This is a genomic window from Streptomyces sp. BBFR51 (assembly GCF_044591655.1).
Taxonomy (GTDB): Bacteria; Actinomycetota; Actinomycetes; order Streptomycetales; family Streptomycetaceae; genus Streptomyces.
Window position 1 is genome coordinate 1,125,356 of the sequence record NZ_CP172448.1, and the last position, 56,893, is coordinate 1,182,248.

Consider the following 56,893-nt stretch of genomic DNA (forward strand, 5'->3'; position numbering starts at 1 on the left):
AATTTCCTCGACCGAAGAAATATGGCGCCGTCAAGGTCGGATTATCGAAGAGTATCCATCATGACCAAGCTTGTCTTGCCTGGTAATGCGAAACCAGCGTACCGCGACCCCAACGTCCTGCGCTGGTTGTCCGCATACGCCGCCTCCGTGATCGGGGACACCGCCTTTGTACTGGCGCTGGGATGGACCACCAGCGAGATCGCCGGTCCATCCGAAGTCGGACTGGTCATCGCCGTCGGCGCGGTGCCGCGCGCCATCCTGATGCTCGGCGGAGGCGTGGTGGCGGACCGGTTCGGTCCACGCCTGGTAGTGATAAGCAGTGATGCCGTTCGCTGCCTGGCCGCTCTGGCGACAGTGGTCTTCCTGCTAGCGGCGCCCACCAGTCTGGGCCTGCTCATCGGAGTCGCACTGGCGTTCGGTATCGTTGACGCGCTCTTCATGCCGGCCGTCGGAGCACTCCCACCGATGATCACACGGCGGGATCAACTCGTACGCGTGCAGGGAATGCGGGCGCTCGCCGTCCGCCTTGGCAACACGGTGGGGTCACCGCTTGCGGGAATGATGATGGCGGTCGGCGGCCCGGTCGCGGCTTTTGCCACGGTCGCCGGCTTGTTCGCCCTATCGCTCCCCCTCTTGATTTCCGTAAAACTCATCCCCCCTGCGTCTTCTGCTTCTTTCGTGGAGACGGCGGAAGAGGCTGCCAAGCCCGACATGTGGCGCGAACTCCGCGACGGATTGCGTTATGCCTATAGACGACCGGTAATCCGCACGATCGTCATCACCCTCGCTCTGGTCGAGTTGGGCAGCATCGCCCCGCTCAACATCGGCTTCCTCCTACTCGCGAAAGAGCATGGGTGGGGAGCATCCGGTGCCGGCTGGATCATCAGTGCCGCCGCCGTGGGAGCAGGCGCGAGTGCACTCCTTCTCACCATCCTGGGGAAAATACCGAAAGCGGGGCTCTCCTACATAGCAAGCCTGATTCTCGGGTCGGCGACGATAGGCTTCTTTGCATTTGTACCGTCCCTTCCCGCCGCCGTGCTTCTGGGAGGGGCGACCGGACTTACGCTCGGCCTGAACGGAGGGCTTGCCTTTGCCTTCATCCAGGCCGAAACCGATCCGGCATATCTGGGACGCATCATGTCCCTGCTCAGTCTGGCGAGCTTCGGCATGGGCCCGCTCACTTACCCTGTTTTTGGAGCGGCTGTGGCGGCCGTCGGCCTTGGACCTGTGTTTATAGCATTCGCTGTCATCACCCTGCTGGGGGCGGCCTTCTGTCTGCTGACGCCGACCATTCGCCAGATCTGACTCTTCTCAAGTTAATTGGAGGTCACCGGTCAAGGCCCCGCGAACATCGCCTTGGGCGTGATCGACGGGCACTTCGACGAGAAACGACACAGCCTTCCAAGGAATGGCACCGGTGTCATCACCGCAGCGAAGGAGGCGCGACCTACCGGCTCGCCCGATGCGCCGACGAACTCGCAGTGAGCTTCTTCGAGTTGGCCGCCGATCGGATGATGACTGTGAAGCGCAACGAGCGAGGCCCCCGGGCTGTTGATCGAGATGTCTGACGTCTCAATCACGTTGCTCGGGGGCCTCGTTGGTCATTCCATCCTGCCGCACTCGATCCCCGCATGCACTCGTGGAGTGGGTCACCATGCTGATCACCACCCGTGAGGCGACCGGCGCTGCAAGCTCCGTCCGTCTAAGCGCGCGACGGTGGCACTGGTGTACCTGCGCGAGCCCACCACTCTGGCGAAGATCGCCACCGAGTTCGGGACCAGCGAGTCCACCGCCCACGCCTACACCAGCGCGGTCGTCGACCTGCTCGCCGAACGCGCGCCGGGTCTGCTGAAGACGCTGTGCGAGCACGAACCCGACGTCGTCCTGCTCGACGGGACCCTCGCCGAGCGCGACCGGGTCGGCGACGGCCGGGCCGACTACTCCCACGAACACCGGCGCCACGGCGTGAACGTGCAGGTCGTGACCGACTCCGGCGGCCGACTGCTGTGGCTCTCGCCCGCCCTGCCGGGGCGCACCCACGACCTGACCGCCGCCCGTCCCCAGCAGATCATCCGAATCTGCGAGCGCCGCTGATCTCGCCTACCAAGGCGCTGGCCCGTGGGCTGACCAGCGGCATCAAGCGCAAGCCCTACAGGGGCTCACCCCCACCGAACAGACCTCAACCAGGCACTGGCCGCAGCGAGAGCACCCGTCGAACGCGGCGTCGCGAACCTGAAGTCCTGGCGCATCTTCCGCAGGTCCCGATGCAGCCCCAACCGCATGACGTCAATCACCAAGGCCATCCTCACCCCCTTGGAGTGGAGGCTCAGTGATGGTATTCGGCATCCGGTGCACGCTGAAGCGCTCCGCGACGACGTCGCAGGCACAGCCGCCACCATCGGGCTACGCCCCGCCGAGGACAAGACCCGAACCGTCCGCATAGACGACGGCTTCGAGTTCCTGGGCCGGCACATCAACGCCACACCCCCTGGGCTCCAGCCGCCGCTTGGTCTATACCCATCTTGGAGACAAGGCCGTGAAATCGGTCAAGTCCAAGGTCAAGGCGCTGACAACCGGACGGCACGACCCCCGCACGATCTTCGTCCTCCTGGGACAGGCACTGCGGGGCTGGACCACCTACTTCCGCCACGCCGCATCCGAGATCACTTCCAGTGAGCTGGAACACTACCTGTGGCACCGAGTGTGGAAGTGGCTCCGCCGATGCCCCGGCGCCGGAACTGGAGATGGATCGTCCGCACCTTCGGCAACCCCCGCAACCGATGGGGCTTCACCGCCGACGGCGTGAACCTGTTCAACTCCGCGAAGGTACCCATCCAGCGATACCACTACCGGGGCAACACCATCCCCCACCCCGTGGTCCGCGCGACCAGCCCGGACCACCACCTGAGGACCAAGGACGTCACCTTGGCCGAGGACGCCGGCCAGGTCCGACGTCGCCACGCCCCGGCCGTGCCGTCATGAGCGCCTTGCGCGACCTGCCCCGCACGACCCTCCGGTCGAGCCGGCTGGACCAACATCGCCAGCGGCCGACGCGCCCACTCCCCCCTCAACGCAACCCAGAGTGCACGGCATCCCATGATCAAAACGGGCGAACGGAATTCTCCCCGGCTGCCAGTTCGACAGGTACCCCCAAAGTCTTCCCGCCTGATACGGCACGACCTTGAGACGGTGCACCACTGACAAGGTTCCCTGCACAGATGACAAAGTCCGAGTCCTACGACAACCCTTAAAATCCTTGGACGAAGCGAGAGGAAGGGGTGTCACACACCCACCACGGGCCTTGTCCCAGCCATCTTCTGCCTGCATCACGCCAGCTCAGACCGCGGATAGAAACGGCACACTAAAGGGTTGTCCCGTAATGATCTTGAATTTGGTGGGAGCAAGGCTGGCTGCTGCGCTGGCCATTCGCTTGTCCAGCGAGGGTGAGGTTGTGCGGGCGGGCGATGCCGAGCACGGCGTGGTGGACGCCGTCGTGGTCGCGGGTGGGCACCAGCGTACCGTCCAAAATCAGGACACTGTCCTTGCGGAACCGTCTGCGCGTCTGGAGCGCGAGCAAGGGTCCCAGGTGGTCGGTGATCCGATTCGCTGCCGACTTCGAGATGCCGAACAGCGGAGCAACCTGATGCGTCGTCAAGTTTGCGCGCCAGTACGCCGCAACAAGCAGAGTCGTGAGAGCTGTTCCAGCGGGTTGTGCCGGAGGCGCTGTCTCAGCCCCAGGGCGGCGGCCGACGTCGGCACGGCGACCGCAAGGTGCCGGCAGCCATCGCCTTGGTGGCGGCCTCGGGCCGCACGTGGCAGCAGTTGCCGACCGTGTCGTTCGGGCAGTCCGCCGCGACGGCTCACCGACGCTTCACCGAGTGGACGAAGGCAAGGGTGTGGGCAAACTCCACCGCCTCCTCCTCAACGAACTCGGGCCCCGCCGCGAGCTGGACTGGTCCGGGTGCGCGATCGGCTCGGTCAACAAGCGGGTCCTGAAAGGGGGAGCTATACCGGCCATCCCCATCCAACGATGCCCGTCGACATCGTGCTGGCAGGAGGACCTGGAGCATTGTCCGTTGCTCAAGAGCCGCCACAGTCCAGGTGCTGGGCACGTGTCCCTGCACATCCCACAGAATGGCCCCTTGGCGGCACTCTCGCTGGGTACCGATTCCCTTGGCTCTCATGCGGTCGCGTCTGCCCACCAGTACTCCGTACCTGGGCCGTGACAAGCGCGTTGTGGTTTCTGTCAGGCGCTTTTCGATGCCCGCGTCATGCAGCGCACATGCTGATTCCCGCCCGTCAGCTCACCCACATCCGGAGGAGCGGCCCAATGACAGACGTCAGTCGTACGCCCGGAGACATATATTTTCGCGTGCTCGGTCCCGTCGAAGCCCTTATCGACGGAGAGGAAGTGGAGTTCCAGTCCCCCCGGCAGCGGGCCGTCCTGGCGGTCCTTCTTCTCCACTCCAACAACGTTGTCAGCGTCGATCAGCTCATCGAGTCGATCTGGGACGATGCCCCGCCGACAGCGCGCAAACAGGTCCAGGCATGCATCTCCATGCTTCGGCGCGCATTCGCCCGGCTTGGACACAACGCCCTGATAGAGACCCACGTCACTGGCTACTCACTGAAAAGGGCGGAAGATTCGCTCGACTTCGACACTTTCAGATCGCTGCGGTACACCGCTCACACCGCTCGGATGCACCACCAGCGGCACGACGAGGCGGAATCGGCGTACCTGCAGGCGCTTCAAGCCTGGCAGGGGCCGGCGTTGTCCGGCCTAACTAGCAGATACTTACAGGCGCGAGCGACCTGGCTGAACGAGCAGCGTTGGTGCGCCTACGAGGAATACATTGAGCTGCTGCTGGTCATGGGGCGTCACCGTGAACTCGTCGGCGAGCTGGAAATGGCGCTCGTCGACAATCCGACTCGCGAGAGGATGTGCGGCTATTTGATGCTGGCGCTGTATCGGTCGGGACGTCGCGCTGACGCCCTAGATGTCTACCGGACCTCACGGAAAATTTTCGTCGATACGCTAGGAATCGAGCCGTCACCCGACCTTCAGCATCTTCACACTGCAGTGCTTGCAGACGGGCCTGGCGTTGCGGCAACATTCGCGGCAATACAGCCCAATGCGTTCGACCTGTCCTTCGAACCCATCGAAGGGTCTCGGGGCACCGGACATCCGCAGCGGCGCGGGTGACGACAGTACCGACCGCACCCAGGAGACCTCGGCAAAGGTCCCCGGATAGGTTCGGAGCTTGTCAGCCGACCTTTTCCCCCGCCCTGCTGGATGAGCGATGTGCCGGCACGACACGAAGGTGTACCGCCGTTTGATCGGCCGCCTTGCGCAAGCCCCTGCGCCCCCGATCTGCGAGGAAGTTCTCTTTCCGAGCCTCGTGTGACGTCTTCGTTGGTCAGGCATGAAGTAGCTGCTGCCGCGGGAGTCTCGGTCTGTTGCCGGGCGAGAGGTCGTGGGGGGTGGCGGATGCCGTCGATGCGGGCGGTTTTCGAAGCGCGGCGGGGGGGGGTGCCTCTATGTCTTTCGTCAAGCGAGGCGTGGGGTTCGGTGTTCGTAGAAAGTGCCGTCTCGGAGCATCGCGAACAGCACGCTGATCCGCTGTCGGGCGAGGCGGAGAAGAGCCTGCGTGTGGGTCTTTCCTCTGGCTCGGCATCGGTCGTAGTAGGTCCGGGAGGCGGGATCGTGCAGGGCGGCGAACGCGGATAAGAACATCGCGCGTTTGAGCTGCCGGTTGCCGCCTCGTGGTGCGTGTTCGCCGTGGATCGAGGTTCCCGACGACTTTGTCGCGGGTGCGAGGCCGGCGTAGGAGGCCAGGTGGGCGGCGGTGGGGAAGCTGGTGCCGTCGCCGACGGTGACCAGCAAGGTGGCAGCGGTCCTGATCGCGATCCCCGGCATCGAGATCAGGACCTGGGAAAGAGGGTGCTTCTCCAACAGCTGCCCGATCTGTGCTTCCAGAGCTCGGCGCTGTTCGTGAACAGCCGCGAGCGAGCGGGCCAGCGACGGGACGACGATGTCGAGCGTGCCGGTGCCGGGAACGACGACGGTCTGCTCGTCGAGCGCGTCGAAGATCTCGTCGATCAGCCGCTGGGCCATGCGCGGGGCCTTGGGCCGGATTCCGTCAACGAGCCTGCGGCGTCCGGCTTTTCGCAGTGCGGCGGGGGAGCCGTAGCGTTCCAGCAGCCAGGTGACGGCCTGGTGGTCCAGGCGTGGGCCGAGGGCGCGTTCCAGGCTGGGGTGGAATTGGGTGAGCAGACCGCGTATGCGGTTGGAGGTGCGGGTGGCCTCGGCCGCGAGGTCCTGGTCGAAGCCGACGAGGACGGTCAGCTCGGCGGTGATCTCGTCGGTGAGTTCCAGGGACCGCAGGGTGTGGGGCATGGTGCGGGCGGCGTCCGCGATGACCGCGGCGTCCTTCGCGTCGGTCTTGGCCTCGCCCGGGTAGAGGTCGGCGATCCGCCGCATCGCCAGGCCCGGCAGGTAGGCGACCTTGCAGCCCGCGTCTCTTGCGACGGTCAGCGGCAGGGCTCCGATAGAGGCGGGCTGGTCCACGACCAGCAGGACGGTGCCGAACTTCGCGGCCAGCTTGTCGAAGACGGCCCGCAGCTTCGGCTCGCTGTTGGGCAGGGGCTTGTCGAAGACCTTCTTGCCGGCCGGGGTCAGTCCATGGCCGTGATGGGCGGTCTTGCCGACGTCCAGGCCGAGGAAGACGTCCACGTCGCCGGTGTCGAACATCGTGCTCTCCACTTCCTTTGGCACGGCTGGCCTGGGCATCGGTGTCGTACGCGCGCATCCACGTTATGCAGACCTGCCGCCCGTGAACTGCCCGGTATTGCACCGGACCGGACGGTGGCCGGACCTCTCATCAGCGTCTCCGACGGCACCTCTCGGGCCCGGTGAACACCACCCCCCAGGTCATACGGTTCAACAGGGGGACACAGTCATGCCGGGCTCGGAGGCCAGCGGCCCTCTTGCAGGACCGCGGAAAACATAACGGGGGGCGCCTCTATGTCTTTCGTCAAGCGAGGCGTGGGGTTCGGTGTTCGTAGAAAGTGCCGTCTCGGAGCATCGCGAACAGCACGCTGATCCGCTGTCGGGCGAGGCGGAGAAGAGCCTGCGTGTGGGTCTTTCCTCTGGCTCGGCATCGGTCGTAGTAGGTCCGGGAGGCGGGATCGTGCAGGGCGGCGAACGCGGATAAGAACATCGCGCGTTTGAGCTGCCGGTTGCCGCCTCGTGGTGCGTGTTCGCCGTGGATCGAGGTTCCCGACGACTTTGTCGCGGGTGCGAGGCCGGCGTAGGAGGCCAGGTGGGCGGCGGTGGGGAAGCTGGTGCCGTCGCCGACGGTGACCAGCAAGGTGGCAGCGGTCCTGATCGCGATCCCCGGCATCGAGATCAGGACCTGGGAAAGAGGGTGCTTCTCCAACAGCTGCCCGATCTGTGCTTCCAGAGCTCGGCGCTGTTCGTGAACAGCCGCGAGCGAGCGGGCCAGCGACGGGACGACGATGTCGAGCGTGCCGGTGCCGGGAACGACGACGGTCTGCTCGTCGAGCGCGTCGAAGATCTCGTCGATCAGCCGCTGGGCCATGCGCGGGGCCTTGGGCCGGATTCCGTCAACGAGCCTGCGGCGTCCGGCTTTTCGCAGTGCGGCGGGGGAGCCGTAGCGTTCCAGCAGCCAGGTGACGGCCTGGTGGTCCAGGCGTGGGCCGAGGGCGCGTTCCAGGCTGGGGTGGAATTGGGTGAGCAGACCGCGTATGCGGTTGGAGGTGCGGGTGGCCTCGGCCGCGAGGTCCTGGTCGAAGCCGACGAGGACGGTCAGCTCGGCGGTGATCTCGTCGGTGAGTTCCAGGGACCGCAGGGTGTGGGGCATGGTGCGGGCGGCGTCCGCGATGACCGCGGCGTCCTTCGCGTCGGTCTTGGCCTCGCCCGGGTAGAGGTCGGCGATCCGCCGCATCGCCAGGCCCGGCAGGTAGGCGACCTTGCAGCCCGCGTCTCTTGCGACGGTCAGCGGCAGGGCTCCGATAGAGGCGGGCTGGTCCACGACCAGCAGGACGGTGCCGAACTTCGCGGCCAGCTTGTCGAAGACGGCCCGCAGCTTCGGCTCGCTGTTGGGCAGGGGCTTGTCGAAGACCTTCTTGCCGGCCGGGGTCAGTCCATGGCCGTGATGGGCGGTCTTGCCGACGTCCAGGCCGAGGAAGACGTCCACGTCGCCGGTGTCGAACATCGTGCTCTCCACTTCCTTTGGCACGGCTGGCCTGGGCATCGGTGTCGTACGCGCGCATCCACGTTATGCAGACCTGCCGCCCGTGAACTGCCCGGTATTGCACCGGACCGGACGGTGGCCGGACCTCTCATCAGCGTCTCCGACGGCACCTCTCGGGCCCGGTGAACACCACCCCCCAGGTCATACGGTTCAACAGGGGGACACAGTCATGCCGGGCTCGGAGGCCAGCGGCCCTCTTGCAGGACCGCGGAAAACATAACGGGGGGCGCAGCCGCGCAGGTGAAGGCTCGAAGCCGAGTTGGAACGGGTGCGGACGGCTCTGGCGGACGCCGAGGAGGTGCGCCGGTGCCGGGTGGTCGGCCTGGGCAGTATCTGGAGGCTCTGGCCGAGGAGGAGGCGTCCGCCGACGTGGCAGGCGAGGTGTCGTGGAGGAAGCCGGTCGGACCGCGCCGGGCGGTGTCTCACCGGCGACACGCCAGTGAGGTGACGGAGTTGTCGCCGGACTGTCGACCAGAATGACGGCTTCGCTGGTATCGGTGCGGCGTTCGTAGTCCCGGGCGCGGCCTCCAGGGCCACAGTTAAGTCGGCCCGGTCGTGATCGCAGCCGGGCGCTGTCTCCACCGCAGTCACCATCATCGAGCGCAAGGCCTGGTAGATGGCCAGGAGTCCCCGCATCTCCTGGGTGAGGCCCAGTGGGTCCTTCGACCGGAGAACGCGGCCTTCGAGCAGGGTATGACGTAGTGCCAGATAGACGGTCTCGATCTCCCAGCGCTCGTGGTAGAGGTGCTCTCGCTCAACCAGAGCCGTAACCGTGCCTGACAAGAGTCCAGCGCCCCAGACGGGAAGCCGCCACCCTCCACGCTGTCACGCACACCGTGCCCTACGGCAGTCGCCAGTCCACCGGCTGGGCACCCTGCCCGGCCAGCAGGTCGTTGGCCCGGCTGAACGGCCGGGAACCGAAGAAGCCCCGGTCGGCCGACATCGGCGACGGGTGCGCAGACTCAACCGCCGGCAGATCCCCCAGCAACGGCCGCAGATTACGCGCGTCACGCCCCCACAGGATCGACACCAGCGGCTTTCCGCGCGCTGCCAGCGCCCTGATCGCCTGCTCCGTGACCTCCTCCCACCCCTTACCCCGGTGCGCCGCCGGACTGCGCGGGGCCGTCGTCAACGCCCTGTTGAGCAACAACACACCCTGCTGCGTCCACGGCGTCAGATCGCCATTCGACGGCCTGGGCAGCCCGAGGTCGGAGTGCATCTCCCGGAAGATGTTCTCCAGACTCCCCGGCAACGCACGCACCTCCGGCGCCACCGCGAAACTCAACCCGATCGCCATACCCGGCGTGGGATAGGGATCCTGACCCACGATCAGGACACGGACGTCATCCAGGGGTTGCTGAAAAGCCCGCAGGACATTCGCCCCGGCCGGAAGATACGTCCGGCCCGCCGCGATCTCAGCCCGCAGGAAGTCCCCCATCGCCGCGATGCGCTCGGCCACCGGCTCAAGGGCCTTCGCCCAGCCTGCTTCAACAAGTTCATGCAAAGGTCGTGGTGCCACGCCGCGTCACTCTACTGGCACACACCCCCGCCCCGCATACACAGGGAAGCCCCCGCACACGGGCCCTCCCACAGGCGCTACCCTTCCTCCTCATCGAGACATGCGAGCCGATCGAGCAGCTCACGCGGCCGGTCATCGGGAAGGAGAGGAGCTTGTTCCGTCCAGTGCTCAAGCCACTCCGCCATGTTCATCATCCTCGCTCCGCCTTTCGCCCTCGATACTCAGATCCCGGAACTCCCGCGCACGCGGTGGGACTCTCGTTCTCCGTCGCGCCCGAGGTACGCCCGCTGCCCGGCAGCCTCGTCAACATCTTCCGGGAGCTGAACACCGACCTGAGTCTCCCGCAGCCCTCCAGCGGTGACCTGACCCCGTGGACCCGGCAGGGCGTGCTGCTGCTCAACAGGGCGCTCACCACGGCCCCGCGCAAGCCCGCCGCGCACCGCGGCAAGGGCTGGGAGGAGGTCACCGAGCAGGCGATACGCGCGCTCGCGGCGCGCGGCAAGCCGATGGTGTCCATCCTCTGGGGCCGCGACGCCCGCAATCTGCGGCCGCTACTCGGCGATCTGCCGTCCGTGGAGTCCGCGCACCCGTCCCCGATGTCGGCCGACCGGGGCTTCTTCGGCTCGCGTCCGTTCAGCCGGGCCAACGACCTGCTGGTGCGACTGGGAGGTCAGCCGGTCGACTGGCGTCTGCCGTGAGCGCCGGCATCCTGGCGGTGGACTCCGGCGGCTCGGGGCTGCGCGTCGTCGTCGGTACGGCTTGCGGCGACGGGCACGGCCCGCTCGGCCGGCGCGTCTCGGCGGAGCCCGTCCGCACCGGGACCCGCGGCATCGAGCCCGATCACCTTCTGGCGCAACTGCTGCCCATGGCAAGGGCGTTGATGGCCGAGACCGGGGTGCCCCGGCTCGGCACCGTCGTCGTCGGGGCCGCCGGGATGGCCACCCTGGGCGACGCCCTGCGCGCCGAACTGCCGGGCTCGCTGGCCCGGGAGCTGGGCGTGCGCGCGATCGCGCTGGCCGCCGACGCGGTGACCGCGTACGTCGGCGCCCTCGGTCCGCGCCCCGGAGCGGTGGTGGCCGCCGGCACCGGGCTGATCGCGGTCGGCACCGACCTCACCCACTGGCGCCGGGCGGACGGCTGGGGCCATCTGCTGGGCGACTGCGGCAGCGGTGCCTGGATCGGACGCGCCGGCCTGGAGGCGGCGCTGCGCGCCCATGACGGCCGGGGGGGCGGCTCCGCGCCGTTGCTGGCCCGGGCCGAGGAGCGGTTCGGCGCGGCGGCGGCACTGCCCGGGCAGGTGTATCCGCGTACCGACCGTCCCGCCGTCCTCGCCTCCTTCGCGCCCGAGGTGGCCGCCTGCGCGGCGGCCGACGATCCCGTCGCAGGCGGGATCCTCCGGGCCGCCGCCCGGCACATGGCCGACTCGGCGGCCGCGGTCTGCCCGGCCGGCGGTGAGCCGCGCGTCGCGGTCACCGGCGGGCTGCTGCGGATGGGCGATCCGCTCGTCGTGCCGCTGGGAGAGGAGCTGGCGAAGCGGCTGCCGCAGGCCCGGTGGACGGCCGCGGAGGGTGATCCGCTGGACGGCTCGGTCCGGATCGCGACCGCCCTGGCGACCGGCTCGCTCACTCTTCCGAGTGACGACCGAATGCTGTGGGTGACGACTGTGCCGGGCGGCTGAGAATCGGTCCGCCGACGGGGTGAATCATGCCGATGTCCGCCGATCCGTACATCACTCATCAGACAAAACCGGACGGATACCGCTCACCCGCACCCTCCCCGAACAGGGAAACCCCGGAAACCAGTAACATGCGGCGCCATGAGCTCCCCCACTGGGCCCGCGTCCGGCCTGCCAGTACGAATGCCGCGCCCCCGCCAGCCCGGACGGCACCGCCGTCCCGAGCCCCTGGTGGCTCCCGAGGGCGCGCCGGCGCTCGTCCTCGCGGTGCCGGGGGCGCCCAGTAGCGCCACCCGAGGCCTCGCCGACGAGGTCATCAGCATCGCCCGCTCCGAGCTGCCCGGGCTGGACGCCCGGATCGGCCACCTCGAGGGGGACGACGACGAGTTCCTGTCGCTGTCGACCGTGCTCGTGCGTGCCGCCGAGGAGCGCACCGCCCGCTTTGAGCAGGCGCGCGCCGCCGGTATGGACGTCAAGGAGCCCGAGGGCCCGGTCGCCGTCGTCGTGCCGCTGCTCGCGGGGCCGGACAACGCGCTGCTGCGCCGGATCCGGCAGGCCGTGATGGACAGCAAGATCGCGGCCGAGCTGACCGACGTGCTCGGTCCGCACCCGCTGCTGGCCGAGGCGCTGCACGTGCGGCTCTCCGAAGCCGGTCTGGCCCGCGCCGACCGCGCCCGCCTGTTCACCGTGGCGACCGCCGCGGACGGCATCGTCCTGGCCTCCGTGGGCGGTGACGAGGCCGTCCAGGCGGCCGGTATCACCGGCATGCTGCTCGCCGCGCGTCTCGCCGTGCCGGTGATCGCGGCGGCGCTGGACGAGGAGGGCTCGATCGCGTCCGTGGCCGAGCAGCTGCGGAACTCGGGGTCCCAGCAGCTGGCGCTCGCGCCGTACCTGATCGGACCGGAGATCGAGGCGTCCGTGCTGGAGGAGGCGGCCAAGGAGGCGGGCTGCTCCACCGCCGAGCCGCTCGGCCCGTACCCGGCGATCGGCAAGCTGGCGCTGGCCAAGTACACGACGGCGCTCGGCATCTCGCCGCAGCAGCCGCAGGGGACGCCGGTTCGGTGAGCCGTGCGGTGCGCGTGCGCGGCTAGGCGTGTGTGAAGGGGCCCGCTCCGGGAGTGGAGCGGGCCCCTTCGGCGTTGCCGGGGGTTCTGAGCCGTCGGTCGCGAGCGCGCCCGGCGTGGGTGCGGGCGCTGGGGTGGGGCGCGCGGCCCGGCGCTTCCGGGGTGCCGCTGCGCCCACCCGTGCCGCCCCAGCGGCACGACTGCCCGCAGCTACGGGGGGTGCCTCTATGTCTTTCGTCAAGCGAGGCGTGGGGTTCGGTGTTCGTAGAAAGTGCCGTCTCGGAGCATCGCGAACAGCACGCTGATCCGCTGTCGGGCGAGGCGGAGAAGAGCCTGCGTGTGGGTCTTTCCTCTGGCTCGGCATCGGTCGTAGTAGGTCCGGGAGGCGGGATCGTGCAGGGCGGCGAACGCGGATAAGAACATCGCGCGTTTGAGCTGCCGGTTGCCGCCTCGTGGTGCGTGTTCGCCGTGGATCGAGGTTCCCGACGACTTTGTCGCGGGTGCGAGGCCGGCGTAGGAGGCCAGGTGGGCGGCGGTGGGGAAGCTGGTGCCGTCGCCGACGGTGACCAGCAAGGTGGCAGCGGTCCTGATCGCGATCCCCGGCATCGAGATCAGGACCTGGGAAAGAGGGTGCTTCTCCAACAGCTGCCCGATCTGTGCTTCCAGAGCTCGGCGCTGTTCGTGAACAGCCGCGAGCGAGCGGGCCAGCGACGGGACGACGATGTCGAGCGTGCCGGTGCCGGGAACGACGACGGTCTGCTCGTCGAGCGCGTCGAAGATCTCGTCGATCAGCCGCTGGGCCATGCGCGGGGCCTTGGGCCGGATTCCGTCAACGAGCCTGCGGCGTCCGGCTTTTCGCAGTGCGGCGGGGGAGCCGTAGCGTTCCAGCAGCCAGGTGACGGCCTGGTGGTCCAGGCGTGGGCCGAGGGCGCGTTCCAGGCTGGGGTGGAATTGGGTGAGCAGACCGCGTATGCGGTTGGAGGTGCGGGTGGCCTCGGCCGCGAGGTCCTGGTCGAAGCCGACGAGGACGGTCAGCTCGGCGGTGATCTCGTCGGTGAGTTCCAGGGACCGCAGGGTGTGGGGCATGGTGCGGGCGGCGTCCGCGATGACCGCGGCGTCCTTCGCGTCGGTCTTGGCCTCGCCCGGGTAGAGGTCGGCGATCCGCCGCATCGCCAGGCCCGGCAGGTAGGCGACCTTGCAGCCCGCGTCTCTTGCGACGGTCAGCGGCAGGGCTCCGATAGAGGCGGGCTGGTCCACGACCAGCAGGACGGTGCCGAACTTCGCGGCCAGCTTGTCGAAGACGGCCCGCAGCTTCGGCTCGCTGTTGGGCAGGGGCTTGTCGAAGACCTTCTTGCCGGCCGGGGTCAGTCCATGGCCGTGATGGGCGGTCTTGCCGACGTCCAGGCCGAGGAAGACGTCCACGTCGCCGGTGTCGAACATCGTGCTCTCCACTTCCTTTGGCACGGCTGGCCTGGGCATCGGTGTCGTACGCGCGCATCCACGTTATGCAGACCTGCCGCCCGTGAACTGCCCGGTATTGCACCGGACCGGACGGTGGCCGGACCTCTCATCAGCGTCTCCGACGGCACCTCTCGGGCCCGGTGAACACCACCCCCCAGGTCATACGGTTCAACAGGGGGACACAGTCATGCCGGGCTCGGAGGCCAGCGGCCCTCTTGCAGGACCGCGGAAAACATAACGGGGGCTGCTCGCGACTGCGGGCGGGGGGTGAGGGCTGCCCGCGGCTGCGAAGAGGGGTGGACGGCTGCCCGCGGCTGCGCGGCATGCGCTGACTGCGGCTGCGGGGAGGGGTGTGGGCTGCCTGGGGCTGGGGGATGGCGACTGTCCGCCGCTGGGGGGAGAGATGAGCGAACTGCCCGCCGCTGCGGGGAGGGGTGGGCGACTGTCCGCCGCTGCGGGGCGTGCGTTGGCTGGGGCTATGCGGGGTGGAACACCACGCAGGATGCTGCCGGGACCGCGAGGGAGCCGGTGCGGTGGGGGATGCCGGTGGACGGGTCGAGGGCGAACCAGGTGACGTCTCCGGAGCGCTCGTTGGCCGCGTACAGGAAGCCGTCGGACACGGTGATGTCGCGGGGCCAGTGCCCGCCGCAGGGCACGGTGGCGGACAGCCGCAGTCCGTCCGGCTCCACGACGAACACGGACAGGACGTCCTCGCCCCGGGTCGCGGTCCACACGAAGCGGCCGTCGGGCGAGACCACGATGCCGGACGGGTGGGCGTCGCCTGCCGGGGCTCCCGGCAGCACGGGCACCTCGGTGAGGGGCTTCAGTACGCCGTCGGCGGCGTCCCAGTGGCAGACGGTGACGGTGGGCGCCAGTTCGTTGGCGACGTAGGCGCGGGAGCCGTCCGGGTGGAAGGCCAGGTGCCGCGGGCCCGAGCCGGGACGCAGCGCGATCTCCCGGTGTACGGCGGGAGCGCCGTCCGCGAGGGTGCAGACCCGCACCGAGTCGGTGCCGAGGTCCACGCTGACGGCCCACCGCCCGCTGGGGTCGGGCCGCACCTGGTGGGCGTGCGGCCCCTGCTGCCGCTGGGCGTGCGGGCCGGAGCCGGTGTGGCGCAGGACGCCGGACGCGGCCCGGGCCAGCGTGCCGTCGGCGCGGACCGGCACGGCGGTGACGGTGCCGGAGCCGTAGTTGGCGGTCAGCACGTGCCCGGCGTACAGGCTCAGGTGGGTCGGTCCGTCGCCCCCGACGGGCACCGGCCGCCCGGCGGGCTCGGGCTTGTCCCCGTTCACGCGGTAGGCGGCCACGGCGCCCTCCGCCGTCTCGCTGACGGCGTAGAGCGTGTCGCCGTCGGGCGACAGGGCCAGGTAGGAGGGGTCGGCCAGGTGGTCCGTGCCGCTCACGACCGTGAGGGCGCCACTGTCGGGGGCGACGGTCGCCGTCAGGATCCCGGGGCCGCCGGCCGCCGTGAACGACCCGATGTATGCCCGCCGCTGCCGCCTGCCGCCGTCCGCCACCGCTGCACCTCTCGTCCCGCTTCGTCCCGCCCGCTTCGTCACGCGTCGTGCCGAGCGCCGACCTGATCGTCCGCCCCGGAGCGACGGTAGCAGTCGATCACGTGCGGTCTAGACCAAATGGGTGTCCTGGCGTACGACGGCTCAGGCGCCCGCCAGTCGTGAACCGGAGGGGCTGCTCAGGGGTGCGGCGAGTTCGGCGAGGGCGTGTTCCAGGCCGTGGAGGTGGGCCAACGCCGGTTCGGCGGCGCGCGGGCCGCCCGCGTGGGCGGGGACGGCGCCACCGCCGGTGAGTGCCTCGACCGCGGTCTCGACACGCCAGCAGGCGGCGGCCAGCCGGGCGTCGTGCGAGGCCTCCGGGTCGGCCGCGACGGCGACCAGGCCGCGTATCTCCCGGGCGCAGTCGTCGAGCAGGGCGAGCACCCGGCGGGCCCGCCGCCTGCGGCCGTACATCGGGCTGAGCGGGTGCACCAGCGGGGCGACCGACAGCCGTACCCGGCCGAGCAGCTGCTCCAGTTCGGCCACGCGCGGCGCCGGGTCGGCGCCCTCGGCCCCGGCGAGCCGGGCGGCGGCCTCGGCGGTGCAGGCGTGCACGCAGCGCAGGGCGCGCTGGATCCACGCGTCGGTGACGGCGTGCGTGGTGACCGGCAGGACGAAGAGCACGGCGAGCGCGGCGCCGACCGCCCCGACACCGGTCTCGGCGAGCCGCAGGGCCAGCAGGCCGGGGCTGAGGACGCCCAGGAGGCCGTAGAGCAGCTCGGCGAGCAGGGTCACGCAGAGCATCATCCAGGTGTAGGAGACCGCGGCGGTGTAGAAGATCCCGAAGACGCAGGCGGCGGCGAGTACGGCGGTGGGCACCGCGGACCCGGCCAGCGGGACGGCGATCAGGAAGCCCAGGCCGATGCCCACGACGGTGCCGAGGACCCGGCGGAAGCCGCGGACCAGGGTCTCTCCGCGCGAGGTGGTGTTGACGAACACCCACCAGGTGGCGCCGACGGCCCAGTACCAGCGGTCGCCTGACACCAGCTGGCCCACGACCAGGGCGAAACCGGCGCCCGCGGTGGCCTGCACGGCCTGGCGGGTGGTGATGCGGGCGAGCCCGGCGCCTGCGGGTGGGGCCGGGACGGCGGGCGCGGGCCGGCGGCGCTCGTAGCACCACAGGCCGAAGCGCACCGCCGCGGCGGCGGCCACGGACAGCAGGACGGCGGCGAACATCTCCGGCAGCCGGTCCGTGGTCGCGTGCAGGAACTGGGCGATGAAGAAGGTCATGAACGCGAACACACCGAGGCTGTGCCCGCGCGGGCCCCAGCGCCGCGCGTACACGCCCGCGCCGACGACGGCGAGAAAGGTGAGGTCCCGGGCCACGGGGTGGCCGTGCAGCGCGGCGGCGGCGGTGAGCACGGGCAGCCCGGCGACCGGCAGCAGCGCGGTGGTGACGGCCTGCCCGCGCACGGTGGCGTCGGTGACGGTGAACAGCGCGAGCAGGGCGGCGAGGCCGCCGATGACTGCTCCCACCAGGGAGGTACCGGCCAGGCCGCACACCACGACGGCCAGCCCGATGCCGAGGACGGCCCGCGCGGCGAACCGCAGCCGGGACCGTCCCGGGTCCGGGCTCACGAACACCCTCTTCAGCACTGATTACCGCCCCCTCGCTCACTCATGGCCGCCGGCCCGGAAGTCACCACATGCGGAACATGCGAAAGGCGCCGCGGGGTCCGCAGCGCCATCGACCCGTCTATAGGAGCATCTCCGCCACCAGTGGCTCAACAGGCCGCTGCCGAAGTGAGCCATTGGTATATTTTCTGCGGCATTCCCACGGCCACCGAAGTGCCAATGGCCGACGAAAGGGGCCCCGACCCTCATGGCCGTCGACGAGCTCGACACCCGCATCCTGCGGCTGCTGCTGGAGCAGCCGCGCACCAGCGTGCGCGAGTACGCTCGCCTCCTCGGCATCGCCCGCGGCACACTCCAGGCCCGGCTGGACCGCCTGGAGCGGGACGGCGTGATCACCGGCGCCGCTCCCTCCCTCTCCCCCGCCGCCCTGGGGCACCCGGTGCTCGCCTTCGTGCACATCGAGGTCACCCAGGGCCGCCTGGACGAGGTGGGCGAGGCGCTGGCGGGCGTCCCGGAGATCGTCGAGGCGTTCTCCATCACGGGCGGCGGAGACCTGCTCACCCGGGTCGTGGCCCGCGACAACGCGCACCTGGAGGACGTGGTGCAGAAGCTGATCAGCCTGCCCGGAGTGGTCCGCACCCGCAGCGAGGTGGCGTTGCGCGAGCGCGTCCCGCACCGGCTGCTGCCCCTGGTGGAGTCGATCGGGCGCACGGCACGCAAGTGATCCCCGGGTCCTTGGCATCCTGGACCCCATGAGCACTCTCGGCGGCATCTCGGTCATCTTCGATCTCGACGGAACGCTGGTGGACAGCGAGCCGCACTACTACGAGGCGGGCCGGCGCACCCTCGCCGAGTACGGCGTCCCGGACTTCACCTGGGCCGACCACGAGGCCTATGTGGGGATCAGCACCCAGGAGACCGTCGCCGACTGGAAGCGGCGGTACGGACTGCGGGCGCCGGTGGAGGAACTGCTCGCGGTCAAGAACCGCCACTACCTGGGGCTGTCCGGCGCCTCGGCCCGCGCGTACCCGGAGATGCGGAAGTTCGTCGAGCTGCTGGCGGGCGAGGGCGTACCGATGGCGGTGGCGTCGGGCTCGTCGCCCGAGGCGATCGGGACGATCCTCGCCCGCACCGGCCTGGACGCACAGCTGCGCACGGTCGTCTCGGCCGACGAGGTCGCGATGGGCAAACCCGCACCGGACGTCTTCCTGGAGGCGGCCCGCCGACTGGGGGCGGACCCGGCCGACTGCGTGGTCCTGGAGGACGCGGCGCCGGGTGCCGCCGCCGCGCACGCGGCCGGGATGCGCTGCATCGCGATCCCGTACGTCGCGGCGCAGGCGGACGCCCCCGAGTTCGCCACCGCGGGCCTGCTGCTGCGCGGGGGCCAGGAGGAGTTCACCGCGCGGACGGCGTACGACTGGCTCGTGCGGACGGCGCGGGCCTCCTGACCGTACCCGCCAGTACCGTTGACGCTTCTCCGCCCCTTGCCTATCTTCTGGGCGGACTTTCGAACGGCGGTCGATATACCGAACGAAATCGAAGAAACGAGGAGCACATGGCAGCGCCCCTCTCCCGGCGGTCCCTTCTGCTGGCCGCGGCGGTCACCGCGGGAACACCCACGGTCTCGTACGCGGCGGGCGGGCGGACCGGCCCCGCGGCACAGGCCCCGGCCCCGGCCCCGGCCGCGCTCGCGGGCCCTGTGACGCCGGCGGCCTGGTCCGTACGCCCCTTCGATCTCGAGGACGTGACGCTCGGCCGCGGGACCTTCGCCGACAAGCGGCGGCTGATGCTGGACCACGCCCGCGGGTACGACGTGAACCGGCTGCTCCAGGTCTTCCGCGCCAACGCCGGTCTCTCCACCCTGGGCGCCGTCGCCCCGGGCGGCTGGGAAGGGCTGGACGGCGAGGCCAACGGCAACCTGCGCGGCCACTACACCGGCCACTTCCTGACCATGCTGTCCCAGGCGTACCGCAGCACCGGGGAGCGGGTGTTCGCCGAGCGGATCGACGCCATGGTCGGCGCCCTCGCCGAGGTGCGCGAGGCGCTCCGCCGGGACCCGGCGGTGCTGAGCACACCGGGTCGTTTCGGCGCCGCCGCGGAGCAGGTGCGCGGCTCCCACCAGTACGTCGACCTCCCCGCCGGCGTCCTCGGCGACACCCCGTCACTCACGCTGGCCGCCTGGGTGAAGCCCACCCATGCGGGCGACTGGGCCCGCGTGTTCGACTTCGGCGACGACACGAGCCGCTACCTCTACCTCGCCGCCCGCAACGCCGACGGCGTGCCGCGCTTCGCCATCACCGACGGCGGGGCCGGGGGCGAGCAGGGCCTCGACGGGACGGCCGCACTGCCCCTGGACGAGTGGAGCCACCTGGCCGTGACCCTCGCGGACGGCACCGGCACCCTGTACGTCGACGGCATCCCCGTGGCACGGAACACGGCCATGACCCTGAACCCGGCGACCCTCGGCCCGCTCGCCGACCACTGGCTCGGCCGCTCGCACTACCCCGCCGACCCCGTCTTCGCGGGCGCCTTCGACGAGTTCAACATCTGGTCGCGTGCCCTGAGCGCCGCCGAGGTCGGCGCGTTGCGGGACGGCCGCGCGGCGGACACACCGGCGGGCCGGGGCGACCTGGTCTCGTACGCCTTCGACGAGACGAGCGGCGGTGCCTTCGCCGACGCCTCGGGCCGGGGACTGACCGCCGTGCTGCGCCGCACCTGGGGCGGGCCCAGCCACCCCGGGTTCCTCGCGGCCTACCCGGAGACGCAGTTCATCGAGCTGGAGTCGATGACCGGCAGCGACTACACCAAGGTCTGGGCGCCCTACTACACGGCGCACAAGATCCTGCGGGGCCTGCTGGACGCCCATCTCGCCACCGCGGACGACCGGGCCCTCGACCTCGCGTCCGGCATGGGCGACTGGATGTACGCGCGGCTCTCGAAGCTGCCCGCGGCCACCCTCCAGCGCATGTGGGGCATCTTCTCCAGCGGGGAGTTCGGCGGCATCGTCGAGGCGATCTGCGACCTGCACGCCGTCACCGGCAAGGCACAACACCTGGCGCTGGCACGCCTGTTCGACCTCGACCGGCTGATCGACGCCTGCGCCGCGAACTCCGACGTCCTCGACGGACTGCACGCCAACCAGCACATACCGATCTTCACCGGCCTGGTCCGGCTGTACGACGAGACGGGCGAGGATCGCTACCTCACCGCGGCGAAGAACTTCTGGCGCATGGTCGTACCGCACCGCATGTACGCCATCGGCGGAACCAGCAGCGGCGAGTTCTGGAAGGCACGGGACGTGATCGCCGGCACGATCACCGACACCACGGCCGAGAGCTGCTGCGCGTACAACATGCTCAAGCTGAGCCGGACGCTGTTCTTCCACGACCAGGACCCGGCGTACATGGACTACTACGAGCGGGCCCTGTACAACCAGGTGCTCGGCTCCAAAGAGGACAAGCCCGACGCGGAGAAGCCGCTCGTCACCTACTTCATCGGGCTGACGCCCGGTCACGTGCGCGACTACACGCCCAAGCAGGGCACCACCTGCTGCGAGGGCACCGGGATGGAGAGCGCCACCAAGTACCAGGACTCGGTGTACTTCGCCGCGGCCGACGGCGGCGCCCTGTACGTCAACCTCTACAGCCGCTCCACCCTCACCTGGGCCGAGCGGGGCGTCACCGTCACCCAGACCACGGACTATCCCCGGGAGCAGGGCAGCACCCTCACCATCGGCGGCGGCAGTGCCTCCTTCGCACTGCTACTGCGGGTGCCGTCCTGGGCCGGCGCCGGATTCCGGGTCACCGTCAACGGGCGTGCGGTACCGGGGACTCCCACGCCGGGCAGCTACTTCACGGTGTCCCGGACCTGGCGCCGCGGAGACACCGTGCGGGTCCGGATCCCCTTCCGGCTGCGGGTGGAGAAGGCGCTCGACGACCCGTCGCTGCAGGCCCTGTTCTACGGCCCGGTCAACCTGGTCGCCCGCGACGCGGCCACCCGTCACCTGGAGTGCGGCCTGTACGCGAACGCGAGTCTCTCCGGCGACCTGCTGCCCACACTCACCCCCGTCTCCGGCCGGCCCCTCCACTACACGCTGGACGGCACCGAGTGGGCTCCGTTCGCGGAGGGCACCGAGGAACCGACGCACGCCTACTTCCGCCGTTCCGAGCCCCGGGTGGTCCTCGGCGGTACCGACTCGGGCGTCGCCAACCCCGCGAAGGACGACGGCACCACGCTGCTCGACGAGATCTGGGCCGCCGCCCCGTTCCGCGGCAAGGGCGCCCTGGTGACGCACGTACGGGCCACGGTGGACGCGTGGGTCGACGCCGGACTGCTCGGGCGCGAAGCGGGCGAACGGGTGGTGACCACGGCGCGGAAGGCGTCGTATGCGGACTGACGCCGGACGACGAGAGATGGAACACATCTCCCGGCGCAGGTTTTGCCCGAAGCGGTGATCAGACCGCCGCCCGCATCCGTACCTCCTGGTGTCCGAGCATGTCTTCGCCCCAGGAGGCACGATGCGCATCACGCGCACCACGGCAGGGACCGCCTTCGTGGCCGGTGCCCTGGTCCTCACCCTCACCGCACTCGCCTACCCGACCATGCTCGGGGTACAGAACGCGGGCAGCGATCAGGCCCGGATCGTGACCAACACGCGGTACGGGCCGCTCACCGAGCAGGACCGGGACTTCGTGGTGAAGGTGCGTGCCGCCGGGCTGTGGGAGCACCCGCTGGGGCTGATGGCCATGGAGCGGGGGACGACACCGGAGATGAAGGAGGCCGGTGAGCACCTGGTCGTGGGTCACTCCCGGCTGGACGCGACCTGCCGGAAGATCGCGCCGGAGCTGGGCATCACCCTGCCCAACCTGGCGTCCCCGCAGCAGCAGCAGTTCGTGTCCACCGTGAACGGGACCACGGGCAAGCAGTTCGACACCACCGCGGTCAACATCATGCGGATCACCCACGGCCAGATCTTCCCGGCGATCGCCAACATCCGCGCCAACACCAAGAACTCCTTGGTGCGCCAGCTCGCCGATCAGGCCAACGACACGGTGCTGGACCACATCACCGTGCTGGAGAAGACCGGGCTGGTCAACTTCGACCAGGTCAACTTCCAGCAGACCGCCCCGCCGAACCTGCCCAAGGTGCAGCTCACGCCACCGGCACCGCAGCCGGGCGAGCCGGTGCTGTCCCTCACGGCGCCGCCCGGCCTCGACGTCAACACCTCGGCGCCGACGCCGAGTCCGACGGTCCGCTGACGCGCCGGGCGCCGGGCGCCGGACGGCTGTGGTCGGTCGTCGGGCGGTGGCGGTCGGGCGGGTCAGCGGCCGCGGGGCTTGCCGCGGCCGCCGCTCCTGCCGCCTCCGCCCTTGCCGCTCCCGGCCTTGCGGTTGCCGCTCCTGGGGTTGCCTCCGGCGCCGCGCCGGGCGGCGCCCCCGGTCTGCTTTCCGGCCGCCGGCTTCTGCCGCGCGGGGGCTCCTTCGGCGCGACCGCCCTTCGAACGCGCCGGGTCGGGCTGCCGGCCCCGGGTGCTGTTGACGGTCCGGCCCCGGACGATGCCGATGAAGTCCTCGACGCGGTCCGTGTGCGCGTCCTCGGGCCAGGACAGCGCCACGCCCGACTCGGGGGCGTCGGTGACCGTCCGGTACGTGAGGTCCTTGCGGTGATGCAGCCGGGCCAGCGACAGGGGCATGAGCAGCACGCCGATCCCGGCCGCCACCAGCTCGACGGCGTCCGCGGTGGTCGCCGGACGCTCGAGGGCGGGCCTGCCCGGCAACCCGTCCCAGTCGAGGACGTCGTCGAGGGGATGCAGCACGATCTCGTCCGCGAGGTCCTCGACGCCCACCTCGTCGGCCGCGGTGACGAGGTGGTCCTTGGGGATCACCACGACCGTGGTCTCGGTGTAGAGGGGGATGGCGCTGAGGACGGTCCGGTCGACGGGCAGCCGCACCACTCCGGCGTCGGCGTCGCCTGCCAGCAGCACTCCGGCCGCCCCGGCGGCGGGAACCTGGGTCAGGGAGAGGGGGACGTCCGGCAGCCGCTCGTTCCAGATGCGCACCCACTTGTCGGGCGTCACCCCCGGGACGTACGCGAGCCGGAACGAGGGGGAAGCTTCCGAGCCTGTCACGGGGCCAGGTTACCGGGCGTGGTCGGCGACCGCTCACACGATCGATACCCTTGACATCATGACGTCGCACCAGAACACCCAGTCCATGAAGCCCGCGACCGCGGCGAAGAAGCTGGGTGTGTACCTCGAGGCCACACCCGCGCAGTTCCGGGAGGGCCTCGTCACGCGCGCCGAGCTGAACGCGCTGCAGACCGACCCGCCCGAGTGGCTGCGCGACCTGCGGCGCGACGGTCCGCACCCGCGCCCGGTGGTGGCGGCCAAGCTGGGCGTCTCCATCGCGGGTCTGCATCGGGGCGGGGTCGCGGAGCCGCTCACCACGGAGCAGATCGAGGCGCTGAAGCGGGAGCGCCCCGAGTGGCTGGAGCGGGAGCAGGCCGTCCAGGCCGACGTGCGCAAGGAGGCGGCCCGCGTCAAGCAGCTGCACGCCGAGCAGGCGGAGCGCGCCGAGCGCGACTGACCGGCCCGGCCCGGCCCGACGCGACCGGCCCGGCGGGCTCGTCCTCCCCCGTCAGCTGCTCCCGTCAGCCGCTGTCCTCGGCCTTCTGCGCCGTCACGCTCCACGCGTACTGCAGCCAGTCCGACACCACGATCGCGCTCAGGCCCGCGCACACCAGCCGGGCCGCCCTGGGCGCGACGGCGTAGGTGCCGACGAGTCCGCCGGCCACCCAGGCGGAGGTGCAGAACGGGCAGGAGATCAGGTCGCCGACGGCGCGGCGCAGACCGGTGCCGCGCCCGGCGTCCATCACCTCGTTGGCGTTGCCCTCGCGCTCACGGCGGGTGAAGGGCGCCCGCAGGAAGCTGGTGACCCTGTCCTTGGTGAGCAGCCGGGACGCCTTGAAGGTCGCGGTTCCCAGCAGGGCCACGTCCCAGGCGGGGACGGTGTCGGGCAGTCTCACCCCACGGCGCCACACCGTCACCGCGAACACACCGGCACCCGCCGCGAAGGTCGTCGCGAGCGCCGCGTATCCACCGAGAGGTGTCTCCTCCCCGTCGTCGTAGCGCTGCTCAACGTCCGTCATGGTGCCTCCTCGGGGACCGCGGCTGCCGACCGGGGCCGGGTGCCCTGTTCCCGCCCTCCGCAACGCGCGGCAGTGGCAGTTGCCGTTGTCAGTAGGGCGCCGGACCGCCGAAGAGGTCGGCGCAGTCCGCGGGCAGCCGCGCCAGCAGACGGTCGACGCGTTCGCGGGGCACCGCTTCGGTGAGGGTGGAGAGCACGGCGCCCGCGTCCCACTCGGCGGTGCGCGGCCGGGCGCCGGTCTGCTGGGCCACGCGCCGCAGGAACTCCTCGCGCCCGAAGGACTCGGGGCGCCCGCGTTCCAGGCGCAGCGCGTCGTCGAAGGGCGCGGGCAGCTCCGAGGCCAGTCCTGCGGCTTCCTCCGCGGTGACGTGGGACGCGATCACCCACAGGACGGCGGTGATGACCTGCTCGGCCTCGTCGTCGCTGTGGAACTCGCCGCGGTCGCGGACCCGGGCCAGGAACTCGTCGCGCCGCATGGCGTCGTCTCCTTCCGCCGGTTCGCGCTCCGGGGCGGGTGCCCGCGGTCCGGGCGGGCGAAACGGGCGCGCGCTCACCGCCGTACGCGGGTGGCGTCGGCTAGTTCGGTCACCCGGGCCAGGGCGTCCTGCGTGAACAGCGCGCGTCCGGCGGCGATCCGCCGCCGCCGGGCCGGGCCCGGGGCGGTGAGCCGCCGCAGCGCGCCGAGCAGCGCGGTCTCGTCCGCGGCGACCTCCGAGACGCCCAGCGCGGCCATCCTCCGGACGCCGTCGGCACCGTGTCCGGGTATCGGGCGGTGGCCCACGACCGGCAGCCCGGCGGCGAGCGCCTGTACGGCGGTCTGGCCGGCGGCGTTGTCGATCAGGGCGCGGGCGGCGTGCAGCAGTCCGGGCATGTCCGTGACCCAGCCCAGGGCGACCACGCCCGGGGTGCGGGACAACGCGCGGCGCAGCCGCCGGTTGTCGCCGCACAGGACGACGGGCAGGAAGCCGTGGTACGCCAGGAGCCGGACGGTGGCGTCCAGGTGCGAGCCGACGCCCCAGGCGCCGGCGGACAGCACCACGGCGGGCCGCCCGGGGCCGAGCCGGTCGAACAGTTCCCGCCACTGCGCCACCCCGGGAGCCGCGTGAGAGGCATCGGGGGTGTCGGGGGCATCGAAGGCGTCGGCGAAGAACTCCGGGGCCACGACGGGGCCGCACGTGCTCGCTGCCGTGCCGGTGCCCTCCCGCACCTCGCGCGCCGCGTCCTCGGTGAGACACAGGAGGTGGTCGTTGCCGGGGTGGAGCCACTGCCGGTGGATCTCGAAGTCGATCACGAGGACGACGCTGGGCACGGGGAGCAGACCGCGGGCCCGGAGATGACCGGTCAGCTGCGCGCCCAGGTGGAAGACGGGCACGACCACGTCGGCCCCCGTGCGCTCGGCCAGCTCGCGCAGCCTGCCGCCGGCGAGCCGCGCCAGGGGCGTGCCGCTGGGCCGCCGTCCCGGGCCGGGGCGCAGGAAGAGGCGGTACAGGGCGGCGTAGGCCCAGGGGAAGTGGCGTACCGACCCCCGGTAGAAGCACTTGAGCGCGCCGCCCAGGCCGTACGGCAGCAGGGCGAGGACGTCGACGACCTGGGCGTCGCCGCCGCGCTCCCGGGCCCGGCGGACCAGCTCGGCGGCGACCGTGTCGTGGCCGGCGCCCATGCTCGCGCTGATCACCAGGAGACGTCCGCCGTCCCGTGGACCGCTCGGGGCGACGTGGTGGCGCGGCACCGATGAGCTGCGAGGATGCACGCCGGACCAAGTTGCCCGCCCGAATCGTTCCAAACCATCATGTAAGCGGGTGTTTCGGGTGTGCCGCCAGGGGATACTCCGTGACCGCCCGTCCGGCCGGACGCCGGAGCCCGACCGCCCGGTCGGTTGCTCCCCGGTGCCCGCCCCGAGCCAAGGTGGTCCCCATGGTCCATGCGTTCTCCCGTCCACGGTCCGGCCCCGGACCGCAGGTCGTCGCCCCCGACGCGGACCACGCGAGGCTCCGGCGGCAGCCCTTCGGAGTCCGGGACACGCGGACCCGCACGGCGCTCGTGACGGGGGCGTCCTCCGGCATCGGCGCGGCCGTGGCCCGCCGTCTGGGTGACGAGGACGGCTGGCGACTGGTGCTCACCGGGCGTGACCCGGTGCGGCTGCGCCAGGTCGCCGACGCGACGTCGGCCACCGCGTTCGCCGCGGATCTCACCCTGCCCGGCGCCGACCGGCAGCTCACCGACTTCACGCTGGCCACGGCGGGCCGGGTGGACCTGCTGGTGGCCGGTGCCGGGGTGGGCTGGGCCGGGGAGTTCCTGGACATGCCCCCGCACACCATCGACGAGGTGCTCGACATCAACGTGCTGGCCACGCTTCGGCTGGTGCGACTGCTGCTGCCGGGGATGGTGGCGGCGGGTTCGGGGCGGGTGGTGCTCATCGGGTCGCTGGCGGGCAGTGTGGCGGTGCGCGACGAGGCCGTGTACTCCGCCGCGAAGGCCGCGGTCGGCGCCTTCGCGGACGCCCTGCGCTACGAGTTGCGGGGCACCGGCGTGGGGATCACCCACGTGGTGCCGGGCGTCGTCGACACACCGTTCTTCGAACGCCGCGGCGCTCCCTACCAGCGGTCCAGGCCCCGTCCGGTTCCCCCCGAGCGCGTGGCCGACGCGGTGCGCACCGCGGTACTGCGGGGCCGGGACGAGGTGTACGTGCCCTCCTGGCTGCGACTGCCGTGCCGGGTACGGGGCGCGGCTCCGGGACTCTACCGGCGGCTGGCCGCGCGGTTCGGATGACCGGGAGCGCGCCGCGGTGAGTGTCCTCACCGTCGTCCTCGCCCTGTTCGCGGCACTGTCCAACGCGGCGGCGTCGGTACTTCAGCGCCGGGCGGCGGCGCAGGACGAGGACCGGGCCGGGGCCAGGCACACGGTGGTGCGCTCACTGCAGCGGCTGGTGCGCGACCGGTACTGGGTCGGCGGGGCGGCGTTGCTCGCGCTGACGACGGTGTTGCAGGCGGCCGCGCTGGCGGTGGGCAGTCTGGCCGTGGTGCAGCCGCTGATGGCCAGTGAACTGCTGTTCACGCTGGTGGTCGGCAGTGCGGTCTTCCATCGGCGTCCGGACTCGCGGACGTGGCTGGCGTTCGCGGCCCTGGCCGTGGGGCTCGCGCTGTTCCTGGGCGCCGCCGCTCCGTCGGCGGGCCAGGACACCGCCACCGCGGGCCGGTGGGGCTGGGCGGGGCTGGCGCTGTTCGTCCTGATGACGGTCCTCGCCTCGGTCGGCAGCCTGGTGCGGGGCGCGCCCCGTGCGGCGCTGTTCGGCTCGGCGTCCGCGGTGGGGTTCGGCGGCACGGCCGGTCTGCTGAAGGAGGTCACCGGGCGACTCCCCCAGGGGGTGGGCGAGGTGCTGACCCAGTGGCCGCCGTACGCCACGGCGCTGGTCGGCGTGGTCAGTTTCCTCCTGCTGCAGAGCGCGTTGCGGGCGGGGACCCTCGCGGCGTCGCAGCCGGCGCTGACCCTCGGCGACGCGCTGACCAGCGTCGCCCTGGGCTGGACCCTGTTCGGCGAGGAGATCCTGCTCGGGGTGCGGGTGCTGCCCGAGCTGATCGGCGTGGCGCTGATCGGCCTCGGCAGCGTCGGACTGGCCCGGGCACCGTCGGTCCACGGTGCCTGGGACACGGCCACCGCGGCGCGGGACGGCCCGGCCCGCCGCAGAACAAACAGAAGAGGCGACGAAGACGGGGACAAGAGCAAAAGCGGACATAAACACACAGGCAGAGGCAGCAGAGACTGAACGGACCGGAGGCACCACGATGCGTCAGGGGTTTCACGCCGGACGGGCGGTGTACGCCGTCGTACCGGCCGTCGCCGTCGCGCTGGCCCACATCGGTCCGGCCGCGACCTGGCTCCCGGGGCTGCGCCGGCGCCGGTTCCCCGGCCTGGCCGGCCAGGGCAGCCCCGGCCACGTCGCGCTCACCTTCGACGACGGCCCCGATCCGGCGTCCACGCCGCACTTCCTCGACGTACTGGACGGGCTCGGGGTGCGGGCGACGTTCTTCGTCCTGGGCGAGAACACGATGCGACACCCCTCGGTGGCCCGTGAGCTGGTCCGGCGCGGGCACGAACTCGCCGTCCACGGCTGGGCCCACGACCGCCCCTGGTGGCCGTCGCCGGCCCGGGACGCGCGCGAGTTGCTGCGTGCGGTCCACGTGGTGGGCGACGCCGCCGGTCGTGTCCCGCGGTGGTACCGGCCGCCCTACGGCATTCTCACCTCCGGACGCTGGGCCGCCGCTCACCGGGCCGGGCTGCGGCCGGTGCTGTGGACGGCGTGGGGCAAGGACTGGCGGCAGGACGCCACACCCCGCTCGGTACGGGCGACCGTCGCGGCGGACCTGCGCGGTGGCGGCACGATCCTCCTCCACGACACCGACCACGCCTGCGCCCCGGACAGCTGGCGGGCCGGCCTCGGCGCCCTGCCCGACATCGTGCGCGACTGCCGGGAGGCGGGGCTGTCGGTGGGTCCGCTGGGCGAGCACGGGGTGGGCGGAGGGCGGGGTGGCTACGGGGACGGCGGCGCCGTTTCGGTCACCGGCGCCGGGACAGCCGTAGCGTCATGAACGACAGCAGCGACGATCTGCACGCGGCGGCACCGGACCTGTCCTGCCCGCCCTGGGCACTGCGCGAGTACGCCGTGCTCGCCGACGGTGAGCGGGGGGCGGTCCTGGACCCCCGGGGCCGGATCGTGTGGCTGTGCGCCCCGCGGTGGCACGACGACGCGGTGTTCTCCGCGCTGATCGGCGGAGCCGGGCACTTCACGGTGGAGCCGGCGGACCCCTGGCACGTGTGGGGCGGCTCCTACGAGGAGGGCACGCTGATCCGGGTGAGCCGGTGGGTGACCGCCGACTGCGTGATCGAGTGCCGCGAGGCCCTGGCCCTGCCGGCCCGCACCGACCGGCTCGTGCTGCTGCGCCGCATGCGGGTGGAGCGGGGCGAGGCCCGGCTCGACCTGGGGCTGGATCCGCGGCCCGGCTTCGGGGCCGCCCGGATGCGCGACCCCCGGCAGAAACACGGGGTGTGGACGGCCGAGGCGGAGGGGCTGCGGATGCGGCTCGCCGGGGCCCCGGAGGCGGTCTGGCGGGAGGGTGCCGGGCTGCGCGGCGGGTTCCGGCTGCGCGAGGGCGAGACGCACGACCTGGTACTGGAGCTGTCCGAAGGGCGGGAGAGCGAACCGCTCGACGCGGACGCGTTGTGGCGGGCCACGGAACGGGAGTGGCGGCAGGCCGTGCCGGACTGCTCGCGGCTGGTCGCGCCCCGCGACGCCCGGCACGCGTACGCCGTACTGCGCGGGCTGACCAGCGTCTCCGGCGGCATGGTCGCCGCCGCCACGACGTCGCTGCCGGAGCGGGCCAACAGCGGGCGGAACTACGACTACCGCTTCGCGTGGCTGCGCGACCAGTGCTACGCCGGTCTCGCGGTCGCCGCGCACGGGCCCCACCCGCTGGTCGACGACGCCGTGCGGTTCGTCGCCGAACGCATCCTCGCGGACGGCGACGAGGTACGCCCCGCCTACACGGTCGACGGGCGTCCGGTCGGGGAGGACCGCTCCCTGCGGCTGCCCGGCTACCCCGGCGGCAGCGACCACGTCGGCAACGACGCGGGCGCGCAGTTCCAGCTGGACACCTTCGGCGAGGCGCTGCAACTGTTCGCCGCGGCGGCCGCGCACGACCGGCTGACCGAGGAGGCGGAACGGGCCGCCGTCGTCGCCGTGGACGTCGTCGAGCGGCAGTGGCTGAAGCCGGAGGCCGGTCTGTGGGAGCTGGAGGACCGGTGGTGGACCCACTCGCGGCTCAGCGTGGTGTGCGGGCTGCGGCGGATGGCGCAGGTGCTGCCCGGAGCGACGGGGCGGCGTTGCGCCGAACTCGCCGACACGGTGCTGCGGGAGACCCGGCGCCGGTGCATGGACGCCGACGGCCGCTGGCGGCGGGCCGAGGACGATGACGGGCCGGAGGCCGCGCTGCTGGTGCCGATGGCCCGCGGCTGCACGTTCGGTGACGACGACGGGGCCGCCACCCGCTCCTACGTCGAGTCCCGGCTGGCGGAGGACGGGTACCTGTACCGTTTCGAACACTCGGGGGCGCCGCTCGGTGAGGCCGAGGGGGCCTTCCTGCTCTGCGGCTTCACGATGGCGCTCGCCACGCACCGGGTCGGCGACCGGGTCGGCGCGTTCCGCTGGTTCGAGCGCACCCGGGCGGCGTGCGGACCGCCCGGGCTGTTCGCCGAGGAGTACGACGTGCGCCAGCGCCAGCTCCGGGGCAACCTCCCGCAGGCCTTCGTGCACGCCCTGATGCTGGAGTGCGCGGTCCGCCTGGCCGGCGAGTCGACGCTGCCCTGAGCCTTGCCGTCGGCGTCTGCCCGCTGGCCGCCGGTGGCCATCAGATCGGGGCGCCCGGCGATCGGGCCCGAGCAGCATTCTGTCGGCCCACACCACGTCCGCGGGCGCGGCGAGGGACCCCGCCCCGAAGCCGCCGTCGCGAAGCCGCCGTCGCGGCCGCGGTCGTCCCGGAGCCGCCGTCGCGGCCGCGGTCGTCCCGGAGCCGCCGTCGCGGCCGCGGTCGTCGGGGCCGCCGTCGCGGCCGCGGTCGTCGGGGCCGCCTCGCAAGGAGGCCCACCGGGACCGCCGAGAGCCGTCGTACGGGCCCGGCGGCCCCACCGCCTCCGCGGGAAGCCCGGCGGCCGGCGGTTGTCCCGGCCCATCGGGCGACCGCCACCGGCCCCGCTCTCGTCAGGCCGCCGCCCCCGTCAGGTCCCCGTGGATCGGTGCGGCCCCGCCCGTCAGGGGTGCGCCCGTTCCGCCGCGGCGGGCCGCGACGATCTCCGCCGCGATGGACAGCGCCGTCTCCTCGGGGGTGCGGGCGCCGAGATCCAGGCCGATGGGTGAGCGGAGCCGGGAGAGCTCGTGCTCGCTCAGTCCGGCCTCGCGCAGCCGTCGGTTCCGGTCCTCGTGGGTGCGGCGCGAGCCCATCGCCCCCACGAAGGCGACCGGCATCCGCAGCGCCTCGGTCAGCAGGGGTACGTCGAACTTGGCGTCGTGGGTGAGCACGCACAGCACCGTGCGCTCGTCGGTCGGGGTGCTCCGCAGGTAGCGGTGCGGCCAGTCGATCACGACCTCGTCGGCCTCCGGGAAGCGGGCCGGCGTGGCGAAGACGGGCCGGGCGTCGCACACGGTGACGTGATGGCCGAGGAACTTCCCGGCCCGCACCAGCGCCGCCGCGAAGTCGACCGCGCCGAAGACGATCATGCGGGGCGGCGGCACGCTGGACTCGACGAGCAGCGTGAGCCCGCCGGGGCAGTGCGAACCGTCCTCCGAGAGCCCGACCGTGCCGGTACGGCCGGCGTCCAGCAGGGCCCCGGCCTCGGCGACCGCCGTGCGGTCCAGGTCCGGGTGGCCGCCGAGCCCGCCCTCGTGCGAGCCGTCGGGACGGACGAGCAGCGCCCGGCCCAGCAGCTCTGAGGGGCCCTCGACGACGCGGGCGAGGGCCGCGGTCCCGCCCCGGGCGGCGGTCGCCAGCGCCGCCCGGAACACCTCCCGCTCCGGCGCGTCCGCGCCGACCGGCGTGACCAGCACGTCGATGATCCCTCCGCAGGTCAGCCCGACCGCGAAGGCGTCCTCGTCGCTGTAGCCGAACCGCTCGCGCACGCTCTCGCCGCTGCGCAGGGCGTCGGAGCACAGCTCGTACACCGCGCCCTCCACACAGCCGCCGGAGACCGAGCCGATCACCGTGCCCCCGCTGTCGACGGCGAGGGCGGCGCCGGGCCCGCGCGGCGCGCTGCCCCCGACGGAGACCACCGTGGCCACCGCGAACTCCCGGCCTTCCGCGAGCCAGCGGTGCAGCTCGTCGGCGATGTCAAGCATCCGTGCCGCCCCCGAGCGTGGGCACCCCCGCCACCCCCGCCGACAGCACGCGGTCGGGCCGGATCGGCAGGTTCCGGTGGCGGACGCCGGTCGCGTGCCGGACGGCGTTGGCGACGGCCGCCGCGGCGCCCACGATGCCGATCTCGCCGACGCCCTTGATGCCGACCGGGTCGTCGGGGTCGGGGTCGTCCACCCAGTCGGCCTGGATGTCGCCCACGTCGGCGTTGGTGGCCACGTGGTAGCCGGCCAGGTCGGGGGCGTAGAGGCCGCCGCTCGACCGGTCCCGGACCGCCTCCTCGTGCAGGGCCATGGAGATGCCCCAGACCATGCCGCCGACGAGCTGGTTGCGGGCGGTGAGCGGGTTGACGATGCGGCCCGCCGCGAAGATGCCGAGCATGCGGCGCACCCGTACCTCGCCGGTGGCGGTGTCCACCGCGACCTCGGCGAACTGTGCCCCGAAGGAGTGCCGTTCCTTCTGGGCGAGGGCGCCGAGCAGGGGGGTGGTGTCGGATCGTACGGTGATGCCCTCCGGCGGGATCGTCGTGCCCAGTGCCAGCCGCTCCCGCAGCTCGCGGGCCGCTTCCGTGATCGCCCAGGCCCAGGACCGGGTGCCCATGGAGCCGCCCGCGATCATCGCGGGACCGAAGTCGCTGTCCCCGATGCGCACGCCGACCCGGTCGGGCGTGACCTCCAGCGCGTCCGCGGCGACCAGGGTGAGCGCCGTACGGGCGCCGGTGCCGATGTCGGCGGCGGCGATCCGCACGGTGAAGCCGCCGTCCGCCTGCGCGGTCACGAGGGCGGTGGAGGGACCGGCGCCCGAGTGGAAGGAGGCGGCGGCCGTGCCCGTGCCCAGCAGCCAGCGCCCGTCGCGGCGCACCCCGGGGCGCGGGTCCCGCTCGGCCCAGCCGAACCGCCGGGCGCCCTCGCGGAAGCAGGCGTCCAGGTTGCGGCTGCTGAACGGCAGACCGGAGACCGGGCCGACCTCGGGCTCGTTGCGCAGGCGCAGTTCGATGGGGTCGACGCCGCAGCGCTCGGCGAGTTCGTCGAGGGCCGACTCGATCGCGAAGGAACCCGGCGCCTCGCCGGGCGCGCGCATGAACGTCGGGGACGGCACGTCGAGCGGCGTCACCTCGTTGGCGGTGTGGTGGGCGTCGGCGTCGTACATCACCCGGGCCACACCCGCGCTGGGCTCGACGAACTCGTAGACGGTGGACGTCTGGTTCAGCGAGCGGTGCTCCAGCGCGAGCAGCCGGCCGTCGGCTTCGGCGCCGAGCCTGACCCGCTGCGTGGTGGGGCTGCGGTAGCCGGCCAGCGAGAACATCTGACGCCTCGTCATGACGACGCGCACCGGCCGTTGCAGCTCGGTCGCGGCCATCACGGCGGCGACCTGGTGGGCGCGCAGTCCCTTGCTGCCGAAGCCGCCGCCGATGTGCTCGGAACGCACCCGCACCGCGGACTCGTCCAGGGAGAACATCTTCGCCAGCTCGCTCTGGATCCAGGTGGTGCCCTGGTTGGAGTCGACGACCTCCAGCCGGCCGCCGTCCCACAGGGCCGTGGCGGCGTGCGGCTCCATCATGCTGTGGTGCTCTTCGGGGGTGGTGTACTCCTCGTCGACCACGACGGCGGAGGCGGCGAGGCCGGCCGCCAGGTCGCCCTTGGCGGTCTCGGCGGGCATGACCCCGCCGGCCGGGTGGGCGCCCGGGTGGTCGGCGGTGAGCGCGGTGTCGTGCGGCTCCTCGTCGTAGGCGACGACGAGGGCCTCGGCGGCCTCCCGGGCCTGCTCGGACGTCTCGGCGACGACGAGGGCGACCGGCCAGCCCACGTGGTGCACCCGGTCCTGCTGGAAGACGGCGCAGGTGGGGTCCGGCGGGATGCCCAGCAGGCCGACGTAGTCGGTGTCGACGCGCGGGGCGTTGCCGTGGTGCATGACGGCGAGTACGCCGGGCATGGCGAGGACGGGCTCGGTGTCGATCGCGCGGACGCGGCCGCGGGCGACGGTGGAGAGCACCAGCCAGCCGTGCGCGAGGTCGGCGAAGGGGATCTCTCCGGCGTAGCGGGCCGCTCCGGTGACCTTCTCGCGGCCCTCGACGCGGGTGTGGGCGGTGCCGACGACGCCCCGGAGGGTCGTACGGCCGCTCGTGGCGGTGGTCATCGGGCCGCCTCCTCGGCGAGTTCGGTCAGGACGGCCACCACGAGGTTGCGCATGAGGGTCACCTTGTATCCGTTGTCGGGCAGCGGCCTGGCGGCCGCGAGTTCGGCGTCCGCGGCGGCGGCGAAGGTCTCGCCGTCGGCCGGTGCCCCGGTCAGCACGGCCTCGGCCGCGCGGGCCCGCCAGGGCCGGGAGGCGACCGCGCCGAACGCCAGCCGGGCCTCGCGCACGACGCCGTCCTCGACGTCGAGCGCGGCAGCGACCGAGCCGATCGCGAAGGCGTACGAGGCGCGCTCGCGCACCTTGCGGTAGCGGGAGCGGGCGGCGACCGGGGCGGGCGGCAGGGTGACGCCGGTGATCAGCGCGCCGGGCGGCAGGGCGGTCTCCCGGTGCGGGGTGTCCCCGACGGGGAGGTAGAAGTCGGCCAGCGGCAACTCGCCCGGTCCGTCGAGGGTTTCGTAGTGCACGACCGCGTCGAAGGCGGCGAGGGCCACACCCATGTCCGAGGGGTGCACGGCCACGCAGTGGTCGGAGGCGCCCAGCACGGCGTGGTTGTGGTGCTCGCCGGCGATCGCGGAGCAACCGCTGCCGGGGGCGCGCTTGTTGCAGGGCTTGCTCAGGTCGGTGAAGTAGCCGCAGCGGGTGCGCTGGAGCAGGTTGCCGCCGACGGTGGCCATGTTGCGCAGCTGCCCGGAGGCGCCGGCCAGGACCGCCTGGGTCAGCGCCGGGTAGCGGCGCCGTACTTCAAGGTGCGCGGCGAGGTCGCTGTTGGTGACGGTCGCGCCGACGCGCAGGCCGCCGTCCGAGGTCGGCTCGATGCCGTCCAACGGCAGTTCGCGGACGTCGACGAGCCGGGCGGGGCGTTCGACGCCGGTCTTCATCAGGTCGACGAGGTTGGTGCCACCGCCCAGGAAGCGGGCGTCCGGGTCGGCGGCGAGCAGCGCCACGGCGCCGGAGACGTCTTCGGCGCGCTGGTATCCGAACTCCCTCATGCGGCCGTCTCCTTCGCGGTGTCGTCCTGGCCGGCGTGGTCGATGTCGTGGGCCGCGGCTTCGTGGGCCTCGGCGGCACGGGTGACGGCCTGCACGATGGAGACGTAGGCGCCGCAGCGGCACAGGTTGCCGCTCATCCGTTCCCGGATCTCGTCCGGCGTCAGGGCCGGCGGTCCGGCCTCGGGCCGCACGTCGTCGGTGGCGGCGCTGGGCCAGCCGGCCGCGTGCTCCTCGATGACGGCGATCGCCGAGCAGATCTGCCCGGGTGTGCAGTAGCCGCACTGGTAGCCGTCGAGGTCGAGGAAGGCCTGCTGCACCGGGTGCAGCCGGTCGCCGTCGGCCATGCCCTCGATGGTGGTGATCTCGCGTCCCTCGGCGGCGACCGCGAGGTTCAGACAGGACACGGCGCGACGTCCGTCGACCAGGACGGTGCAGGCGCCGCACTGGCCCTGGTCGCAGCCCTTCTTGGTGCCGGTGAGATCGAGACGCTCGCGCAGGGCGTCGAGCAGGGTGGTGCGGTGGTCGACGGTCAGCTGGTGCTTCTCGCCGTTGATGTTCAGAGTGACGGCGCTGGACGTCGACGAGGGCGCTGGGGCCATGGTCAGCCTTCTCTGGTCTTCGGTGACAGGGAAAATCGGGCTGTGCGCTCGGGCTGTGGGCAGTGGGGGGCATGCGTGGCCGGATGGCCACCGGCCGGTTCCGCGGGCCGCGTCCGCCGCTAGAGTGGGGCGGGTAACCGGACAACTGTCCGCTCACTGGAAACGTAACGGACAGTTGTCCGGTTAGCAAGAACGGGATTCGGCCACGAACCCGGAAGGAGGACGAGTGCCGCCGCCGAAGAGGGACAAGCCGGACACACCCCTGCGCTCGGACGCACAGCGCAACCGCGAGCGCATCCTGCGTGTGGCCACCGAGGAACTGACACGGTGCGCGAACGCCCCGTTGAGCGCCATCGCCAAGAAGGCGGGCGTCGGACAGGGCACCTTCTACCGCAACTTCCCGCACCGCGAGGCGCTCGTCCTGGAGGTCTACCGCTACGAGATGCAGCAGGTGGCCGATGCCGCGCCCCAGCTGCTGGCCAGGCGGGAACCCGAGCGTGCCCTGCGCGAGTGGCTGGACCACCTCGCCCGGTTCGCCATGACCAAGGCCGGTCTGGCGGACGCGATCCGGCTGGTCACGAGCGCGCCCGGAGGGCCGGCGAAACCGGAACCCGCCCCGGTGACGGAGGCGGCCGATCTCCTGCTCCGGGCCAACGAGGAGGCCGGCACCATCCGCCCGGGCGTGTCCGCGGACGACTTCTTCCTCGTCCTCGGCGGCCTGTGGCTGGTCGATCCCGGTGAGGACTGGCAGCCGCGGGTCACCCGGTTCCTGGACTTCGTCATGGACGGACTGCGGGCGGGAGCGCCGGGCCGGTGACCGCGCCCCGGAAGCGGTAGCGGCGTTCGGGCCGGCCGGCCACCCCGTAGCGCAGGGAGACGTCCGCGCCGCCGACGGTGTGGAAGTACTCCAGATACCGGCGGGCGCTGACCCGGGAGATGCCGGTCAGCGCCGCGCACTCGCTGGCGGACAGGGTGCCGTCGGCCTCCCGGAGGGTGCGCTCGACCAGCTCGGCGGTCTCCACGCTCATGCCCTTGGGCAGCGTCGGGACCGGCGCGGCCGGCGCCGCGGCTCCGGCCAGTACGCGGTCGACGTCGGCCTGGCTGCGCACGACCGTGCCGAGCAGCCGGCCCCGCTGGAGGGCGTAGCGCTCGAGGCGGACCCGCAGGTCCTCGAACTCGAACGGCTTGAGCAGGTAGTCGACCACGCCGTGCCGCACGGCGCCGCGCACCGCGTCCGCCTCGCGGGCCGCGCTGATGACCATGACGTCGCAGTCGTGACCGGCGGCGCGCAGCCGGGGGATGACGTCGAGGCCGAAGACGTCCGGCAGATACAGGTCGAGCAGGACCAGGTCGGGGCGCAGTTCCGCGACGGCGGCGAGCGCCTGCTCCCCGGTGCCCGCGACCCCGACGACCCGGAAGGGCTCGACACGTTCGACGAAGGCGCGGTGGACGCGGGCCACCATGAAGTCGTCGTCGACGACGAGCACGCCGATCGGGGCGGCGCCGGTGGGCGCCTCCAGGGGCGCGGCGCTCGGGGCGGTCGCGTCGGACGTGCCGCGCGTAGCCGTCATGGTGCTGCTCCTTCCGCCACCGCGTCGGTGAGGTGGCTGACGGTCATGCGTGCGGTGAACATGGCCCCCTCGGGGGTGTTGGTCACCGAGATCTCACCGCCGTGACGTTCGCAGACCAGCCGGGTCAGCGCCAGGCCGATGCCGCGCTCGCCCTGCCGGGCGGCCTTGGTGGTGAAGCCGTGGGAGAAGACCTCGCGGGCCAGCTCGGGCGCCACGCCGGGTCCGGAGTCGCGGACCACGATCTCGACGCTGGAGGCGTCCTGCCTCAGCTCCACCTCGACCCAGGCCCCGTGCCCGTCACCGGGCCCCGCGGCCGCGTCCACGGCGTTGTCGACGAGGTTGCCGACCACGGTCGCCACGTCGGCGGCGTCCTCCGGAGCGAGCCGGTCGAGCGCCGTGCGGTCCGAGACGCGCAGCGCGACCCTGCGCTCGGCCGCGAGCGAGGACTTCGCCGTGATCAGCGCGGCGACGACGGTGTCACGAACCCGGCGGCTGAGGGTGACGTCCAGGGACTGGCGGCGCCGGCTGAGCCCGCGGATGTAGCGCACCACCTCGTCCTGCTCGCCGATCTGGATGAGCCCGGAGATGGTGTGCAGCTGGTTGGCGAACTCGTGGGCCTGGGCGCGCAGCAGCTCGGAGGTGCTGCGGAAGGAACCGATCTCCCGCTCCAGGCGGGCCAGCTCGGTGCGGTCGCGCAGGGTGGTGACCGAGCCGAGCGCGCGGCCGTCCTTGGTGACGGTCATGCGGTTCATGACCAGGACCCGCCCGTGACGGACGACGACCTCGTCGCGCGGCTCGGCCGCTTCGGGGGTGGCACCGGCCAGGACGTCCCGCAGCCGTCCGTCGATGCCGAGACCGTCCAGGCTCTGGCCCACACAGTCGGCGGGCAGGTCGAGCAGGCGCCTGCCCATCTCGTTGACGAGGGTGAGCCGGTGCTGCGGATCGAGGGCGACGACGCCCTCGGCGATGCCGTACAGCATGGCCTCCCGGTGCTCGGCGAGCCCGGCGATCTCGCGCGGCTCCAGGCCGAGGGTCTGCCGTTTGACGCGCCGGGCCAGCAGCCAGGAGCCGGCCACGCCGAGGCCGCTGGCGATGCCGAGGTAGGCGAGGAGGTAGGAGGAGGCGCCGCTGAGGCGCTGCCACACGGTCGGGTCGGCCTCACCGACCATCACCGTGCCGAGGTGCCGGCCGAGGGTCTGCCCGGTGGCGCCGAGCACCGGGACCTGGGCGACGAGTTCCCGGCTGCCCTGGAGGGTCAGGGGCCCCGACCAGCCGCGGGTGGCGCCGGCGCCCTCCCCGCGCGGCAGCCGGGCGCCGATCAGCGTGGGGTCGGTGGAGCTGACAACGCGGCCGTCGGCGTCGGCCACCGTGACGGAGGTGACCCCGGACTGGGTCTGCGTGGAGTTCACCAGCGGGGCGAGGGCCTCCTGCGGCACCGGGCGCAGCAGCTGGCTGCGGACCAGCGGCGTGGCGGCCAGCTGTTCGGCCAGGGCGGTGACCCGGCGGCCCTCGACACGGTTGAAGGTGGCCTTGGACTGGGCGAGCGAGACGGCGGCGACCGCGAGCAGGACGACCACGACGATGGCGAGCTGGAGGACCAGCATCTCGCCCGCGAGGGTCTGACGGCGGAAGGTGGGGGCCACGGCGGACTCGTTCCCGGCTGACGGAGGGAGGGGGTGCAGGGGTGTGCCGGGTCGCCATCATGGCGCCCACCTGCGGCGAAGGAAAGGGATGTGCCGTCTTCGCAATGAAGCGGCGACCGCAATGAACACAACCTCCCTTGGTTCCGCAAGGAAGACAGGCGGCTGGCTCGCGGGCACCATGTGGCCCACGTCACCCTCCCCCACAGGGCTCCCCCGTATCGATTTACCCAACCGACAGGTGGTGTCATTCGTGCGCCTGCGCACCCCCCTTGCCCTGCTCGGGGCCGCCGTGCTCGTGCTCGCGGGACCCCCGTTGCTCTCCTCGGGCAGCGACTCCGACTCCGGCACACAGATCCCCGGCCTGCGCTTCATGGTTCCCAACACGCCCGGCGGCGGCTACGACATCACCGCCCGCACGGCCGCGAAGAACGCCGAGGACGCCGGGCTCACGCACAACATCGAGGTGTTCAACCTGCCCGGCGCGGGCGGCACCGTGGGGCTGAGCCGGCTGGTGAGCGAGCACGGCAACGGCAAGCTCGCCATGTCCATGGGTCTGGGCGTCGTGGGCGCCGTCCGCTCCAACCACGCCCCCAAGACCCTCGCCGACACCACGCCGATCGCGCGCCTCACCGAGGAGCAGGACGTCGTGGTGGTGGCCAAGGACTCGCCGTACAAGACGATCGACGAGCTGATCGACGCCTGGAAGAAGGACCCGGGCAAGATCCCCGTGGGCGGTGGTTCGTCACCGGGCGGGCCCGACCACCTCGCGCCGATGCTGATGGCGCAGGCCGCCGGGATCTCGCCGAAGACGGTCAACTACATCCCCTTCGACGGCGGCGGCGAGCTGCTCGCCTCGATCCTCGGCAACAAGGTGGGCTTCGGCGTCTCCGGCGTCGGCGAGTACCTCGACCAGATCAAGGCGGGCGAGCTGAGGGTGCTCGCGGTGACCGGTCCCGAGCGGGTGGACGACCTCCAGGAGGCACCGACGCTCAAGGAGTCCGGCTACGACGTCGACTTCACCAACTGGCGCGGCATCGTGGCCCCGCCCGGCCTGTCCACGGCGCAGCGCAACAAGCTCACCCGCCTGGTCGAGGAGCTGCACGACTCGCCCGAGTGGAAGAAGTCCATGGACCAGAACGGCTGGGACGACGCCTTCCTGACCGGTGAGAAGTTCGGCGCGTTCCTGGACGCCCAGGACAAGCGCGTGGTGTCGGTACTGAAGGAGCTGGGACTGTGACGACGCCGACCGGCTCTTCCGCGAGCCCGAACCCGAACCCGGCCCCTGCTCCCGCTCCCGCCCCGGCGGCCGGACGGCGCTCGTGGCTGCGCGAGCACTCCGAACTGGGCGTGTGCGTACTGCTGCTGGCGCTCGGCGCGCTCGTCCTGACCGACGCGCTCACCATGGACGTCGACATCACCCAGCGCGGGCCGGTCGGGCCCAAGACCGTGCCGATCGTGGTCGGCATCGGCCTGCTGGTGATCGCCGCGCTGCTCGCCGTCGACGTCCTGCGCGGCGGCCGGGGCGAGGCCGAGGGCGGCGAGGACATCGACCTGTCCGAACCGGCCGACTGGCGCACGGTGCTGCTGCTGTCCGGGATCTTCCTCGGCGCCGCCGCGCTGATCGAGCCGGCCGGCTTCCCCGTGGCCGGTGCGCTGCTCTTCTGGGGCGCCGCCTTCGCCCTCGGCAGCCGCCGCGTGGACCGCGATCCGCTGATCGCCGCGGTGGTGTCGCTGATCACCTACGTCGTCTTCGACAAGCTGCTCGGGGTGCCGCTGCCCGGCGGTCCGCTGATGGGAGTGCTCTGACATGAACGCCCTCAACTCCCTCATGGACGGGTTCGGGACGGCCCTGACCCCGATCAACCTGCTGTGGGCCGGCCTCGGTGTGCTGCTCGGCACGGCCATCGGCGTCCTGCCCGGCATCGGTCCGGCGATGGCGGTGGCGCTGCTGCTGCCGGTGACGTACGGGCTGGACCCGGTCGCGGCGTTCATCATGTTCGCGGGCATCTACTACGGCGCGATGTTCGGCGGTTCGACCACCTCCATCCTGCTCAACACTCCCGGTGAGAGCGCCGCCGTGGTCGCGGCCATGGAGGGCAACCCCATGGCCAAAGCGGGGCGGGGCGCACAGGCGCTGGCGGCCGCGGCCATCGGTCACTTCGCGGGCGGCATGATCGGCACGATCCTGCTGGTGGCGCTGGCGCCGACGGTGGCCGACCTGGCGGTGGACATCGGCGCGCCGGACTACTTCGCCATCATGGTGCTCGCGTTCATCGCCGTGACGTCGGTGCTGGGTTCGTCGCGGGTCAGGGGCCTGGCCTCGCTGCTGATCGGTCTGACGATCGGCCTGGTGGGCCTGGACCAGATGACGGGCCAGCAGCGGCTGACCTTCGGCTCGCTGCAACTCGCCGACGGTGTGGACGTGGTGATCGTCGCGGTCGGTCTGTTCGCGATCGGCGAGGCGCTGTGGGTGGCGGCCCATCTGCGGCGCGGGGCGGCCGAGCCGATCCCGGTGGGCCGTCCCTGGCTCGGCCGCGCCGACGTGAAGCGCACCTGGAAGTCCTGGCTGCGCGGTCCGCTCATCGGCTTCCCCTTCGGCGCGATCCCGGCGGGCGGCGCGGAGATCCCCACCTTCCTGTCGTACGTCACGGAGAAGCGCCTGTCCAAGCACAAGGACGAATGGGGCAAGGGGGCCATCGAGGGCGTGGCAGGCCCTGAGTCTGCGGCGTCGGCCTCGGCGGCGGGCACGCTGGTGTCCATGCTGACCCTGGGCCTGCCGACGACGGCGGTCGCCGCGGTCATGCTGGCCGCATTCCAGCAGTACGGCATCCAGCCGGGACCGCTGCTCTTCGAGCGCGAACCCGAGCTGGTGTGGGGTCTGATCGCCTCGCTCTTCGTCGGCATGGTGCTGCTGCTCGCCCTGAACCTGCCGCTGGCGCCGGTGTGGGCCAAGCTGCTGCGCATCCCGCGGCCGTACCTCTACGCGGGGATCATGTTCTTCGCGGCGGTCGGCGCGTACGCGGTCGGCGGTGAGGTGGTCGACCTGGTGATCCTGCTGGTCATCGGTCTCATCGGCTTCGGCATGCGGCGCTACGGCCTGCCCATCCTGCCCGCCGTCATCGGTGTCATCCTCGGCCCGAACGCCGAGCAGCAGCTGCGCCGGGCCCTGCAGATCAGCGACGGCAGCGTGACGGGCCTGGTCAACACGCCGTTCGCGGTGACGGTCTACGCGGTGATCGTGCTGCTGCTGGCCTGGCCGCTGGTGAAGCGGCTGGTGGTCCGCAAGCGCAGGCCGGCCGACGCCTGATCCCCGGCCCAGCACCTCGACGGCCCGAGCCGCTCGACGGCCCGAGCCGTCGAGCGGCTCGGGCCGTCGAGCGGCCGGAAGGCCGGGGACGGGTACGGCGCCGTACCGCACCGCCCGTCGACCGACTCATCCAAGCACCGCTCACCGGCCCGTGCCGCCGGAGCCCGCCGGGCGGAGGGTGGAACTGCTGGTGGACCCCCTCGCCATGAAGGCAGCTGCCCGAGGGACGACGGTCGGACCTGGGGGTCAGTGCTGCTCGTCGAACCTGTTCGCCGCGCCCGCCTGTGCCTCGCGCCCGGGGAGGTCGAGGCGTTGGTGGACCAGACGGGCGAAGTGGCTCACCGTGCGCCCGGTGGCCAGATCCGCCGGCGCGAGGCGGACGGCGAACAGATCACGGACGCTGACGAGGAACTGCATGCCGAGCAGGGAGTCGAGTCCGAAGTCGGTGACGGGGCGGGTGGGGTCCAGATCGGCCTGGTCGGTCTGCAGGACTCCTGCGAGGAGTTGACCGAGTACGTCGGTGATCTTTTGCACCGCCTCGTCCGCCGGCAGTCCCGCCAGCGTTCCCAGGAGCTCGTCCCGGCCGTCCGGAGAGGCGAGGGCGGAGGACGGCACCAGGGCGGCGAACCGCGGGGTGGCCAGAGCGGGCAGCAGGTGACGTGCGGTTCCCCAGCGGTAGCGTCCCGCTCCGGCGACGTCGGTGCCGGCGGCGAGGAGGTGGCCGGCGGCCTTCAGGGCCTCGGCGGGGGTGAGGAGTTCGAGGCCGCGTTCGGACATGGCCGTCTCCATGCCGCTGCGGGCGACGTAGCCGGTCTCGCTGATGGGCCCCCAGGCCAACGCCGTACCCGGCTTGCCGGCGTTGAGCCGGGCCCGGGCGAGGGCTTCCAGGTAGGCGTTGGCCGCCGCATAGGCGGCCTGGCCGGGGTTGCCGATGGTGGCGGAGACGGAGGAGTAGGTGAGGAAGAGGTCCAGGCCGCGGTCCGTGGTGAGCCGGTCCAGCAGCGCCGCGCCTGCCGCCTTGGGCGCCAGCACGGCGGCGAACCGGTCGTCGGTGAGTTCGGACTGCGGTGCGTCGTCCAAGTGCATGGCCGCGTGCACGATGCCGCGCAACCGGTGCCCTGTGGCGTCCACGGTCTCGATGACCCGGCGCAGTGCGGTCTCGTCGGTGACGTCGGCGGCGTGGGCCGTGACGTGCACGCCGCGGTCGGTGAGTTGCCGGAGCAGGGCGGGCGCCTCGGGAGTGTCGGATCCGCGACGTGAGAGCAGGGCCAGATGCCGGGCTCCGTGGTCTGCCAGCCAGTGGGCCGTGGCGGCACCGAGCCCGCTCAGCCCGCCGGTGATCAGGTAGGTGCCGTCGTTGTCGAGGGTGGGGGTGCCGCGGGCGGGTTCGACGAGGACGGGCTCGTCCAGGGGGTCGAACGTGATGACGACCTTGCCGGTGTGCCGGGAGTGTTGCAGGAGGTGGAAGGCCTCCTCGACGCGGGCGGCGGGGTAGACCGTGTGGGGCAGCGGCCGGTAGGCGCCGCAGCCGATCTGTTCGTCGAAGACCGCGACGAGACGGGAGCGCAGGGCCGGGGACTCCATGACGGCGTCGAGGTTGAAGGCGGTGAAGGTGAGGCTGCGGTGGAAGGGGCGCAGCGTCATCGGATTGTTGAGGTAGATGTCCCGCTTGCCGAGCTCGACGAACCGTCCGTTGGGGCGCAGGAGGTCCAGGTTGTGGGCGATGGCCTCGCCGCTGAGGGAGTTCACCACGACGTCGACGCCCCGGCCGCCGGTCAGCTCCCGGACCCGGGGGACGAAGTCCAGGCTGCGGGAGTCGAGGGCGTGTTCGGCGCCGAGCGTGCGGAGCAGGTCCCGCTTGGTCTCCGTGCCGGCGGTGGCGATGACGCGGGCGCCCTGGTTGCGGGCGCATTGCAGGACTGCCATGCCCACGGCTCCCGCGCCACCGTGTACGAGTACGGTCTCCCCGGGGGCGAGGCAGGCCTGGTTGACCAGGGTGTGGTGGACGGTCAGGAAGGCGACGGGGAAGGTCGCCGCCTCCGCGAAAGTCATCCCGTCGGGGATGCGGACGAGGGCGGTGGCCGCCGTTGTCGCGTGGGAGGCGAGGGCCGCGGGCACGAGGCCGCAGACCCTGTCGCCCGGCTTGAGGCCGCGCACGCCTTCTCCCACGGCGCGTACCAGGCCGGCGCCGTCCGTTCCCAGCCCCCGGCTGAGAGGGCTGTTCTCCACCGCTTCGGGCGGGAGCAGGCCGTTGGCCCGCATGGGGTCGCGGTAGTTCAGAGCCACGGCCCGCATCTCGAGGGCCACCTCGCCCGGCCCTGGTTCGGGCAGGTCCGTCCGCCGCCAGACGAGCCGTCGGTGCAGGCTCGGATTGCGGACGTCCAGAAGGAACGGCGTGCCGGCGGGGGCGGCGGGGGGCTCGTCCGCCGCGTGCTGGACGTGCCGGGGCACGAAGCGGCCGTGCGCGGTCAGGACGATCTCGTCCTCCTGACCGCTCTCGTCGTTGTCGGTGGAGTTGTCGCTGGAGTTGGCGGCGGAGACGTCGGTGGAGTTGGCGGTGGAAAGGAGTTCCGCCGCAAGACGGTGTGCGTCGGCGGCCGTCGCCCCGGTGCGTTGCCAGGACAGACGTCGCACACGCAGGTCGGGGCGCTCGTTGGCGAGTGTGCGGCATGCTGCCCACGCGGCCGCGTCGTCCGGATGCGTGGGCTGCTCAGGGGCAGGGAACAGGCCGGTCGGGCGGGTGACGAGCCACAGCTGGGGGCTGGTGCGTCCCTGGAGGCTGTCGCAGGCTGCGGTCAGGGCACGCAGGAGGGCCGCGCGGCGGGTGGTCAGGGTGACGACGGTCTGCCGCGGTCCGGGTTCGGCGAGCAGCAGGACCACGCGCGGCTCGGGTGCTGCGGTCAGTAGCCCGGACCAGTCCTCGGCCTGCTCGGACGCGGCGAAGACGGTGGCCTCGCCGAGCAGGGCCGCCAGTGCCTGCGCGGTCGGCGTCTCGGTGTCGTCCTCGACGGCGACGACCCAGGAGCCCCCGGGGGCGGGAGTCGGTACCCCGGTCTCGGCGGCATGGCCGCGGGTGGCTGCCGCGAGGAGGACGGAACGGTCCTCGGGCCCGATCTGCACCGGATCGGGGAAGCCGCACCGGTGCAGCAGCGGTACCCACTGCTCGCGGGCGAGGATGCGGGAGACGGGGCGCAGGGAGTGATCGCCGCGCTCCCAGAAGTCCTCCCCCGTGCCGAACAGCAGGGCGTCCAGCTGGGCGTGGTGCGCTTCGGTGGCCAGCAGATGTCCGCCGGGGGCCAGTACGGTGTGCAGATGCCCCAGGGTCGCGGCCACATCGTGGGTGGTGTGCAGGGCGTCGCCGGCCAGGACGAGGTCGAATCCGGCTCGGGGCAGGCCCTGGCCGGTCAGGTCGGTGTTCAGGTCCAGGACGCGGTAGTCGACGACATCGTGTCCGGCGAAGCGGTGTTCGGCGCGGGTGAGACCGGCGCCGGTGGCGGCGGTGCAGGTGTAGCGGGTCCGGTCGGCCGGCAGCATGGGCAGTGCGGCGGCCGTCAGGGCGCCGGTGGTCGCACCGACTTCCAGGACACGCAGTGGGCGGTCGGCGGGCCACCGGGCGACGATGTCGCCGAGAACGGCCTGCACGGCACGGTGGGTGAAGCGGTGGGCCGGCGCGGTCTCGCGGAGTTGCTCGTACGCGCTGTCTCCCGGCGGCAGCAGATCGTGTGCGTCGACGCGGCCGCGCACCACGTCGGCCAGGTGGCGCAGATGCCGGTTGAGGAGCAGTGTCTCGGAGCCGAAGGCGGGGTGGTCCTCCACCAGGCCGCGCAGCAGTGTCTCTGGGCGGATCTCGGCGTCGGTCAGCTGCCAGGTCTCTCCGGCGGGGCGAGCGAGACCGTGCTCGACCAGCAGGGGCATCATCAGCCGCACCAGCCGGCGGTGCTGGGGCCGGAGGCCTCCGCTCACCAGGTCACGCATGGAGAACGGGGCCGCCGGATCGGCGAGAAGGCCGTGCAGTGTCTTGGCCCACCAGTGGGCACCGGTCTGTTCGGTGGCGGTGACGAAGCGGTGGTGGCCGCTGTCGTCCAGGGCGGCGCATGCCGCGGTGATGCGGGACCCGGCCGCGCACGCCACCTCGGCGGGAGTGGGAAGCGGAGAGGGAAGCGCGGGTGCGCCCGGGTGCGGGGCGGCCCGCAGAACGGTGCGCTGGACGGCCAGCGGGGTGTGCTCCGCCATGCCGCCTCGACGGGTACGGCAGCCGTCGATCTCGGCGGTGACCGTGCCGTCCGCGTCCGCATAGGTGATGTCCCAGCAGATCTCGTTCGCGCTGCGGCTGCGGCGGCGCAGATGCACGATCCCGGTGGACGCGGGGGCACGCCATACGCGCACGGACCCGAACACCGTCGGTAGGAAGCCGGCGGATTCCGCCGTGAGTTCGGACAGGGCCACGGTGGCCTGCAGCGGTGCGTCGAGAAGTACCGGGTGGGCGGTGTAGGCGTCGGCGGGGTGGCGGAGCCGGTAGGAGACCAGTACCTCCTCCTCGCCGACCTCCAGGTGCTCGATGAGCTGGAAGGCGGGCCCGCAGTTCAGTCCGACGCGGTGGCACGTCCGGTAGAAGTCGGCACCGTCCAGACCGTGGTGACAGCGTGCTCGCAGGGCGTCGACGTCGAGGGGGGACGGTGCCGTGCCGAGCAGGGTGCGGACCTGGGCTCGTACGACGGGCCGGCACTCGCCGCCGTGTTCTTCGCGGACGCTGATGGTCAGGGCGCCGTCGTCGGGAGTGACGGAGGTCTGCAGGGCGACCGGTGTCGGATCCGGCCAGGGCAGCGCCAGGGGGCGGCTGATCTCCAGGTGTCGTACCTCGACCGGGCGCTCCATGGCGCGGAGGCCGGCGCTCAGCGCCATCTCCACATAGGCGGCGGCCGGCATGAGTACGTCGTCCCCGATCTCGTGATCGCCCAGCCAGGGCACCAGTTGAGGCTCGACCGTGCCGTGCCACACGGGGTGCGGCGCGGGCATCCGCTCGCCCACCAGCGGGTGGTCGAGCGCGCCGGAGCCGCTGGTGCCCGCGAGCCGGTCCTCCGCGGAGCCGTGCCAGTACCGTTCGTGCTGCCACGGGTAGGCGGGCAGCTCGGCCACCCGGCCGGGTCGGGGGAAGTGCGGCCGCCAGTCGGTGGTCGGGTCGGCGGCGAGCAGCGCGGCGACCGTGCCCGCCATCTCGCGCGGGCCGTCCCCGTCCCGGTGCAGGGTCGCGACGTAGGAGACGTCCGTGTGGCGCAGGTAGGGGCGCAGTACCGGGTGCGGGCCGATCTCGACCACACTGCCGGCGCCCTCGGACACGAGGTGGGTGACGGCCTCGGCGAAGCGGACCGGCTCGCGGACGTTGCGCCACCAGTAGCGCGCGTTCAGTTCCGGCCCGCTGAGCGGGGTGCCTGTGACGGTGGAGACGAACGGGATTCGGGCCGTGCCGGAGGTCAGCCCCTCCAGAGCGGTGCGCAGCGGTTCCTCGATGGGGTCCATGGCACGGCTGTGGAAGGCGTAGTCCAGGTCCAGCTCTCGGAAGAACACGCCGCGCCCGGCCAACTCAGCGCCCCATGAGGCCAGTTCATCCGCGGATCCGGCGACGGTCACGGCACGGTCGCTGTTGATGCCCGCGATCTCCAGCGCGCCTTCGTAGCGCAGCAGTTCCTCACGGGCCTGTTGCTCGGGCAGACCGACGGCGGCCATGCGGCCCCTGCCCGCCGTAGTGGCCTGGGTGCGGCTGCGTTCGGCGATGACCAGCGCCGCCTGGTCCAGGGTCAGGGCCCCGGCGGCGTGGGCGGCCGCGACCTCACCGACGCTGTGCCCGGCCACCGCCCGCGGCCGCAATCCGTGTGAGGCCAGCAGCGCGGTCAGGCCGACCTGTACGACGAACAGGGCGGGCTGCGCGACCTCGGTCCGCTGCCAGGTACGCGGGGAGGGATACGCCAGTTCCTTGGCCACCGACCAGCCCAGGTGCGGGGCGAGGGCGGCGTCGGCCTCCTCGACGGCCGCGCGGAAGACCGGCTCGTGCTCCAGGAGATCCGCGGCCATGCCCGGCCACTGCGAGGCGTTGCCGGAGAACACGAAGACGATGCCACCGTGCGCGTTCCCTCGCACGATCGCCCCGCGGGCGAGTTCTCCGGCCGCCAGCCGGTCCAGCTGCCGGGCGGCGTCCTGCGGGTCGGTGGCCATGACCGCGGCGCGGTGCGGGTGGGCGCTGCGCCGCACCGTGCTGGTGTGGGTCAGGTCGTAGAAGTCCTCGGGCCGTGTGGCCCGCAGGCGCTCCGCCGTCGCGGTGGCCAGCTGCTTCAGCGCCTTGGGAGAGCGTGCGGAGACGACCAGCGGCAACGGCCCGTGGCCCGGGGTCCCCTCCGCATCGGGCCGGGGCGCGGAAGGGGGCGGGATCAGGACGGCGTGGGCGTTCGCTCCACCGAAGCCGAAGGCGTTCACGCCCACCGCGGCCGCTTGCCCCGGGGGCAGTCGGACCGACCCGACCGTCGGGGACAGCCCGAGGCCGTCGAAGTCGATCGCGGGGTTGAGCGGAAGGGCGTGCAACGACGCGGGCGCGATCCGGTGGCGCAGTACCAGAATCGCCTTGAGCAGGCCCGCCATCCCGGAGGCGGGCTCCAGGTGGCCCAGATTGGTCTTCACCGAACCGATCGGCAGGGGGCCGCCGCGCCGGTGGCGGGCCAGCGCCCGGCCGATGGCCTCGGCCTCCGCCGGGTCCCCGACCTGGGTGCCGGTGCCGTGGGCCTCGAAGTACACCAGGTCGTCCGCGCTGATCCCGGCTTCCGCGTAGACCGCGTGCAGCAGCGCCTCCTGGACCTCGGCGCTGGGCACGATCATGCCGGTGCTGCGGCCGTCGGTGTTGTTGCCGGTGGCCGCGAGCACGGCGTGGACGCGGTCCCCATCGGCCAACGCGTCCTCGAGTCGCTTGAGGACGAGCACCGCGCCGCCTTCCGCGCGGACGAAACCGTCGGCGTCCGCGGAGAAGGCCGCACAGCGTCCGCGCCGCGACAGCATGCCCGCGTAGGAGAATCCGGCGAAGGAGTAGGGGCTGCTCAGCACGTTGACGCCGCCGACCAGGGCGACACGGCTGGAGCCCTCGCGCAGGGTGCGGCAGGCGCGGTCCACCGCGACCAAGGCGGAGGAGCAGGCGGTGTCGATGGCCATGCTGGGCCCGCGCAGGTCGAAGGCGTACGACATCCGGTTCGCCGTGATGGACAGCGTGGCACCGGGCATGGTGTGCGGGCTCTTGTGGTCCTGCATCAGGGTGAGCGTCGTGCCGTAGGCGGGGTCGGAGACCCCCACGTAGACGCAGGTGTCCGATCCTGCCAGCGACTCGGCGGGGATGGCGGCGTCGTCGAGCGCTTCCGCGGCCATCTCCAGCAGGAGTCGCTGCTGGGGGTCGATGTGCCGCGCCTCCGCGGGCGAGATTCCGAAGTAGGCGGCGTCGAAGGAGGCGACGTCCGTGAGAAACCCTCCGGCGGCGGTGTAGCTGCGGCCGGGGCGAACGGCCCCGGGGTCGACCATCCTGTCCCTGGGCAGCCGGTCGGCGGGCATCTCACCGACCATGTCCTGCCCGTCACGCAGCACGGACCACAGGCCGTCCAGGTCGGTGATGCCTCCGGGAAGCCGGCAACCGACGCCCACCACCGCTACGGACCGTTCACGCTGCCGCTCTGTCACGTCTCCGCCTTTTCACGCCGATTGCAGACTTCTTGCGGATTTAAAGGCATCGCGGGAATGAAAAGCCAATGTCTGCCACTCATTGGGGTGAAGGTCGCTCAGCAGCCGAATTTTCGGTCCGCCGGACGACAAGGCGTCGCTACGGTTGCGCGGTGCCCGAACCCGCCCGTGCCCGCATCGCAGCCGTCGCCGCCCACTTGCCGACCCGTTACCGGACCATGGACGAGATCCGCGAGAAGATCGCCAAGAGCGGAGACTACGCACCGCCACCCGGCCTGCTCGAAGATCTCACCGGAGTGCGCGGAGTCCATGTGCGAGGCGAGGGAGAGGACGCCTCCGACCTTGCCGTAGCGGCCGCCCGCAAGGCACTCGACGAGGCGGGCCTACGGATCGGCGACGTCGATCTGCTGTTGTTCGCCGCTACCGCCTCGGACCTGATCGAACCTGCCACGTCGCACCTGGTGGCCGCCAAGATGGGCGCCACCTGCCCGGTGTTCGACGTGAAGAACGCCTGCAACAGCGTCCTCAACGCCATGGAGACGGCCGCTTCGTTCATCGCGACCGGCCGCTACCGCACCGTATTGATCGCCTGCGGAGAGGTCGGCTCGCTGGTGACGCGCTGGAACGTCCCCGACCGGCAGGCACTGCTCAGAGCCCTGCCCGGCTACACCGCGTCCGACGCCGGCGCCGCGATGGTGCTCAGGGCCGGGCCCGGGGGCGAGGACGGCCCGGGCGTCGTCGCGATGCGCTTCGTCAGCAACTCCGCCGCCTGGGAAGCCTGCACCGTGTCCGGAGGAGGAACCATGCACCAGCGTTCCGTCCACGACGACCACACCACGCTGCGTCTGAACGGCGACCTGCGTCAGGGGTTGCTCGACGTGCTTCCCGAAACCCTGGCCGTTGCCGGGAACGAGCTTGCCGCCGCCCGCGCCGGCGCCTTCGTCGCCTTCCATCAGATCGCGATGCCGCAATACCGACAGATGCTCGACATGTTCTCCCTGCCCGAAAGCCTGTGCATGCCCGCGGTGGCCGAACACGGCAACTGTGCGGCGGCCTCACTCCCCCTGCAGTTGGTCAAGGCGCGGGAAGCCGACCGCGTCGAAGACGGGGACGTCGTGGCGATGATCGGCGTGGCCAGCGGTTTCAGCTTCGGGCTGGCTCTCGTCCGATGGTGACCGCACAGGCCGGCCGTACGCCGGCACTCCGCGCGACGGACCGTGCCGCAGCACTGGAACGACTGATGCCGGGCTACCCCGCACCTCGGTACTGGCGGCGGGTGCCGGCCACCGGACAGCACTACGTCGACCTCGGCTCCGGGGAGCCGGTGCTCTTCCTGCACGGCAATCCGTCATGGAGCTACGCGTGGCGCAAAGTGGTCGACCGGCTCTCCCCGCATGCCCGTTGCCTGGCACCGGACCTGCCGGGCTTCGGTCTGTCCCGGCATCTGAGGCCGGCCGCCGGGATCTCGGACCCCTACCGCGCCCAGCTGGACCACCTGGACCTCCTCCACCGGCACCTGGTGCAAAACGAGGGGCTGCCCGAGCGCGGCTGGACGCTCGTCCTGCACGACTGGGGCGGACCGCTCGGCATCGCCTGGGCCCTGCGGCACCCCGAAGTCGTGGCCCGTCTGGTCATCTGCAACACCGTGGCCTTCCCCTGGCCCAGCGACTTCCGGCTGCCGTTCTACCTTCGGTGGATCCGTGACCATCCACGGGTGGCCGACGTCGTGCACCTCACCAACGGCTTCGCGCGCGCCGCGGTGCGCGCCGGGGTGCACCACCCCCTGCGTCCGGCCGAGCGCCGGGCCTACCTCCGGCCCGTCGCCCGGCGCGCCGAGCGCCGGGCCGTCACCGACGCCGTCCGTGCCATCCCTCGTGACAACGCCGATCCCGTGTGGCGGCTGCTCGAACCGCCCGGCACCGACGCCGGTCCGACCGCCCTGCCCATGCTCATCTGCTGGGGCATGCGCGATCCGGTGTTCACCCCGGATCTGCTGGACGAGTGGGCCCGCCGCTGTCCCCACGCAAGCGTCCACCGGTTCCCCGAGGCCGGACACTACGTGATGGAGGACGCCGCCGCGGAACTCGGTGACCGCGTCCGCGACTTCCTGCGAGGAACCCGATGACCGCGACCGTCCCGGGCCTCGTCGCCCGCCTGGCCGACCGGCCCGACGCCACCGCTCTCATCCGCTGCCGCGAGGGGACCTCGCGGACGATCAGCCGCGGCCACCTGGTGCAGGGGTGCCACAGCACCGCGGGGGCCCTGCACCGGGCCGGTGTACGGCCCGGTCACAAGGCCGTCGTGATGACCCGCGACGCCTACGACCTCACCGTCGTCGTGTACGCCCTGTGCTCGCTGGGCGCCGTACCCGTCCTGATCGAACCTCGCGCCGAGGTGCGCCGCTGCCTCCAGGACATCGCGCCGGACGTCTTCGTCGGCGAACCGCCTGCCCAGCTCGGACGCCTGGTCCTGGGGTGGGGCCGCCCCCACGTCCGCATCTCCCTGGTCACCGGCCGGCCGCTGCCGCTCGCTCCGGGCCGGCATCTGGCGACCCGAGCGCCGGGCGGCGGCGTCCCGGTCCCGCAACCACGGGAGCCCGGCGGTGACGAACTGGCCGTCATCGCCTTCACGTCCGGTTCCACCGGCCGTCCCAAAGGCGCGGAGTACCGCTACGCCACCCTGGCGGGACAACTCGACGCGCTCACCACGCTGCTGGCTCCCCGGCCCGAGGACGTACTCCTCGCGGGATTCCTTCCGATCGCGATGCTCGGCCCCCTCCTGGGCCTGACCACCCTCGTCCCGGCCGTGAACCACCTGTCCCCGGCACGCACATCGCCGAACGAACTCGTCGAGCCGATCCTGAAGCACCGAGTCACCAAGATCGTCGCCTCGCCCGCCGTACTCACCCTGATCGCCGGTCACTGCGCCCGTCACGGCATCGCCCTGCCCTCGGTCCGGCAGATCCTCTCCTTCGGCGCCCCGCTCCGTCCCCACCTCGCCGAAGCGCTGCGCAAGGCGGTGCCGGACGCCGCCGAGATCCTCAGCGTCTACGGCGCCACCGAGTGCCTGCCCGTCTCCGCGATCGACGACCACGACCTGCGGACCTCACGCATCCGGCCGCCCGCCGGGCAGGCCGGTACGTGCCTGGGCCGACCGCTGCCCGGCGTCCACCCCCGGATCGTGGACGCGGACCCCACCGGACTCGGAGAGATCGCCGTCGCCGGTCCCACCGTCAGCCCCGCCTACCACGCACGTCCTGACGCGGACGCCGCCACGAAGAGCGTCACCAGCCATGGCGTACTGCACCGCACCGGAGACCTCGGCCGGCTCGACGACCAGGGCCGGCTGTGGTTCCTCGGCCGCAAGGCCCACCTGGTCACCACCGCCGGCTCCACCATGACCACCGAGGACGTCGAGACCGCGGCCGACACCGCTCCAGGCATTCGCCGCACCGCTCTGGTCGGCGTCGGCACGGCCGTATGCCGGCTGCCCGTCCTGTGCGTGGAGCCCATGCCCTCGACCCCCCGTACCGCGGCCCTGGAAGCCGTACGCACCGCCCTGAGAGGCCATCCGGAAGGGCACCGCATCGACGTCCTGCTCCTGCATCCCGGCTTTCCCACCGACCCCCGGCACAACTCCAAGATCGACCGTCCACGGCTGGCGGACTGGGCCGCCAAGCGCCTGCGCAGGAGGACGCGATGAAGGTACTGGTCACCGGCGGAAGCGGTTTTCTGGGGCTGGAGATCTGCCGCCAGTTGACGGGACGCGGCATCGCCACGTCCTCTCTCTGCCGCCGCCCCAGCACGGCTCTGGAACAGCTGGGAATCCAGCAGCACCTGGGCGATCTCGCCGACGCGAACGCGGTCTCCCGCGCGGTCGCCGGGTGCGACGCCGTCATCCACAACGCGGCTCTGGCCGGGGTCAGCGGCCCGATGCGGCTCTACTGGGCCCCCAATGTCGTCGGCACCCGCAACGTGATCGAACAGTGCCGCGCCCACCGGGTGCGCAGGCTCGTCCACACCTCGACCGCCAGCGTCGCCTTCCGGCCCGGTGGCCTCGAAGGCGTCACCGAGGACCTGCCTCGTCCTCCCGGCCACTTGGCCGCCTATCCCCAGAGCAAAGCCGCCGGCGAAGCCCTGGTCCTCACGGCCCACGGCCCGGAGCTGGCCACCGTCTCGCTGCGTCCGCACATCATCTGGGGCCCGGGCGACCCCCACTTCGCCCCCGCCCTGGCGCGCGCCGTACGGGCAGGCCGCCTCCTGATGCCGGGCGACGGCGGCAATCTCGTCGACACCACGCATGTCCGCACCGCCGCCCACGCCCACCTTCTCGCCCTGGACCGCCTGCAGCGGTCGTCCGAGGCCGGCGGTCGCGCCTACTTCATCGGCCAGGGCGATCCGCGCCCCTTGCGCGAGATCGCCCACCGCTTCCTGCGTGCAGCGGACATCAACGCCCGGTGGTGCGCCGTCCCACCACGTCTGGCGACGGCCGCGGCCGCCGTCAGCGACGCATGCCTGCGCACCGTCCGCAGCACGCGCACTCGGGCCCTGAGCCGCTTCCTGCTGGCGGAACTGCTGCAACCGCACTACTTCGACCTGACCGCAGCACGCCGCGAGCTGTCCTTCGAACCGCCGATCGGGTTCGAGGCCGGCCTCGCGGAACTCACCCGGACCACCCCGTCCGCCTTCGACGACAGCGAGGACTCGCCGTGCCCGACACCTACGACACCCTCCGTTCCGTCCTGACCGGCTCCTTCCGTGTCCCGGAGGACGTCATTCATCCGCAGGCCACGCTGGAGCAACTGGGCCTGGACTCCCTGGCCCTGACGGAGCTGGTGCTCATCCTGCACGAACGCCTCGCGGTCAGGATCAGCAAGGAGTACACCGCTCCCGGCCGCACCGTCGCCGAGGTCGCCGACCACGTCGACGCCCTGCGCTCGGCCGGCACCAAGACGGTGGCACCCTCATGACGGCGCCCGTCGCCGTCACCGGTCTCGGTCTGATCACCCCAGGCGGAGAGGACGCCGACGCCACCTGGAGCGCGGTCTGCCGCGGCGTGAGCACCGCGGCGCCCGACCCGGCGCTCGCCGGCCTGCCCGTCGACTTCTCCTGCCGTGTCCCTCTCTCCTGCGACGCCCTGGACCAGCGCATCGGACGGACCGCCTGGCGTATGTCACGGGACGCGAAGCTCGCAGTGCTCGCGGCCCGGGAGGCCGTACACGACGCCGGCCTCGACCCCAGGACCTGGAACGGTGCTCGGGTCGCCGTCGTCGTCGGCTGCGGGCTCGGAGCAGGCGCGGTACACGAAGAGCAGGCCAGGCGCCTGGAGGAACTGGGCGCCGACATGGTCTCGGCGCTCACCGTCTCCCAGATCCTCCCGAACATGGCGGTCGGCGAGGTGTCCATCGACCTCGGGGCCCGCGGCCCCGGTCTCGCACCGGCCACCGCCTGCGCCTCCGGCGCCACCGCCATCGCCGTGGCCCGCGACCTCCTTGTGTCCGGCCAGTGCGACATCGCGGTGGCCGGAGGCACGGAAGCGGCGATCAGCCGCCTGGTGACCACCGGCTTCTGGCGCCTGGGCGCCCTGTCCCGGCGTGTCGACGCGGTCGTCGAGGCGTCCCGGCCCTTCGCCGTCGACCGTGACGGCTTCGTCCTGGGGGAAGGCGCGGGCGTCGTCGTCCTGGAACGCGTGGAAGACGCCGCTGCCCGCGGCGCCCGCTCCCGTGCCCGGCTGGTGGGCTGCGGCAGCACCTCGGACGCCCACCACCCCACGGCTCCGGACCCAGGAGCGGGCGGTGCCGAGTCGGCCCTGCGCACCGCGCTGGCACAGGCCGGGCTGGCCGCACACGATGTCGACCACGTCAACGCGCACGGCACCTCCACCCCGCTCAACGACGCCGGGGAGGCGGCTTTGATCGCCCGCGTGCTGCCGCACCGCCCCAGCGTCACCTCGTCCAAGGGCGTACTCGGCCACGGTCTGGGCGCGGCAGGGGCCGTCGAGGCGGCGCTGACCGTACTCGCCGTGGAGCACCGCACGGCGCCACCGATCGCCAACCTGCAAGCTCCGGCACCCGGGTTCGACATCGACTGTGTCACCAAACGACCACGCCGGCAGGACATCCGCGCAGCCGTCAGCCATTCCTTCGGCTTCGGCGGTCACAACGTCGCCCTCGCTTTGGTCAGGGCCGCCTGATCGGGGTGCGCGGCGGGGTCAGCGCCGCGCGCAGTACCGGGGTGAGTACGCGGCGGGTCTCGACCGGGCTGAGGGCGGCGGGGGTGGGAAGCGGGTTGAGGTACCGGGTGTAGATGAGTCCGCCGAGGACCGTCACCACGGCAGTGGCGCGGGCGGTGGCGTCCCGGCCGCCGAGAAATTCAACAAGCCGGGCCAGCAGCTCGTGTTCCAGGTACTCGCGGATGACCTCGGCGGCCTCGTCGCCCTGGGCCGTGAGCTGGACGAAGCCGGCGTCCTCCCAGAGGTCGGTCACCGCGTCGACCAGCCGCCCGGGGAGGGTGGCCCGATCTCCGTCGAGAACGTCGTCCACCGCCAGCGCGTTGGCGCACTGGAACTGCATCACGTCCGCGAACAGGCCCTTCTTCGAACCGAAGTGGTACCCGATCAGCGCCGGGTCGACCCCGGCCGCCCCGGCAACCGCGCGCAGGGTGGTGCGCCGGTAGCCACGCTCCAGAAACAGCGTGTGTGCCGCCGAGACGATCGACTCGCGGATCGGAGGGTTGCCGCGAGGGCGGCCCCGGGCGCGGCCGGAGGCGGGGGTGTC

General features: G+C 72.1%; 44 protein-coding genes and 4 pseudogenes (2 of these 48 cut by a window edge). 29 read left to right on the plus strand and 19 right to left on the minus strand.

Annotation, left to right across the window (positions count from 1 at the left end; genetic code table 11):
* From ACGH7X_RS05160 to ACGH7X_RS05180, 5 genes and pseudogenes are all read left to right on the plus strand, one after another.
* Window positions 1-64 carry the 3' portion of a gamma-glutamyltransferase family protein gene (locus ACGH7X_RS05160; RefSeq protein ID WP_399882073.1) on the plus strand. It extends 1,664 nt beyond the left edge of the window, so 64 of the gene's 1,728 nt are visible here — the last part of the coding sequence; its start codon lies off the left edge, out of view; its stop codon occupies window positions 62-64.
* Window positions 61-1,305 carry an MFS transporter gene (locus tag ACGH7X_RS05165; RefSeq protein WP_399882075.1) on the plus strand — a complete coding sequence of 415 codons (1,245 nt, stop codon included), beginning with the start codon at window positions 61-63 and terminating at the stop codon, window positions 1,303-1,305. Before ACGH7X_RS05160 ends, ACGH7X_RS05165 begins: the two co-directional genes overlap by 4 nt.
* 302 nt (window positions 1,306-1,607) lie before the next feature.
* Window positions 1,608-2,310 (plus strand): annotated as a pseudogene (locus ACGH7X_RS05170) (transposase family protein); the annotation flags it as partial.
* A 226-nt stretch (window positions 2,311-2,536) separates the two neighbouring features.
* Window positions 2,537-2,806 (plus strand): group II intron maturase-specific domain-containing protein, encoded by a 270-nt coding sequence (locus ACGH7X_RS05175; RefSeq protein ID WP_399882077.1) that lies wholly within the window; start codon window positions 2,537-2,539, stop codon window positions 2,804-2,806.
* The gene (locus ACGH7X_RS05180; protein ID WP_399897755.1) at window positions 2,722-2,982 is read left to right on the plus strand and encodes a hypothetical protein; all 261 of its coding nucleotides are present in this window, start codon (window positions 2,722-2,724) and stop codon (window positions 2,980-2,982) included. Before ACGH7X_RS05175 ends, ACGH7X_RS05180 begins: the two co-directional genes overlap by 85 nt.
* A gap of 511 nt (window positions 2,983-3,493) precedes the next feature.
* Here ACGH7X_RS05180 and ACGH7X_RS05185 read toward each other — a convergent pair.
* Window positions 3,494-3,781 (minus strand): annotated as a pseudogene (locus tag ACGH7X_RS05185) (transposase family protein); the annotation flags it as partial.
* Here ACGH7X_RS05185 and ACGH7X_RS05190 point away from each other — a divergent pair.
* Together ACGH7X_RS05190 and ACGH7X_RS05195 are read left to right on the plus strand one after the other, a co-directional pair.
* Window positions 3,697-4,031: pseudogene (locus ACGH7X_RS05190) on the plus strand (transposase); the annotation flags it as partial. The pseudogenes ACGH7X_RS05185 and ACGH7X_RS05190 sit on opposite strands and share 85 nt — an antisense overlap.
* A gap of 299 nt (window positions 4,032-4,330) precedes the next feature.
* The gene (locus ACGH7X_RS05195) at window positions 4,331-5,203 is read left to right on the plus strand and encodes a BTAD domain-containing putative transcriptional regulator (RefSeq protein WP_399882079.1); all 873 of its coding nucleotides are present in this window, start codon (window positions 4,331-4,333) and stop codon (window positions 5,201-5,203) included.
* A 345-nt stretch (window positions 5,204-5,548) separates the two neighbouring features.
* Here the strand turns inward: ACGH7X_RS05195 and ACGH7X_RS05200 are convergent, their stop codons facing one another.
* The 3 genes from ACGH7X_RS05200 to ACGH7X_RS05210 all read right to left on the minus strand — a co-directional run bounded on the left by ACGH7X_RS05200 (window position 5,549) and on the right by ACGH7X_RS05210 (window position 9,795).
* Window positions 5,549-6,751 (minus strand): IS110 family transposase, encoded by a 1,203-nt coding sequence (locus ACGH7X_RS05200; protein WP_399882081.1) that lies wholly within the window; start codon window positions 6,749-6,751, stop codon window positions 5,549-5,551.
* A gap of 283 nt (window positions 6,752-7,034) precedes the next feature.
* On the minus strand, window positions 7,035-8,237 hold the full coding sequence (locus ACGH7X_RS05205) for an IS110 family transposase (protein WP_399882081.1): 1,203 nt from the start codon (window positions 8,235-8,237) through the stop codon (window positions 7,035-7,037).
* An 880-nt stretch (window positions 8,238-9,117) separates the two neighbouring features.
* The gene (locus tag ACGH7X_RS05210; protein ID WP_399882083.1) at window positions 9,118-9,795 is read right to left on the minus strand and encodes a uracil-DNA glycosylase; all 678 of its coding nucleotides are present in this window, start codon (window positions 9,793-9,795) and stop codon (window positions 9,118-9,120) included.
* 233 nt (window positions 9,796-10,028) lie between these two features.
* Between ACGH7X_RS05210 and ACGH7X_RS05215 the strand changes: the two are divergent.
* From ACGH7X_RS05215 to ACGH7X_RS05225, 3 genes and pseudogenes are all read left to right on the plus strand, one after another.
* Window positions 10,029-10,493, plus strand: a pseudogene (locus tag ACGH7X_RS05215) (uracil-DNA glycosylase); the annotation flags it as partial.
* Window positions 10,490-11,473, plus strand: a complete 984-nt coding sequence (locus ACGH7X_RS05220) for an N-acetylglucosamine kinase (protein ID WP_399882085.1) — start codon at window positions 10,490-10,492, stop codon at window positions 11,471-11,473. The pseudogene ACGH7X_RS05215 and the gene ACGH7X_RS05220, both read left to right, overlap by 4 nt.
* A 138-nt stretch (window positions 11,474-11,611) precedes the next feature.
* Window positions 11,612-12,535 carry a sirohydrochlorin chelatase gene (locus ACGH7X_RS05225; RefSeq protein ID WP_399882086.1) on the plus strand — a complete coding sequence of 308 codons (924 nt, stop codon included), beginning with the start codon at window positions 11,612-11,614 and terminating at the stop codon, window positions 12,533-12,535.
* 236 nt (window positions 12,536-12,771) lie between these two features.
* On the opposite strand, the gene ACGH7X_RS05230 is transcribed toward ACGH7X_RS05225, so the two are convergent.
* The 3 genes from ACGH7X_RS05230 to ACGH7X_RS05240 all read right to left on the minus strand — a co-directional run bounded on the left by ACGH7X_RS05230 (window position 12,772) and on the right by ACGH7X_RS05240 (window position 17,144).
* Complete coding sequence (locus tag ACGH7X_RS05230) at window positions 12,772-13,974, minus strand: IS110 family transposase (protein WP_399882081.1); 1,203 nt, start codon at window positions 13,972-13,974, stop codon at window positions 12,772-12,774.
* A gap of 497 nt (window positions 13,975-14,471) precedes the next feature.
* Complete coding sequence (locus ACGH7X_RS05235; RefSeq protein WP_399882088.1) at window positions 14,472-15,512, minus strand: lactonase family protein; 1,041 nt, start codon at window positions 15,510-15,512, stop codon at window positions 14,472-14,474.
* 141 nt (window positions 15,513-15,653) lie between these two features.
* Window positions 15,654-17,144, minus strand: coding sequence for an FUSC family protein (locus ACGH7X_RS05240; protein WP_399882090.1), 1,491 nt, complete (start codon window positions 17,142-17,144; stop codon window positions 15,654-15,656).
* Between the two features lie 226 nt (window positions 17,145-17,370).
* Between ACGH7X_RS05240 and ACGH7X_RS05245 the strand changes: the two genes are divergently transcribed.
* The 4 genes from ACGH7X_RS05245 (at window position 17,371) to ACGH7X_RS05260 (ending at window position 22,381) form a co-directional block, all read left to right on the plus strand.
* Window positions 17,371-17,847: an Lrp/AsnC family transcriptional regulator gene (locus tag ACGH7X_RS05245; protein ID WP_217169506.1), complete on the plus strand. Its 477-nt coding sequence runs from the start codon at window positions 17,371-17,373 to the stop codon at window positions 17,845-17,847.
* 28 nt (window positions 17,848-17,875) lie between these two features.
* Entirely contained in the window at window positions 17,876-18,571 is a 696-nt protein-coding gene (locus tag ACGH7X_RS05250) for an HAD family hydrolase (protein WP_399882092.1), read from the plus strand.
* 107 nt (window positions 18,572-18,678) lie between these two features.
* Window positions 18,679-21,519: a beta-L-arabinofuranosidase domain-containing protein gene (locus ACGH7X_RS05255; RefSeq protein WP_399882094.1), complete on the plus strand. Its 2,841-nt coding sequence runs from the start codon at window positions 18,679-18,681 to the stop codon at window positions 21,517-21,519.
* Between the two features lie 121 nt (window positions 21,520-21,640).
* Window positions 21,641-22,381 (plus strand): DUF4142 domain-containing protein, encoded by a 741-nt coding sequence (locus ACGH7X_RS05260; RefSeq protein ID WP_399882096.1) that lies wholly within the window; start codon window positions 21,641-21,643, stop codon window positions 22,379-22,381.
* A 62-nt stretch (window positions 22,382-22,443) separates the two neighbouring features.
* On the opposite strand, the gene ACGH7X_RS05265 is transcribed toward ACGH7X_RS05260, so the two are convergent.
* A complete protein-coding gene (locus tag ACGH7X_RS05265; protein WP_399882098.1) occupies window positions 22,444-23,250 on the minus strand; it encodes a LysR substrate-binding domain-containing protein in 807 nt (268 codons plus the stop codon).
* Between the two features lie 58 nt (window positions 23,251-23,308).
* On the opposite strand from ACGH7X_RS05265, the gene ACGH7X_RS05270 reads away from it, so the two are divergent.
* Entirely contained in the window at window positions 23,309-23,707 is a 399-nt protein-coding gene (locus tag ACGH7X_RS05270) for a DUF5997 family protein (RefSeq protein ID WP_399882100.1), read from the plus strand.
* 64 nt (window positions 23,708-23,771) lie between these two features.
* Here ACGH7X_RS05270 and ACGH7X_RS05275 read toward each other — a convergent pair whose 3' ends face one another.
* From ACGH7X_RS05275 to ACGH7X_RS05285, 3 genes are all read right to left on the minus strand, one after another.
* Complete coding sequence (locus ACGH7X_RS05275; RefSeq protein ID WP_399882102.1) at window positions 23,772-24,269, minus strand: DUF1360 domain-containing protein; 498 nt, start codon at window positions 24,267-24,269, stop codon at window positions 23,772-23,774.
* An 88-nt stretch (window positions 24,270-24,357) separates the two neighbouring features.
* Window positions 24,358-24,744, minus strand: coding sequence for a DUF2267 domain-containing protein (locus tag ACGH7X_RS05280; RefSeq protein ID WP_399882104.1), 387 nt, complete (start codon window positions 24,742-24,744; stop codon window positions 24,358-24,360).
* Between the two features lie 74 nt (window positions 24,745-24,818).
* Window positions 24,819-25,928 carry a galactosyldiacylglycerol synthase gene (locus ACGH7X_RS05285; RefSeq protein ID WP_399896800.1) on the minus strand — a complete coding sequence of 370 codons (1,110 nt, stop codon included), beginning with the start codon at window positions 25,926-25,928 and terminating at the stop codon, window positions 24,819-24,821.
* Window positions 25,929-26,182: 254 nt separating this feature from the next.
* On the opposite strand from ACGH7X_RS05285, the gene ACGH7X_RS05290 reads away from it, so the two are divergent.
* From ACGH7X_RS05290 to ACGH7X_RS05305, 4 genes are read left to right on the plus strand one after another with little or no spacing between them, the layout of a single operon-like run.
* Window positions 26,183-27,037 (plus strand): SDR family NAD(P)-dependent oxidoreductase, encoded by an 855-nt coding sequence (locus tag ACGH7X_RS05290; RefSeq protein WP_399882106.1) that lies wholly within the window; start codon window positions 26,183-26,185, stop codon window positions 27,035-27,037.
* 16 nt (window positions 27,038-27,053) lie between these two features.
* Complete coding sequence (locus ACGH7X_RS05295; protein ID WP_399882108.1) at window positions 27,054-28,031, plus strand: DMT family transporter; 978 nt, start codon at window positions 27,054-27,056, stop codon at window positions 28,029-28,031.
* Between the two features lie 19 nt (window positions 28,032-28,050).
* Entirely contained in the window at window positions 28,051-28,854 is an 804-nt protein-coding gene (locus ACGH7X_RS05300) for a polysaccharide deacetylase family protein (protein WP_399882110.1), read from the plus strand.
* Window positions 28,851-30,629, plus strand: coding sequence for a glycoside hydrolase family 15 protein (locus ACGH7X_RS05305; protein WP_399882112.1), 1,779 nt, complete (start codon window positions 28,851-28,853; stop codon window positions 30,627-30,629). Before ACGH7X_RS05300 ends, ACGH7X_RS05305 begins: the two co-directional genes overlap by 4 nt.
* A gap of 390 nt (window positions 30,630-31,019) precedes the next feature.
* On the opposite strand, the gene ACGH7X_RS05310 is transcribed toward ACGH7X_RS05305, so the two are convergent.
* From ACGH7X_RS05310 to ACGH7X_RS05325, 4 genes are read right to left on the minus strand one after another with little or no spacing between them, the layout of a single operon-like run.
* On the minus strand, window positions 31,020-32,150 hold the full coding sequence (locus ACGH7X_RS05310; RefSeq protein WP_399882114.1) for an XdhC family protein: 1,131 nt from the start codon (window positions 32,148-32,150) through the stop codon (window positions 31,020-31,022).
* Window positions 32,143-34,302, minus strand: coding sequence for a xanthine dehydrogenase family protein molybdopterin-binding subunit (locus ACGH7X_RS05315; protein WP_399882116.1), 2,160 nt, complete (start codon window positions 34,300-34,302; stop codon window positions 32,143-32,145). Before ACGH7X_RS05315 ends, ACGH7X_RS05310 begins: the two co-directional genes overlap by 8 nt.
* Window positions 34,299-35,291, minus strand: a complete 993-nt coding sequence (locus ACGH7X_RS05320) for an FAD binding domain-containing protein (RefSeq protein ID WP_399882117.1) — start codon at window positions 35,289-35,291, stop codon at window positions 34,299-34,301. The genes ACGH7X_RS05315 and ACGH7X_RS05320 overlap by 4 nt, the downstream gene beginning before the upstream one ends.
* Window positions 35,288-35,890: a 2Fe-2S iron-sulfur cluster-binding protein gene (locus tag ACGH7X_RS05325; RefSeq protein ID WP_399882118.1), complete on the minus strand. Its 603-nt coding sequence runs from the start codon at window positions 35,888-35,890 to the stop codon at window positions 35,288-35,290. Before ACGH7X_RS05325 ends, ACGH7X_RS05320 begins: the two co-directional genes overlap by 4 nt.
* 226 nt (window positions 35,891-36,116) lie before the next feature.
* Here ACGH7X_RS05325 and ACGH7X_RS05330 point away from each other — a divergent pair, with 226 nt between their 5' ends.
* Window positions 36,117-36,707, plus strand: coding sequence for a TetR/AcrR family transcriptional regulator (locus tag ACGH7X_RS05330; protein WP_399882119.1), 591 nt, complete (start codon window positions 36,117-36,119; stop codon window positions 36,705-36,707).
* Here ACGH7X_RS05330 and ACGH7X_RS05335 read toward each other — a convergent pair.
* Window positions 36,670-37,461 carry a response regulator gene (locus tag ACGH7X_RS05335; RefSeq protein ID WP_399882121.1) on the minus strand — a complete coding sequence of 264 codons (792 nt, stop codon included), beginning with the start codon at window positions 37,459-37,461 and terminating at the stop codon, window positions 36,670-36,672. The genes ACGH7X_RS05330 and ACGH7X_RS05335 overlap by 38 nt on opposite strands.
* A complete protein-coding gene (locus ACGH7X_RS05340; protein ID WP_399882123.1) occupies window positions 37,458-39,104 on the minus strand; it encodes an ATP-binding protein in 1,647 nt (548 codons plus the stop codon). Before ACGH7X_RS05340 ends, ACGH7X_RS05335 begins: the two co-directional genes overlap by 4 nt.
* A 250-nt stretch (window positions 39,105-39,354) precedes the next feature.
* Between ACGH7X_RS05340 and ACGH7X_RS05345 the strand changes: the two genes are divergently transcribed.
* Genes ACGH7X_RS05345 through ACGH7X_RS05355 form a run of 3 tightly spaced genes read left to right on the plus strand, consistent with a single transcriptional unit; the run spans window position 39,355 to window position 42,411 of the window.
* Window positions 39,355-40,341, plus strand: a complete 987-nt coding sequence (locus ACGH7X_RS05345) for a Bug family tripartite tricarboxylate transporter substrate binding protein (protein ID WP_399882125.1) — start codon at window positions 39,355-39,357, stop codon at window positions 40,339-40,341.
* The gene (locus ACGH7X_RS05350) at window positions 40,338-40,910 is read left to right on the plus strand and encodes a tripartite tricarboxylate transporter TctB family protein (protein ID WP_399882127.1); all 573 of its coding nucleotides are present in this window, start codon (window positions 40,338-40,340) and stop codon (window positions 40,908-40,910) included. Before ACGH7X_RS05345 ends, ACGH7X_RS05350 begins: the two co-directional genes overlap by 4 nt.
* A gap of 1 nt (window position 40,911) precedes the next feature.
* Window positions 40,912-42,411 (plus strand): tripartite tricarboxylate transporter permease, encoded by a 1,500-nt coding sequence (locus ACGH7X_RS05355; RefSeq protein WP_399882129.1) that lies wholly within the window; start codon window positions 40,912-40,914, stop codon window positions 42,409-42,411.
* 246 nt (window positions 42,412-42,657) lie between these two features.
* Here ACGH7X_RS05355 and ACGH7X_RS05360 read toward each other — a convergent pair whose 3' ends face one another.
* Window positions 42,658-50,118 (minus strand): SDR family NAD(P)-dependent oxidoreductase, encoded by a 7,461-nt coding sequence (locus tag ACGH7X_RS05360; RefSeq protein WP_399882131.1) that lies wholly within the window; start codon window positions 50,116-50,118, stop codon window positions 42,658-42,660.
* Between the two features lie 152 nt (window positions 50,119-50,270).
* On the opposite strand from ACGH7X_RS05360, the gene ACGH7X_RS05365 reads away from it, so the two are divergent.
* The 6 genes from ACGH7X_RS05365 to ACGH7X_RS05390 are packed head-to-tail and all read left to right on the plus strand — an operon-like array spanning window position 50,271 to window position 56,310.
* On the plus strand, window positions 50,271-51,293 hold the full coding sequence (locus ACGH7X_RS05365) for a 3-oxoacyl-ACP synthase III family protein (RefSeq protein ID WP_399882133.1): 1,023 nt from the start codon (window positions 50,271-50,273) through the stop codon (window positions 51,291-51,293).
* On the plus strand, window positions 51,287-52,243 hold the full coding sequence (locus tag ACGH7X_RS05370; RefSeq protein WP_399882135.1) for an alpha/beta fold hydrolase: 957 nt from the start codon (window positions 51,287-51,289) through the stop codon (window positions 52,241-52,243). Before ACGH7X_RS05365 ends, ACGH7X_RS05370 begins: the two co-directional genes overlap by 7 nt.
* Window positions 52,240-53,820 (plus strand): AMP-binding protein, encoded by a 1,581-nt coding sequence (locus tag ACGH7X_RS05375; protein ID WP_399882137.1) that lies wholly within the window; start codon window positions 52,240-52,242, stop codon window positions 53,818-53,820. The genes ACGH7X_RS05370 and ACGH7X_RS05375 overlap by 4 nt, the downstream gene beginning before the upstream one ends.
* Window positions 53,817-54,863: an NAD-dependent epimerase/dehydratase family protein gene (locus ACGH7X_RS05380; RefSeq protein ID WP_399882138.1), complete on the plus strand. Its 1,047-nt coding sequence runs from the start codon at window positions 53,817-53,819 to the stop codon at window positions 54,861-54,863. Before ACGH7X_RS05375 ends, ACGH7X_RS05380 begins: the two co-directional genes overlap by 4 nt.
* Window positions 54,827-55,087, plus strand: coding sequence for an acyl carrier protein (locus tag ACGH7X_RS05385; RefSeq protein ID WP_399882140.1), 261 nt, complete (start codon window positions 54,827-54,829; stop codon window positions 55,085-55,087). Before ACGH7X_RS05380 ends, ACGH7X_RS05385 begins: the two co-directional genes overlap by 37 nt.
* Entirely contained in the window at window positions 55,084-56,310 is a 1,227-nt protein-coding gene (locus tag ACGH7X_RS05390) for a beta-ketoacyl-[acyl-carrier-protein] synthase family protein (protein ID WP_399882142.1), read from the plus strand. Before ACGH7X_RS05385 ends, ACGH7X_RS05390 begins: the two co-directional genes overlap by 4 nt.
* Here ACGH7X_RS05390 and ACGH7X_RS05395 read toward each other — a convergent pair.
* Window positions 56,297-56,893: the 3' portion of a TetR/AcrR family transcriptional regulator gene (locus ACGH7X_RS05395; protein WP_399882144.1), read on the minus strand. It continues 9 nt past the right edge of the window; only the last 597 of its 606 coding nucleotides appear in the window; its start codon lies beyond the right edge, outside the window — the gene reads right to left on this strand; its stop codon occupies window positions 56,297-56,299. The two genes, ACGH7X_RS05390 and ACGH7X_RS05395, sit on opposite strands and share 14 nt — an antisense overlap.

Excerpts from the sequence above, each read along its gene's own strand:
- ACGH7X_RS05320 (WP_399882117.1), bottom strand. The coding sequence starts at position 35,291 with ATGAGGGAGTTCGGATACCAGCGCGCCGAAGACGTCTCCGGCGCCGTG.
- ACGH7X_RS05270 (WP_399882100.1), top strand. The coding sequence starts at position 23,309 with ATGACGTCGCACCAGAACACCCAGTCCATGAAGCCCGCGACCGCGGCG.
- ACGH7X_RS05375 (WP_399882137.1), top strand. The coding sequence starts at position 52,240 with ATGACCGCGACCGTCCCGGGCCTCGTCGCCCGCCTGGCCGACCGGCCC.
- ACGH7X_RS05380 (WP_399882138.1), top strand. The coding sequence starts at position 53,817 with ATGAAGGTACTGGTCACCGGCGGAAGCGGTTTTCTGGGGCTGGAGATC.
- ACGH7X_RS05195 (WP_399882079.1), top strand. The coding sequence starts at position 4,331 with ATGACAGACGTCAGTCGTACGCCCGGAGACATATATTTTCGCGTGCTC.
- ACGH7X_RS05370 (WP_399882135.1), top strand. The coding sequence starts at position 51,287 with ATGGTGACCGCACAGGCCGGCCGTACGCCGGCACTCCGCGCGACGGAC.
- ACGH7X_RS05290 (WP_399882106.1), top strand. The coding sequence starts at position 26,183 with ATGGTCCATGCGTTCTCCCGTCCACGGTCCGGCCCCGGACCGCAGGTC.
- ACGH7X_RS05310 (WP_399882114.1), bottom strand. The coding sequence starts at position 32,150 with ATGCTTGACATCGCCGACGAGCTGCACCGCTGGCTCGCGGAAGGCCGG.
- ACGH7X_RS05335 (WP_399882121.1), bottom strand. The coding sequence starts at position 37,461 with ATGACGGCTACGCGCGGCACGTCCGACGCGACCGCCCCGAGCGCCGCG.
- ACGH7X_RS05250 (WP_399882092.1), top strand. The coding sequence starts at position 17,876 with ATGAGCACTCTCGGCGGCATCTCGGTCATCTTCGATCTCGACGGAACG.
- ACGH7X_RS05280 (WP_399882104.1), bottom strand. The coding sequence starts at position 24,744 with ATGCGGCGCGACGAGTTCCTGGCCCGGGTCCGCGACCGCGGCGAGTTC.
- ACGH7X_RS05180 (WP_399897755.1), top strand. The coding sequence starts at position 2,722 with ATGCCCCGGCGCCGGAACTGGAGATGGATCGTCCGCACCTTCGGCAAC.
- ACGH7X_RS05205 (WP_399882081.1), bottom strand. The coding sequence starts at position 8,237 with ATGTTCGACACCGGCGACGTGGACGTCTTCCTCGGCCTGGACGTCGGC.
- ACGH7X_RS05230 (WP_399882081.1), bottom strand. The coding sequence starts at position 13,974 with ATGTTCGACACCGGCGACGTGGACGTCTTCCTCGGCCTGGACGTCGGC.
- ACGH7X_RS05165 (WP_399882075.1), top strand. The coding sequence starts at position 61 with ATGACCAAGCTTGTCTTGCCTGGTAATGCGAAACCAGCGTACCGCGAC.
- ACGH7X_RS05225 (WP_399882086.1), top strand. The coding sequence starts at position 11,612 with ATGAGCTCCCCCACTGGGCCCGCGTCCGGCCTGCCAGTACGAATGCCG.
- ACGH7X_RS05315 (WP_399882116.1), bottom strand. The coding sequence starts at position 34,302 with ATGACCACCGCCACGAGCGGCCGTACGACCCTCCGGGGCGTCGTCGGC.
- ACGH7X_RS05325 (WP_399882118.1), bottom strand. The coding sequence starts at position 35,890 with ATGGCCCCAGCGCCCTCGTCGACGTCCAGCGCCGTCACTCTGAACATC.
- ACGH7X_RS05300 (WP_399882110.1), top strand. The coding sequence starts at position 28,051 with ATGCGTCAGGGGTTTCACGCCGGACGGGCGGTGTACGCCGTCGTACCG.
- ACGH7X_RS05390 (WP_399882142.1), top strand. The coding sequence starts at position 55,084 with ATGACGGCGCCCGTCGCCGTCACCGGTCTCGGTCTGATCACCCCAGGC.
- ACGH7X_RS05255 (WP_399882094.1), top strand. The coding sequence starts at position 18,679 with ATGGCAGCGCCCCTCTCCCGGCGGTCCCTTCTGCTGGCCGCGGCGGTC.
- ACGH7X_RS05260 (WP_399882096.1), top strand. The coding sequence starts at position 21,641 with ATGCGCATCACGCGCACCACGGCAGGGACCGCCTTCGTGGCCGGTGCC.
- ACGH7X_RS05200 (WP_399882081.1), bottom strand. The coding sequence starts at position 6,751 with ATGTTCGACACCGGCGACGTGGACGTCTTCCTCGGCCTGGACGTCGGC.
- ACGH7X_RS05355 (WP_399882129.1), top strand. The coding sequence starts at position 40,912 with ATGAACGCCCTCAACTCCCTCATGGACGGGTTCGGGACGGCCCTGACC.
- ACGH7X_RS05285 (WP_399896800.1), bottom strand. The coding sequence starts at position 25,928 with ATGGGCGCCGGCCACGACACGGTCGCCGCCGAGCTGGTCCGCCGGGCC.
- ACGH7X_RS05305 (WP_399882112.1), top strand. The coding sequence starts at position 28,851 with ATGAACGACAGCAGCGACGATCTGCACGCGGCGGCACCGGACCTGTCC.
- ACGH7X_RS05245 (WP_217169506.1), top strand. The coding sequence starts at position 17,371 with ATGGCCGTCGACGAGCTCGACACCCGCATCCTGCGGCTGCTGCTGGAG.
- ACGH7X_RS05275 (WP_399882102.1), bottom strand. The coding sequence starts at position 24,269 with ATGACGGACGTTGAGCAGCGCTACGACGACGGGGAGGAGACACCTCTC.